A 57,671-nucleotide genomic window follows, 5' to 3' on the forward strand; every position below is an offset into this window, starting at 1 on the left:
CACCGCCCGCCCGTCCGGGGCGCGGTCTCCCCGGTACGTCCGGTCTTCTGCGGGGGCGGGTCCCCACAACACTTCGTGGCCGCTCGGGCGCGTACCCGGCGCGGAGCGGTTGGACAGGGAGAAACGAAAAGGTGGCAGCACCGAAGAAGGGCCGAGGGCCGGCCGGTGGCGGTCAGGGAAAGCCGGGGCGTTCCCTGGCTCTCATCCTGATCGTCATGGTCGCGCTCGCTGGCGGGATGTTCCTGTCCGGCCACACCACTCCGAGACTGGGCATCGACCTGGCGGGCGGAACCTCGATCACGCTCCAGGCCAAGAGCCAGCCCGGCAAGCCCGACGCGATCAACGAGACCAACATGAACACCGCGGTCGGCATCATCGAGCGCCGTGTCAACGGTCTGGGTGTGTCCGAGGCCGAGGTTCAGACCCAGGGCTCCAGCAACATCATCGTGAACATCCCGAAGGGGACCAACTCCGAGCAGGCCAGGAAGCAGGTCGGTACGACCGCCCAGCTGTTCTTCCGGCCCGTGCTGACCGTCGAGGCCAGCGGCTCGGACGCCACCCCGTCGGCCAGCGCCACCCCCTCGGGCAGCGCCTCGCCGAGCGCCTCGGCCTCCGCTTCCGCGAAGGCCACGGACGGCGAGACGGCCACGGACGGCGACAAGTCCTCCGCGTCCCCCTCGCCTAGCGCGACCACCCAGGGCCGCGCCGTCACCGGCGCGCTGACCGAGGACGCCACCCCGAGTGCCTCGGCCTCCGCCGAGGCGACCGCAGCCGCCACGGACGACGCCGCCGCGACCGACACCGCGTCGCCGAGCGCCTCCACCGACCCGGCCACCGCGAAGCTCCAGGCCGAGTTCGCCGCGCTCGACTGCTCCGACCCGAAGCAGCGCGCCGCCGCCGGCCAGGACGCCAGGTCCACGGACACGATCGTCGCCTGTGGTTCCAACACCCCGGGCAGCTACGAGAAGTACGTCCTCGGCCCGGCCGAGGTCTCCGGCAGCGACGTCGACAACGCCCAGGGCGCCATCGACCAGAGCACCGGCCAGTGGATCGTGTCGATGGAGTTCACCTCCGGCGGCGCCAAGAAGTTCAACAAGATCACGTCGACGCTGGCGCAGCAGACCTCGCCGATGAACCAGTTCGCGATCGTCCTCGACGGTGAAGTGGTCTCCGCGCCCTCGGTCGCCAGCGCGCTCAGCGCCAACGCCCAGATCTCGGGCAACTTCACCCAGCAGGAGGCCCAGGACCTTGGCAACATCCTGTCCTACGGTGCCCTGCCGCTGACCTTCAAGGAGGCGAGCGTCACCACGGTGACCGCCGCCCTCGGCGGTGAGCAGCTCCAGGCCGGCCTGATCGCCGGTGCCATCGGTCTGGCCCTGGTCGTCATCTACCTGGTGGCGTACTACCGCGGCCTCGCGACCATCGCGCTGCTCAGCCTCCTGGTCTCGGGCATCCTCACGTACACGATCATGGCCCTGCTCGGCCCGGCCATCGGCTTCGCGCTGAACCTGCCGGCGGTCTGTGGTGCCATCGTGGCCATCGGTATCACCGCCGACTCGTTCATCGTGTACTTCGAACGAGTGAGAGACGAGATCCGCGAGGGACGCACCCTGCGGCCCGCCATCGAGCGTGCCTGGCCGCGCGCCCGGCGCACCATCCTGGTCTCCGACTTCGTGTCGTTCCTCGCCGCCGCCGTGCTCTTCGTGGTCACCGTCGGCAAGGTCCAGGGCTTCGCGTTCACGCTCGGCCTCACCACCGTGCTCGACGTCGTCGTGGTGTTCCTCTTCACCAAGCCGGTCATGACGCTGATGGGCCGGACGAAGTTCTTCTCCAGCGGTCACCCGTGGTCCGGGCTGGACCCGAAGCGGCTCGGCGCCAAGCCGCCGCTGCGCCGCTCGCGTCGTGTCAACTCCTCCACCGACCCGAAGGAGGCGTGAGATGTCGCGACTCGGCAGCATCGGCGCCCGGCTCTACCGAGGCGAGCTCGGCTACGACTTCATCGGTAAGCGCAAGATCTGGTACGGCATCTCGATCCTGATCACCATCACGGCCATCCTCGGCCTGGCGGTCGGCGGCCTGAACATGGGCATCGAGTTCAAGGGCGGCGCGGTCTTCACGACCGACACCAAGGCCAAGATCTCCACCTCCCAGGCCCAGGAAGCGGCGGTCAGCGCCTCCGGCCACGAGGCGATCGTGCAGGAGCTCGGCAACGGCGGTCTGCGCATCCAGATCACCGAGGTCGACACCGCCAAGGCCGACGGCATCAAGACCCAGCTCTCGAAGGATCTCGGCGTTCCCGCGTCGAAGATCAACGCCGACCTGGTCGGCCCGAGCTGGGGCGAGCAGATCGCCAACAAGGCCTGGACCGGCCTCGGGATCTTCATGGTCCTCGTGGTGATCTACCTGGCCATCGCCTTCGAGTGGCGGATGGCCATCGCCGCCCTGGTGGCGCTGATCCACGACATCACCATCACGGTCGGTGTCTACGCCCTGGTCGGCTTCGAGGTCACCCCGGGCACCGTGATCGGTCTGCTCACCATCCTCGGTTACTCCCTCTACGACACGGTCGTCGTCTTCGACTCCCTCAAGGAGGGCCAGAAGGGGATCACCAAGCAGACCCGGTTCACGTACAGCGAGATCGCCAACAAGTCGATCAACGGCACGCTGGTGCGTTCCATCAACACCACGGTCGTCGCGCTCCTCCCCGTCGCCGGTCTGCTCTTCATCGGCGGCGGCGTCCTCGGCGCCGGCATGCTGAACGACATCTCGCTGTCGCTGTTCGTCGGCCTCGCGGCCGGCGCGTACTCCTCGATCTTCATCGCCACGCCGCTCGTCGCCGACCTCAAGGAGCGCGAGCCGCAGATGAAGGCGCTCACCAAGCGCGTTCTCGCCAAGCGTGCCGCCGCCGCGGCCAAGGGCGAGTCCGAGGAGGACGACGAGCCGCAGGACACCGTCACCGCGGGCGCCGGAGCCGGCTCCTCCGCCTCGGTGATCGGGCAGCGTCGCGAGCCCGGTGGCAGCACCGGCCGCGGTCAGGGGAAGCGCCGATGAGCACCACCGAATCCGTCCGGGAGCTGCTGCTCAGCCGCATCCGTGACGTACCCGACTACCCGAAGCCGGGCGTTCTCTTCAAGGACATCACCCCGCTGCTCGCGGACCCGGTCGCCTTCTCGGCCCTGACCGACGTCCTCGCGGAGCTGTGCGTCAAGCACGGCGCCACCCGGATCGTCGGCCTCGAAGCGCGCGGGTTCATCCTCGCCGCGCCCGTCGCCGTCCGGGCCGGGCTCGGCTTCATCCCCGTACGCAAGGCCGGAAAGCTGCCCGGAGCGACGCTCCGCCAGGCCTACGACCTGGAGTACGGCACCGCCGAGATCGAGGTGCACGCCGAGGACATCACCGCCGACGACCGGATCATGGTCATCGACGACGTCCTCGCCACCGGCGGCACCGCCGAAGCCTCGCTGGAGCTCATCCGGCGGGCGGGCGCGGAGGTCGCGGGCGTCGCGGTCCTCATGGAGCTCGGCTTCCTCGACGGCCGCGACCGTCTGGAGCCCGCCCTCCGGGGCGCTCCGCTGGAGGCGTTGATCACCGTCTGATCACCCTCTGAGCGGTTGGTACGACCACGCGCGGGCACCCGGGGAACAACCGGGTGCCCGCGCGCGTTGTCAGGGCTTCCACGGTCCCCGGACGAGGAGCCACCGGTGGCTCGATACCATGGCCTTCCGGGTAGTCCGGATACGCACGAGGAGTGCCCTTGCCAGACGAGGCCAACGCAGCCGGAGCGCCGCAGCCGGAGAAGCCCGCGGCGGGATCCGCCGCGCCCTCTCCCACGGGCGCGACCCCCGGAGGACCCGGCGCTCCCGGGACGCCGCCCGCCGCACCGGACGCCGGCGGGCCCGAGAAATCGCCCGCTCCCGCCCTTCCGGCGCCGCCCGCCTCGAAGAACCCGGCCAGGCCCGTGAAGCCGGCCACCCCGGCGGGCCAGCCCGCCCGTACCGGCGGCTCCTCCAACCGGGTGCGTGCCCGCCTCGCCCGACTGGGCGTACAGCGCTCCAGCCCGTACAACCCGGTCCTGGAACCGCTGCTGCGCACCGTGCGGCAGAACGACCCCAAGATCGAGACGGCCACGCTCCGGCAGATCGAGCGGGCCTACCAGGTCGCCGAGCGCTGGCACCGGGGGCAGAAGCGCAAGAGCGGCGACCCGTACATCACGCACCCGCTCGCGGTCACCACGATCCTCGCCGAGCTGGGCATGGATCCGGCCACCCTGATGGCGGGGCTGCTGCACGACACCGTCGAGGACACCGAGTACGGCCTGGACACCCTGCGCCGCGACTTCGGCGACCAGGTGGCGCTGCTCGTCGACGGCGTGACCAAGCTGGACAAGGTGAAGTTCGGCGAGGCCGCCCAGGCCGAGACCGTCCGCAAGATGGTCGTCGCGATGGCCAAGGACCCCCGGGTCCTCGTCATCAAGCTCGCCGACCGGCTGCACAACATGCGCACCATGCGGTACCTCAAGCGGGAGAAGCAGGAGAAGAAGGCCCGCGAGACGCTGGAGATCTACGCGCCGCTCGCCCACCGCCTGGGCATGAACACCATCAAGTGGGAGCTGGAGGACCTCGCCTTCGCGATTCTCTACCCCAAGATGTACGACGAGATCGTCCGCCTCGTCGCCGAGCGCGCGCCCAAGCGCGACGAGTACCTCGCCATAGTGACCGACGAGGTCCAGTCCGACCTGCGTGCCGCGCGCATCAAGGCCACCGTCACCGGCCGGCCGAAGCACTACTACAGCGTCTACCAGAAGATGATCGTGCGCGGCCGCGACTTCGCCGAGATCTACGACCTGGTGGGCATCCGCGTCCTCGTGGACACCGTCCGCGACTGCTACGCGGCGCTCGGCACCGTGCACGCGCGATGGAACCCGGTCCCCGGCCGGTTCAAGGACTACATCGCGATGCCCAAGTTCAACATGTACCAGTCGCTGCACACCACGGTCATCGGCCCCAGCGGCAAGCCCGTCGAACTCCAGATCCGCACGTTCGACATGCACCGCCGCGCCGAGTACGGCATCGCCGCGCACTGGAAGTACAAGCAGGAGGCCGTCGCCGGGGCGTCCAAGGTCCGCACCGACGTGCCCAAGAGCACCAGCGGCGGACGCAGCCAGGACACCGTCAACGACATGGCGTGGCTGCGTCAGCTCCTGGACTGGCAGAAGGAGACCGAGGACCCCAGCGAGTTCCTGGAGTCGCTCCGCTTCGACCTCTCGCGCAACGAGGTCTTCGTCTTCACGCCCAAGGGCGACGTGATAGCGCTGCCGGCCGGTGCGACACCGGTCGACTTCGCCTTCGCCGTCCACACCGAGGTCGGCTACCGCACGATAGGAGCGCGCGTCAACGGGCGGCTCGTACCGCTCGAATCGACGCTCGACAACGGCGACCTGGTGGAGATCTTCACCTCCAAGGCGGCCGGCGCCGGACCCTCCCGGGACTGGCTCGGCTTCGTCAAGTCGCCCCGCGCCAGGAACAAGATCCGGGCCTGGTTCTCCAAGGAGCGCCGCGACGAGGCCATCGAGCAGGGCAAGGACGCCATCGCCCGCGCGATGCGCAAGCAGAACCTGCCGATCCAGCGCATCCTGACCGGCGACTCCCTGGTCACCCTCGCGCACGAGATGCGCTACCCCGACATCTCGTCGCTGTACGCGGCGATCGGCGAGGGCCATGTCACCGCCGCCGGGGTCGTGCAGAAGCTGGTGCAGGCCCTCGGCGGCGAGGACGCCGCCAACGAGGACCTCGCCGAGAGCGCGCCGCCCTCGCGCGGCCGGAGCAAGCGCCGGGCGAACAACGACCCCGGGGTCGTCGTCAAGGGCGTCGACGACGTCTGGGTCAAGCTGGCCCGCTGCTGCACCCCCGTGCCCGGCGACCCCATCATCGGGTTCGTCACCCGGGGCAGCGGCGTCTCGGTGCACCGCGCGGACTGCGTCAACGTCGACTCGCTGTCGCAGCAGCCCGAGCGGATCCTCGACGTCGAGTGGGCGCCGACCCAGTCCTCCGTCTTCCTGGTCGCCATCCAGGTCGAGGCGCTGGACCGCTCCCGGCTCCTCTCGGACGTCACCCGCGTCCTGTCCGACCAGCACGTCAACATCCTGTCGGCGGCCGTGCAGACCTCCCGCGACCGGGTGGCCACCTCCCGGTTCACCTTCGAGATGGGCGACCCGAAGCACCTGGGCCACGTCCTGAAGGCCGTACGCGGCGTGGAGGGCGTCTACGACGTCTACCGGGTCACCTCGGCCCGGCGGCCGTGAGCAGGTGAGCAGGAGCTGAAAAAAGGGGCTCTCCGTACGCGTCACGCGTACGGAGAGCCCCTTTTCCGTGTCGTACGGAGGACGGGCGGACCGTCAGCCGCCGAACTCCTCCAGGCCCTTCAGCGCCTGGTCGAGCAGCGCCTGCCGGCCTTCGAGCTCGCGGGCGAGCTTGTCGGCACGGGCGTTGTTGCCCGAGGCGCGGGCGGTGTCGATCTGCCCGCGCAGCTTGTCCACGGCGGCCTGGAGCTGACCGGTCAGCCCCGCGGCACGCGCACGCGCCTCGGGGTTGGTCCGGCGCCACTCCGACTCCTCGGCCTCCTGGAGCGCCCGCTCCACGGCGTGCACCCGGCCCTCGACCTTCGGCCGGGCGTCGCGCGGCACGTGACCGATGGCCTCCCAGCGCTCGTTGATGGACCGGAAGGCGGCACGGGCCGCCTTGAGGTCCGTCACCGGCACCAGCTTCTCGGCCTCGGCGGCGAGCTCCTCCTTGAGCTTGAGGTTCTCGCCCTGCTCCGCGTCGCGCTCGGCGAAGGTCGCGCTCCGGGCGGCGAAGAAGACGTCCTGCGCGCCGCGGAAGCGGCCCCACAGCTCGTCCTCGGCCTCGCGCTGGGCGCGGCCCGCCGCCTTCCACTCCGTCATCAGGTCGCGGTACCGGGCCGCGGTGTCGCCCCAGTCCGTCGACCCGGAGAGCGACTCGGCCTCGACGGCCAGCTTCTCCTTGACCTTGCGGGCCTCCTCGCGCTGGGCGTCCAGCGAGGCGAAGTGGGCCTTGCGGCGCTTGGAGAACGCGGACCGGGCGTGCGAGAAGCGGTGCCACAGCTCGTCGTCCGACTTGCGGTCGAGCCTGGGCAGGCCCTTCCACGTGTCGACGAGGGCCCGCAGCCGCTCACCGGCGGAACGCCACTGCTCGCTCTGCGCCAGCTCCTCGGCCTCGGCGACCAGCTTCTCCTTGGCCTGCTTGGCCTCGTCGGTCTGCTTCGCCTTCTGGACCTTGCGCTCCTCGCGGCGCGAGTCGACCGTCGCGACGAGCGCGTCCAGCCGGGTGCGCAGCGCGGCGAGGTCACCCACGGCGTGGTGCTCGTCGACCTGCGTCCGCAGGTGGTCGATCGCCGCCGTCGCGTCCTTGGACGACAGGTCGGTGGTCTTCACCCGCTTTTCGAGGAGGCCGATCTCGACCACCAAGCCCTCGTACTTGCGCTCGAAATAGGCCAGCGCCTCCTCGGGCGTTCCGGCCTGCCACGATCCGACGACCTGCTCGCCCTCGGAAGTACGCACGTACACGGTGCCTGTCTCGTCGACACGGCCCCACGGGTCGCTGCTCACAGCGCCTCCTCCACCTGATACCTGCGAGGGGGTGGGCCCCCCGGGCATCGTCCACAGTTTCCTGGGGCGGGCCGCGCCCGCCCTGCACCACGCCAATCTAGGCGACCGGCGGCCCGGCTGTCCGCACTCAGCGCGGCTGGATTTCTCCGGTACGGGCCGGTCCGGGCCCCTGCGGACGTCCGTACCGGGTATTTGCGGCAACTCCGACAACACGGAGCCCCGGCCACCGGGTCGACCGGCCGCCGGGGCTCCGCGGAGCGGGGTGGCTCACTCCTTCTCGACGGTCACCTTCGAGACGTTCACGGCCTTCTTCGGCGCACCGTCGGTGGCACCGCCGTCGACGCCCGCCTTGGCGATCGCCTGGACGGCCTTCAGCGAGGCGTCGTCCATCGTGCCGAACGGCGTGTACGTCGGAGGCAGCTTGGAGTCCTTGTACACGAGGAAGTACTGGCTGCCGCCGGTGTGCTCCTGGCCCGTGTTGGCCATGGCGACCGTGCCCGCCGGGAACGTCACCGTGCCGTCGGCGCCCGCCTTGCCGAGGGCGGTGAGGTTCTCGTCCGGGATGGTGTAGCCGGGACCGCCGGTACCGTCGCCGTTGGGGTCGCCGCACTGGAGGACGAAGATGCCTTCCGTCACGAGGCGGTGGCACTTCGTACCGTCGAAGAACTTCTTGTCGGCGAGGTACTTGAACGAGTTCGTCGTGTGCGGGGTCTTCGACGCGTCCATGGTGAACTTCAGGTCGCCCTGGTCCGTCTTGACGTCCATGGAGTACTTGGCCGTCTTGTCGATCGTGACCTCGGGCTCGGGCGTCGCGCTCTCACTGGCGGACGGCGACGGAGACGCCGAGGCGCTCGCCGAGGCCTGGGCCTTCTTGTCGCTGTCGTCGTCGTTCCCCACGGTCACGTAGGTGACCACGCCTATGACGACGGCCACCGCAACTGCGGAGGAGATTATCGCGGTGAGCCGCCGGGTGCGCCGGCGCGCTTCCTCCCGGCGCTGCTGCTGCCGCTCGTACTTCTCCCGGGCGAGCTGCCGCCGCCGCTGATCGCTGCTGACCACCGGATGGTCTCCTTGTACGTTCGTATGGGTGGGGCCTGGGCTGCCCGTACCGTATATGGGTTAACTGTGGAATGAGGAGCGCCGGTAGGCTCTGATCTGCCGCGCAGGCTGTCGCGGCCCCATTTCCACCGGACTGACCGCCGGACGAACACCGGACCGAACGGCCGGGAACGACCGAACCACCGGGAACGCCGGACCGAACGAAGGACGATCGTGCTCATTGCCGGGTTTCCCGCCGGGGCCTGGGGGACCAACTGCTATCTGGTCGCCCCCGCCGCCGGCGAGGAGTGCGTGATCATCGACCCGGGCCACCAGGCCACCCAGGGAGTCGAGGACGCGCTCAGGAAGCATCGGCTCAAGCCCGTCGCGGTCGTGCTCACCCACGGACACATCGACCACGTCGCCTCGGTCGTCCCGCTCTGCGGCTCCCACGACGTGCCCGCCTGGATCCATCCCCGGGACCGCTACATGATGAGCGACCCGGAGAAGGCCCTCGGCCGCTCCATCGGGATGCCGCTGATGGGCGAGCTGACCATCGGTGAACCGGACGACGTGAAGGAACTCACCGACGGCGCGCGTCTGGAGCTGGCCGGGCTGGAGTTCGGAGTCGCGCACGCGCCCGGCCATACGAAGGGGTCGGTGACGTTCAGGATGCCCGAGGCCGGCGACGTACCGCCGGTCCTCTTCTCGGGCGACCTGCTCTTCGCCGGCTCCGTCGGACGCACCGACCTGCCCGGCGGCGACCACGCCGAGCTGCTCGAGTCGCTGGCCCGCGTGTGCCTGCCGCTCGACGACTCGACCGTGGTGCTTTCCGGCCACGGCCCCCAGACCACCATCGGCCGCGAGCGCACCACCAACCCGTTCCTCAACGGGCTGGACGCGCCGCGCCGCGGAATGTGACGAGAGATCTTCCTGTGAGTACTTTCCAGGCCCCCAAGGGCACCTACGACCTCACCCCGCCGGACTCCGCGAAGTTCCTCGCGGTCCGTGAGGCCATCTCCGCCCCGCTGCGCAGCTCCGGGTACGGCTACATCGAGACCCCGGGCTTCGAGGACGTGAACCTCTTCGCCCGCGGCGTCGGCGAGTCCACCGACATCGTCACCAAGGAGATGTACACCCTCACCACCAAGGGCGGCGACGAGCTCGCGCTGCGCCCCGAGGGCACCGCCTCCGTGCTGCGCGCCGCGCTGGAGGCCAACCTCCACAAGGCCGGGAACCTGCCGGTCAAGCTCTGGTACTCCGGCTCGTACTACCGCTACGAGCGTCCGCAGAAGGGCCGCTACCGCCACTTCTCGCAGGTCGGTGCCGAGGCCATCGGTACCGAGGACCCGGTGCTCGACGCCGAGCTGATCATCCTGGCCGACCAGGCGTACCGCTCGCTGGGGCTGACCGGGTTCCGCATCCTGCTGAACTCGCTCGGCGACAAGGAGTGCCGCCCGGTCTACCGCGAGGCGCTCCAGGGCTTCCTGCGCGACCTCGACCTCGACGAGGAGACCCGCCGCCGCATCGAGATCAACCCGCTCCGGGTGCTCGACGACAAGCGGCCCGAGGTGCAGAAGCAGCTCGGCGGCGCCCCGAAGCTCGGCGACTACCTCTGCGACGCCTGCAAGGCGTACCACGAGGAGGTGCGCGGCCTGCTGACCGCCGCCGGAGTCGCCTACGAGGACGACGAGAAGCTCGTCCGCGGCCTCGACTACTACACCCGCACCACCTTCGAGTTCGTCCACGACGGTCTGGGCTCGCAGTCGGCGGTGGGCGGCGGCGGCCGGTACGACGGCCTCTCCGAGATGATCGGCGGCCCCGCGCTGCCGTCGGTCGGCTGGGCGCTCGGCGTGGACCGCACGGTGCTGGCGCTGGAGGCCGAGGGCATCGAGCTGGACATCCCCGCCGCGACCAGCGTGTACGCCGTACCGCTGGGCGAGGAGGCCCGCCGGGTGCTCTTCGGCGTGGTGACCGCGCTGCGCAAGGAGGGCATCGCCGCCGACTTCGCGTTCGGCGGCCGGGGCCTCAAGGGCGCGATGAAGAGCGCCAACCGCTCGGGGGCGCGGTACACGATCGTCGCCGGCGAGCGCGACCTCGCCGAGGGCCTGGTCCAGCTCAAGGACATGGAGTCGGGCGAGCAGACGGCGGTGCCGCTGGACGGCATCACCGAGGCGGTGCGCGCCCGCCTCGCCTGAGCGGCGCGGCAGGACGTACGCGAGAGGGGCGGCACGGTCGGACGACCGGGCCGCCCCTCCCTCGTCCGTACCGCCGTCCCCCGTCCGTACCGCCGCGCTGTCAACCTCGCGTTCCGTGCGTCATTCGCCAGGGCGATACCCGTGCGTGCAACCGGTGGGGGCGGGTGACGTCGGGACCCGTCCTCCGTGGCACGTTCCGCCACGCCAGAGCCGTGAACCCCACCCGTCCCCGAAGGAAAGAGCGCCCGGCCGTCGCACGTCCTTATGCGGATCGAACGGAAGACCCGAACGGTGGTACGGCAGAATGACCGTGCCCGGTCGGACACTCAGCGATGGAACGGCGATATGACGACTGCAGCGGTAGATCACCACTCCTCGACCCAGGCCGAGAGCGGCGGAAGGACCATCGGGAGCGGCCGCGCCCTCGCGCTGCTGCTGGTGATCACGGGGGCGGCCGGACTGCTGGCCGCCTGGGTCATCACCATCGACAAGTTCAAGCTCCTGGAAGACCCCAGCTTCACGCCGGGCTGCAGCCTCAACCCGGTGGTCGCCTGCGGCAACGTGATGAAGAGCGAGCAGGCGTCCGCCTTCGGGTTCCCGAACCCGATGATCGGACTCGTCGCCTACTCCGTGGTGATCGGCATCGGCATGGCGCTGCTCGCCGGAGCCCGCTTCCGCTCCTGGTACTGGCTCGGCCTCAACGCCGGCACCCTCTTCGGCGTCGGCTTCTGCACCTGGCTCCAGTACCAGTCGCTGTACAACATCAACTCGCTCTGCCTCTGGTGCTGCCTGGCCTGGGTCGCCACGATCTTCATGTTCTGCTACGTCACCATCCACAACGTGAAGCACCGCATCCTGCCCGCGCCATCCTGGCTGCGGAACGGCCTCGTGGAATTCCACTGGGCGCCCCCGGTGCTCTGGATCGGCATCATCGGCATGCTGATCCTGACCCGCTGGTGGGACTTCTGGACCAGCTGACCGGCCCGCCCGTGCCGACGGCCGCCGTCCGGCCCCCGGACGGCGGCCCGACGCCCTGTCGGTGCGGTGGCTTAGGCTTCCTGACGTGGAGCCCGATCTTTTTACCGCAGCAGCCGAAGAACGCCAGGAGAAGGACCCGTCGAGCAGCCCCCTCGCTGTCCGGATGCGCCCCCGGGTCCTGGACGAGGTGGTCGGCCAGCAGCATCTGCTGAAGCAGGGCTCCCCGCTGCGCAGGCTCGTCGGCGAGGGCAGCGGCGGCCCGGCCGGCCCGTCCTCGGTGATCCTCTGGGGCCCGCCCGGCACCGGCAAGACCACCCTCGCCTACGTGGTCAGCAAGGCCACCAACAAGCGCTTCGTCGAACTCTCCGCGATCACCGCCGGTGTCAAGGAGGTCCGGGCCGTCATCGACGGCGCCCGCCGGGCCACCGGCGGCTTCGGCAAGGAGACCGTCCTCTTCCTCGACGAGATCCACCGCTTCTCCAAGGCCCAGCAGGACTCCCTGCTCCCCGCCGTCGAGAACCGCTGGGTCACTCTCATCGCCGCGACCACCGAGAACCCCTACTTCTCCATCATCTCGCCGCTGCTGTCGCGCTCGCTGCTGCTCACCCTGGAGCCGCTCACCGACGACGACCTGCGCGCCCTGCTGCACCGCGCCCTCGCCGAGGAACGCGGACTCGGGGGCGCGCTGACGCTCGCCGAGGAGGCGGAGGCCCACCTGCTGCGCATCGCGGGCGGCGACGCCCGCCGCGCGCTCACCGCGCTGGAGGCCGCCGCCGGGGCCGCCCTGGCGAAGCACGAGCCGGAGATCACCCTCTCCACGGTCGAGGAGACGGTCGACCGGGCCGCGGTGAAGTACGACCGGGACGGCGACCAGCACTACGACGTGGCGAGCGCCCTGATCAAGTCGATCCGCGGTTCGGACGTGGACGCGGCGCTGCACTATCTGGCGCGCATGATCGAGGCGGGGGAGGACCCCCGGTTCATCGCCCGCCGGCTGATGATCTCGGCCAGCGAGGACATCGGTCTCGCCGACCCGACCGCGCTGCCGACGGCCGTGGCCGCCGCCCAGGCCGTCGCCCTGATCGGCTTCCCCGAGGCGGCCCTCACCCTCAGCCACGCCACCATCGCGCTGGCCCTCGCCCCCAAGTCGAACGCCGCCACCCTGGCGATCATGGCCGCCCGGGAGGACGTCCGGAAGGGACTGGCCGGCCCGGTCCCGGCCCATCTGCGCGACGGCCACTACGCGGGCGCCGCCAAGCTCGGGCACGCCCAGGGGTACGTCTACCCGCACGACGTCCCCGGCGCCATCGCCGCCCAGGAGTACGCCCCCGAGGCGGTGCGGGGCCGCCAGTACTACACCCCCACCCGGTACGGCGCCGAGGCCCGGTACGCCGACGTGGCCGACCGGGTCCGCGAGCGCCTCGGCCGTACGGGCGGCGACGCCGGCTGATCCCGCGGAGGCGGCCCGCGAGGCCTGCCGTGACGGGTCACACCCGCCCCCGGTACGAGCAGCTCCGCGGAGCAGGTAGTCTGTAGACGAGTTCGTGTGCGTTCGGGTTGCTCGACGGCAGCCCGACGGTCTTCAAGCCCGCTGGGACGCGGCTGACCACGATCAGAACGGCCTTCCGTCGCTTACAGCACCCTTGTGTGTGCCGTCGCTGCTTCGTGACGTCCGTGATGTGTCGTGGTGTTCCCAGGGTGAGAAGCGCGATCTCCCCACTGAGGTAAACCCCTACAACGGAGGTCTGGAGAACGTGCCTAACCAGTCGCGTCCCAAGGTCAAGAAGTCGCGTGCCCTCGGCATCGCCCTGACGCCCAAGGCTGTCAAGTACTTCGAAGCGCGTCCGTACCCGCCGGGCGAGCACGGCCGTGGCCGCAAGCAGAACTCGGACTACAAGGTCCGTCTGCTGGAGAAGCAGCGCCTGCGTGCGCAGTACGACATCAGCGAGCGCCAGATGGCGCGCGCGTACGACCGCGCCAAGAAGGCCGAAGGCAAGACCGGCGAGGCGCTCGTCGTCGAGCTGGAGCGCCGCCTCGACGCCCTGGTCCTGCGTTCGGGCATCGCCCGCACCATCTACCAGGCCCGTCAGATGGTCGTTCACGGCCACATCGAGGTCAACGGTGGCAAGGTCGACAAGCCGTCGTTCCGCGTGCGCCCCGACGACATCGTCCAGGTCCGCGAGCGCAGCCGCTCCAAGGTCCCCTTCCAGGTGGCCCGCGAGGGTGGTTACGACACCGACGGTGAGACCCCGCGCTACCTCCAGGTGAACCTGAAGGCCCTGGCCTTCCGCCTGGACCGGGACCCGAACCGCAAGGAAATCCCGGTCATCTGCGACGAGCAGCTCGTCGTCGAGTACTACGCCCGCTGATCCAGGCGCAGCGCTCGCATCAGAGCTCGGGCCCGCCCCTCTCGGTCATCCGGGAGGCGGCGGGCCTTCGCGTTTCCCCGGGCGCCGGGACCATCGTCGGAGGGCAGCCCTCCGACGCCGAGGAACCCTCCGCGGGACCCGGGTGCCCGCCGGCCAGCGCACGCCGGACCGCGGTGTCGAAGTCCAGCAGCGCCCCGGCCCGCACGGCGGCGTCGTAGGCGGCGTCGCCCAGCTCCCGGCGGGCCCGCCCGGCGCACTCCGCGCGCGGAGTGCCGTAATGGGCCGAGCCGAAGACCGGCACCCCCACGGACGGCCAGATCGACGAAGCGGCCCCCTGGAGCACGGCGGCCTCCGTCGCGTCGCCCTCCATCACGGTCAACAGCGCCAGCAGCTCCAGGCAGATGGCGGCGCCCAGCAGATCGTGGAACCGGTGGCCGGTGGCCAGCGCCTCCAGGACCATCCGGCGGGACTGCCCGCGGCGGTCCTGCCGCAGTGCCACGTAGGCCAGGACGTACAGCGCGTACGCGCGCACCCACCGCTCCCCGTGGTCCTCGCAGATCTCCGCCACCTCCCGGCAGTTGGCGGCCGCGTCCTCCAGATCCCCCAGGAACACCCGCGCCATGCCCAGCTCCACCTGGGCCATCAGGACGTTGCTGTTGAGCTCGCCCACCTCCCGGTAGCGCGCCAGCGCGTCCCGCAGCAGTTCCTCGGCGCGCACCAGGTCGTCGGTGACCAGGGCCAGGCAGCCCGTCCGGTGCACCGCGTACGCGGCCGCCGCCTCGTCCCCGGACTGCTCCGCGCCGTCCCGGCACGCCTGGAGCGCGGAGATCGCGCCGATCGCGTCGCCCTGGAGCACCGCCACGTACCCGAGCACCCACTGCGCCTTCAGCCGCGACGGATCGTGGCCGGCCTCCTCGTCGAGCACGTGCTCCAGCCAGTACCGGCCCTCGGCCAGCCGCCCGCAGCCGACCCAGAAGTACCAGAGGGTTCCCGCCAGGTACTGGGCGAGATGGACCTCCTCCGGAGACTCCAGCGAGCACTCCATCGCCCTGCGGAGGTTGGGGAGTTCGCACTCGATGCGGGCCGCCACCACCTCCTGCCGGGGCGAGAACCAGTCCAGCTCGCACCAGGTCGCGAGCCCGAGGAACCAGTCCCGGTGCCGCCGCCGCAGGCGTTCCGCGTCCCCGGTGGCCGACAGCCACTGCGCCCCGTACTCGCGGATCGTGTCCAGCAGCCGGTAGCGGGGGCCGGCGGGGGAGTCCTCGCGCACCACCACCGACTGGGCGAGGAGGGCGTCCAGCAGGTCCAGCACGGTGTCGGCCGACAGGTCCGGGCCGCCGCAGATGTACTCCGCGGCCTCCAGGTCGAACTGCCCGGCGAAGACCGAGAGCCGCGCCCAGAGCAGCCGCTCCCCGGGCGCGCACAGCTCGTGGCTCCAGCCGATCGCCGTCCGCAGGGTCTGGTGGCGCGGCGGGGCGCTCCGGCTGCCGCCCGTCAACAGCCGGAACCGGTCGTCCAGCCGCTGGAGGATCTGCTCCGGCGCCAGCGCCCGCGTCCGCCCGGCGGCGAGCTCCAGGGCGAGCGGAATCCCGTCGAGCCGCCGGCACAGCTCCCGCACGGTCTCCCGGGCCGCCCCGGTGAGCGCGAAGCCGGGGCGGACGGCTTTCGCGCGGGCGGCGAACAGCTCCAGCGCGTCCTCGTCGCCCATCGGCGCGAGCGGGTGGAGCACCTCGCCGTCCACCCTCAGCGGGAGGCGGCCCGCGGCCAGCACCCGCAGCCGCGGCGCCCGGCGGAGCAGCTCCTGGACCAGGTCCGCGCAGGCCTCGACGTGCTGCTCGTACCCGTCGAGGACCAGCAGCACCTCACGGTCGGCGAGGTGGTCCAGCAGGATCGTCCGGGGTGGTCTGAGGGTGTGGTCGGTCAGCCCCAGCGCGTCGACCACCGCGTGCTCCAGCAGGTCGGCGTCGCCCAGGCCGGAGAGCTCGGCGACGCCGACCCCGTGGCAGTACCGTTTCTCCACGAGTGAGGCGAGGCGCACCGCGCACCGGGTCTTCCCGACGCCGGCCACGCCGACCACGGTGACCAGCCGGGATTCCTCCAGCAGGGAGCCGAGAGCGGCGAGATCGTCGTGGCGTCCGACGAAGGGGTTCAGCTCCGCGGGCAGCCCGCCGCGGCGGGGGGAGTGCCCGGAGCCCTGATCGTCGGGTTCGGGGGACCGGCCCTGAAGGCGTCGCATGAAACACGCAGAGTACTGGCTCGGAAGCGCTGCGTACAAACTTCTTCCCCGAACCCCGCCGCGGCCACCGGTAATGCGGTACGGGGCGTGACGCCCGGCGCGATAGGCTCGTGGGAACGACGACTGGCCGGGTGGCGGGCTCGCGCCCGGGCGCCGCGGCCGGTCCGAGCGGTGACAGGCCCCGCTGGCCGGGGCGAGCGACAAGCAGGGAGCGGTGCACTGTGTCCGGTGGAGAGGTGGCCGGGATCCTGGTGGCCGTCTTCTGGGCGATCCTGGTCTCGTTCCTCGCCGTGGTGCTGGTGAGGCTGGCCCAGACGCTCAGGGCGACCACCAAGCTCGTGGCGGACGTGACCGAACAGGCCGTGCCGCTGCTCGCCGACGCCTCCGCGACCGTACGCTCCGCGCAGACCCAGCTGGACAAGGTCGACGCCATCGCGTCGGACGTCCAGGAGGTCACCTCCAACGCGTCCGCCCTCTCCACCACCGTCGCGTCGACCTTCGGCGGCCCCCTGGTGAAGGTCGCGGCCTTCGGCTACGGCGTCCGCCAGGCCCTCGGCCGCCGGACCGCGCCGGAGCCCGCGCGTGAGAGCGAGGCCGCCCGCCGTACCGTGGTCGTCGGACGAACCGTGCCGTCCGCCCGCAAGAAGCGGAGCGGGCGCAGCTCCCGCGGACAGAAGGACTGAACCAGCGATGTTCCGCCGAACCTTCTGGTTCACCGCCGGCGCAGCCGCCGGCGTGTGGGCCACCACCAAGGTGAACCGCAAGATCAAGCAGCTCAGCCCCGAGAGCCTCGCGGCGCAGGCCGCGGACAAGGCGATCGAGACCGGCCACCGGCTCAAGGACTTCGCCCTCGACGTGCGCGAGGGCATGGTCCGGCGCGAGGCCGAACTCGGCGGAGCGCTCGGCCTGGACGCACCGCTCGACCCGGAGCTTCCCGTACGGCACCACCGCGCCGTCCGAGCGGCCTCACCCGCGCACCGCGCGGACGAGGCGCCCCTGTACCGCACCCTCCCCTACAACTCGAACAACCGGAATGAGGACCACTGATGGAGTCGGCCGAAATTCGCCGTCGCTGGCTGAGCTACTTCGAGGAGCGCGGCCACACCGTCGTCCCTTCGGCGTCGCTCATCGCGGACGACCCGACTCTGCTGCTGGTCAACGCGGGCATGGTGCCCTTCAAGCCGTACTTCCTCGGTGAGGCCAAGCCGCCGGCCCCCCGCGCCACCAGCGTGCAGAAGTGCGTCCGCACCCCGGACATCGAAGAGGTCGGCAAGACCACCCGCCACGGCACGTTCTTCCAGATGTGCGGCAACTTCTCCTTCGGCGACTACTTCAAGGAAGGCGCCATCAAGCACGCCTGGGAGCTGCTCACCAGCTCCGTGGCGGACGGCGGCTACGGCCTGGAGCCGGAGAAGCTCTGGATCACCGTCTACCTCGACGACGACGAGGCCGAGACGATCTGGCGCGACGTGATCGGCGTGCCCTCCGAGCGCATCCAGCGCCTCGGCAAGAAGGACAACTTCTGGTCCATGGGCGTCCCCGGACCCTGCGGCCCCTGCTCCGAGATCAACTACGACCGCGGCCCCGAGTTCGGTGTCGAGGGCGGTCCGGCCGTCAACGACGAGCGCTACGTGGAGATCTGGAACCTGGTCTTCATGCAGTACGAGCGCGGCGCCGGCGACGGCAAGGAGGACTTCCCGATCCTCGGGGACCTGCCGTCCAAGAACATCGACACCGGTCTCGGCCTCGAACGCCTCGCGATGATCCTGCAGGGCGTGCAGAACATGTACGAGACCGACACCCTGCGCGTCGTCATGGACAAGGCCACCGAGCTCACCGGCGTCCGCTACGGCGCCGCACACACCACGGACGTCTCCATGCGCGTGGTCGCCGACCACATGCGCACCTCCGTCATGCTCATCGGCGACGGCGTCACCCCGGGCAACGAGGGCCGCGGCTACGTGCTGCGCCGCATCATGCGCCGCGCCATCCGCAACATGCGCCTCATGGGCGCCTCCGGTGCCGTCGTGCAGGACCTGATCGACGTCGTCATCGACACGATGGGGCAGCAGTACCCGGAGCTCCTGACCGACCGCAAGCGCATCGAGACGGTCGCGCTCGCCGAGGAGACCGCCTTCCTGAAGGCCCTCAAGGGCGGCACCAACATCCTGGAGACCGCCGTCACCGAGACCAAGGCCGCCGGCGGCCAGGTCCTCGCCGGCGACAAGGCGTTCCTGCTCCACGACACCTGGGGCTTCCCGATCGACCTGACCCTGGAGATGGCCGCCGAGCAGGGCCTGGCCGTCGACGAGGACGGCTTCCGCCGCCTCATGCAGGAGCAGCGCGACAAGGCCAAGGCCGACGCCCGCGCCAAGAAGACCGGCCACGCCGACCTCTCCGCCTACCGCGAGGTCGCCGACACCGCGGGCGCCACGGAGTTCACCGGCTACACCACCACCATGGGCGAGTCGACCGTCGTCGGCCTCCTCGTCAACGGTGTCCCCTCGCCCGCCGCCACCGAGGGCGACGAGGTGGAGGTCGTCCTCGACCGCACCCCGTTCTACGCCGAGGGCGGCGGCCAGCTCGCCGACACCGGCCGCATCCGCCTCGACAGCGGTGCCGTCGTGGAGGTCCGCGACGTCCAGAAGCCGGTCCCCGGCGTCAGCGTGCACAAGGGTGTCGTCCAGGTCGGCGAGGTGACCGTGGGCTCGTCCGCGTACGCCACGATCGACATCACGCGCCGCCGGGCCATCGCCCGCGCCCACTCCGCCACCCACCTCACCCACCAGGCCCTGCGCGACGCGCTCGGCCCGACGGCCGCCCAGGCCGGTTCGGAGAACTCCCCGGGCCGCTTCCGCTTCGACTTCGGCTCGCCCGCCGCCGTTCCCGGCACGGTCCTCGTCGACGTCGAGCAGAAGATCAACGAGGTCCTCTCCCGGGAGCTCGACGTCCAGGCCGAGGTCATGTCCATCGACGAGGCCAAGAAGCAGGGCGCCATCGCCGAGTTCGGCGAGAAGTACGGCGAGCGGGTCCGGGTCGTCACCATCGGTGACTTCTCCAAGGAGCTGTGCGGCGGCACGCACGTCCACAACACCGCCCAGCTGGGCCTGGTGAAGCTGCTCGGCGAGTCCTCCATCGGGTCCGGGGTGCGCCGCATCGAGGCCCTGGTCGGCGTGGACGCGTACAACTTCCTCGCCAAGGAGCACACGGTCGTCGCTCAGCTCCAGGAGCTGGTCAAGGGCCGTTCCGAGGAGCTGCCGGAGAAGATCTCCGCCATGCTCGGCAAGCTGAAGGACGCCGAGAAGGAGATCGAGAAGTTCCGCGCGGAGAAGGTCCTGCAGGCCGCCGCCGGGCTGGTCGACTCGGCCAAGGACGTGCGCGGTGTCGCCCTGGTCACCGGCCAGGTGCCGGACGGCACCTCCGCCGACGACCTGCGCCGCCTGGTGCTGGACGTACGGGGCCGCATCCAGGGCGGCCGGGCCGCCGTGGTCGCCCTCTTCACCACCGCCAACGGCCGCCCGCTGACGGTCATCGCCACCAACGAGGCCGCCCGTGAGCGCGGTCTCAAGGCCGGCGACCTGGTGCGTACGGCCGCCAAGACCCTCGGTGGCGGTGGCGGCGGCAAGCCGGACGTCGCCCAGGGCGGCGGCCAGAACCCCGAGGCCATCGGCGACGCCGTCGCCGCGGTCGAGCGCCTGGTCACCGAGACCGCATGACCGAGGAGAGTGCCCCGATGCGTCGCGGACGCAGGCTCGCGATCGACGTCGGGGACGCCCGGATCGGGGTCGCCTCGTGCGACCCCGACGGCATCCTGGCGACGCCGGTGGAGACCGTGCCGGGACGTGACGTCCCGGCCGCCCACCGGCGGCTCGGCCAGATCGTCGAGGAGTACGAGCCGATCGAGGTCGTCATCGGCCTCCCCCGGTCCCTGGGCGGCGGTGAGGGTCCCGCCGCCGCGAAGATCCGCGCCTTCGCCCAGGTGTTCGCCCGCGCGGTCCACCCGCTGCCGGTGCGGCTGGTGGACGAGCGGATGAGTACGGTGACGGCGACCCAGGGGCTGCGCGCCTCGGGCGTCCGGTCCAAGAAGGGGCGGTCCGTCATCGACCAGGCCGCCGCCGTGGTGATCCTGCAGAATGCCCTGGAGTCCGAACGGGCGTCAGGGCAGGCGCCGGGCGAGGGCGTCGAAGTGGAGCTGTGATCGCGATACGGTAACGTTCCGCGCGATGCTGCGGTGTTCGACAGCCCGCACGGCAAGCGAAGAGACGGAAAGCGCGTCTCGCGGCTCTAGGGGATCGATGACTGAGTATGGCCGGGGCGCAGGCCCCGAACCGTGGCATCCCGAGGATCCCCTCCAGGGGGACCAGGGCTGGGCGGCCCAGGAAGCGTCACAGGGTCAGAACTCCTACGGCGGTCATCCGCAGGACCCCTACGCCCCGCAGCATCAACAGCAGTACCCCCAGGATCCGTACGCCCAGCACCAGCAGGGCTACGGCAACCCCCAGGACCCGTACGCCCAGCAGCAGGCATACCCGCAGCAGGGTTACGGCAATCCCCAGGATCCCTACGGGCATCAGCAGCACCAACAGCAGCAGCCCTACCAGCAGCAACAGCAGCACCAGGGCGACGGTTACGGGCAGCAGCAGCCTTTCGAACAGCAGCAGTACGCCCAGCAGCAGTACGGGCAGCAGCCGTACGATCCCCAGCAGCCCGGCTACGACCAGGGCTGGGACGCCGGTCAGCAGCCCGCCATGCCGTACGGGGCCCAGCCCCACGACCCGTACGGCTACCCGGCCGAGAGCTACGGCGGCCCCGGCGACCAGTACGCCACCGCGGAGGCCTTCCCGCCGCCGCAGCCGCCGGGCCGCCGGGCCGCCCCGGAACCCGAGCCCCAGCCGCAGACGGACTGGGACCCGGACGAGCCGGTGGAGGAGACGCACCCCTTCTTCACCGGCGCCGACACCCCGGAGGAGCGGCGCGGCCGAGGCGGCCGTGACAAAAAGGCCTCCGACGAGGCGGACCGGGACTCCGACCCGGACGACGGCGCGGACTCCGAGTACGACGACGACCCGCGTTCCGGCCGGCGCGGCGGCCGCACCAAGGGCAAGAAGAAGAGCCGCAACGGCTGCGCCTGCCTCGTCGTGTCACTGGTCCTCGTCGGCGGGCTCGGCGGAGTGTCCTACTTCGGATACTCCTACTGGAAGCAGCAGTTCGGCGCCCCCGAGGACTACGAGGGAATGGGCACCGGCCCGCAGGTCCAGGTCGAGATCCCCAAGAACGCGCTCGGCTACGACATCGCCAACAAGCTGAAGAAGCAGGGCGTCATCAAGTCCGTCGACGCCTTCGTCTCCGCCCAGAACTCGAACCCCAAGGGCAACTCGATCCAGGCGGGCGTCTACCTCCTCAACAAGCAGATGTCGGCGGCCAACGCGGTCAAGATGATGCTCGACCCGAAGAGCCAGAACACGATGGTGATTCCCGAGGGCACCCGGAACACCGCGATCTACGCGATGATCGACAAGCGGCTGGAGCTCAAGGAGGGCACCACCCAGAAGGTCGCCGAGGAGCAGTACAAGAACCTCGGGCTGCCGGAGTGGGCGGACGACGACCCGGACATCAAGGACCCGCTGGAGGGCTTCCTCTACCCGGCGGCCTATCCGGTCGCCAAGGGCTCCAAGCCCGAGGACGCCCTGAAGCGGATGGTCGAGCGCGCCGACGAGGAGTACAGCAAGGTCGACCTCGCCGGTTCGGCGAAGAAGCTCGGACTCAAGAGCCCGCTGCAACTGATCACCGTCGCCAGCCTCGTCCAGAAGGAAGGCAAGTACAAGCACGACTTCGACAAGGTGGCACGGGTCGTCTACAACCGGCTGGAGCCCGACAACAGCGAGACGGTCGGCCGGCTGGAGTTCGACTCCACGGTCAACTACGTCACCGGCAAGAGCACCCTCGACGTCGGCGGGGTGGACGAGCTCCGGAAGATCAAGGACCCGTACAACACGTACTACGTCAAGGGCCTCCCGCTCGGACCCATCAGCAACCCCGGCGCCGACGCCCTGCACTCGGCGATGAACCCGACTCCCGGCCCCTGGTACTACTTCGTGTCGGTCAACGAGGACACCACGCTCTTCGCGGAGACCAACGAGGAGCAGAACCGCAACAGGGCCGAATACGAGGAAGAACGGAAGAAGGACCAGTGATCCCCCAGCCCCGCCGCGCCGCGGTCCTCGGCTCCCCGATCGCCCACTCGCTCTCCCCGGTCCTGCACCGGGCCGCGTACGCCGAACTCGGCCTCGACAACTGGTCGTACGACCGCTTCGAGGTGGACGAGGCGGGGCTCGCGGACTTCGTGGAGAAGCTGGACGCCGGCTGGGCGGGGCTGTCGCTGACCATGCCGCTCAAGCGGGCCGTCATCCCGCTGCTGGACACCGTCAGCGAGGCCGCGGCCTCGGTCGAGGCGGTCAACACGGTCGTCTTCACCGAGGACGGCCGACGCCTCGGGGACAACACCGACATCCCCGGCATGGTCGCGGCGCTGCGGGAGCGGGGTGTCGACAAGGTGGAGTCCGCCGCCGTCCTCGGCGCGGGCGCGACCGCCTCCTCCGCGCTCGCCGCGCTGTCCCGGATATGCACGGGACCGGTCACCACCTACGTACGCAGCCGCGCACGCGCCGACGAGATGCGCGGCTGGGGCGAACGCCTCGGCGTGAACGTCGTCATCGCCGACTGGTCCGAAGCCGCCGGGGCCTTCGCCGCCCCGCTCGTCGTCGCGACCACGCCGGCCGGCACCACGGACGCCCTCGCCGCCGCCGTACCGGACGCCCCGGGCACCCTCTTCGACGTGCTGTACGAGCCCTGGCCCACCGCCCTCGCCGCCGCCTGGGCGGACCGGGGCGGGGCCGTGGTCGGCGGGCTCGACCTGCTGGTGCACCAGGCGGTCTTCCAGGTCGAGCAGATGACGGGCCGCTCCCCGGCGCCGCTGGCCGCCATGCGGGCGGCGGGAGAGGCCGCGCTGGCGGCACGCTGAGGGGCCCGTCCCGGGCTCTTCGCCGGGCCCCGGAGACTGGCACGGACGCGCACGAAACGTCCGTCTGCTGGACCGGGGGCCGGTTCGCCCTCCAGCTCGTGGGAGGATCGGGGGCGGCGGGCCAGGGCCGCGCACCCGGCCGCGCCTTTGCAGTTTTTGCGCGCGAGCATCGAGGAGCACCGTTGAGCAGGTTGCGCTGGCTGACCGCAGGGGAGTCGCACGGCCCCGCACTCGTGGCGACGCTGGAGGGTCTTCCCGCCGGCGTCCCGGTCACCACGGAGATGGTGGCCGACGCCCTCGCCCGGCGGCGGCTCGGCTACGGACGCGGTGCCCGGATGAAGTTCGAGCAGGACGAGGTCACCTTCCTGGGCGGCGTACGCCACGGCCTCACCATGGGGTCCCCGGTCGCCGTCATGGTCGGCAACACCGAGTGGCCCAAGTGGGAGCAGGTCATGTCCGCCGACCCGGTGGACGAGGAGGAGCTGGCCGCACTGGCCCGCAACGCCCCCCTGACGCGCCCCCGGCCCGGCCACGCCGACCTGGCGGGCATGCAGAAGTACGGATTCGACGAGGCCCGGCCGATCCTGGAGCGCGCCAGCGCCCGGGAGACCGCCGCCCGCGTGGCGCTCGGCGCCGTCGCCCGCTCCTACCTCAAGGAGACCGCGGGCATCGAGATCGTCAGCCACGTCGTCGAACTGGCCGCCGCCAAGGCGCCGTACGGCGTGCTGCCGACCCCGGCCGACGTGCCGGCGCTCGACGCCGACCCGGTCCGCTGCCTCGACCAGGACGCCTCGAAGGCGATGGTCGCCGAGATCGACCAGGCCCACAAGGACGGCGACACCCTCGGCGGTGTCGTCGAGGTGCTCGCCTACGGCGTGCCGGTCGGACTCGGCTCGCACGTGCACTGGGACCGTCGCCTCGACGCCCGGCTCGCCTCCGCCCTCATGGGCATCCAGGCGATCAAGGGCGTGGAGGTCGGCGACGGCTTCGACCTGGCCCGGGTGCCCGGCTCGAAGGCCCACGACGAGATCCTCGTCACCGAGGACGGCATCAAGCGCGCCTCCGGGCGCGCCGGCGGCACCGAGGGCGGTCTGACCACCGGTGAACTCCTCCGGGTCCGCGCCGCGATGAAGCCGATCGCGACCGTGCCGCGCGCACTGGCCACCGTCGACGTGGTGACCGGCGAGCCCGCCAAGGCCCACCACCAGCGCTCCGACGTCTGCGCCGTGCCGGCCGCCGGGATCGTCGCCGAGGCCATGGTCGCCCTGGTGCTCGCCGACGCCGTCGCGGAGAAGTTCGGCGGGGACAGCGTCGAGGAGACGCGCCGGAACGTGCGGGGCTACCTCGACAACCTGCGGATCCGATGAGCGCGCCGCTGGTCGTCCTCGTCGGCCCCATGGGGGTCGGCAAGTCCACGATCGGTGAGCTGCTCGCCGAGCGGCTCGGAGCCCCGTACCGCGACACCGACGCCGACGTGGTGGCGACCGCGGGCAAGCCCATCTCGGAGATCTTCTTCGACGAGGGCGAGGAGCGCTTCCGCGAACTGGAGCGCCACGCCGTGCGCGAGGCCGTGGCCGGGCACACCGGTGTCCTCGCGCTCGGCGGCGGGGCGGTGCTCGACGAGGGCACCCGCACGCTGCTGGCGGGGCACGCCGTCGTCTACCTCTCCATGGACGTGGAAGAGGCGGTCAAGCGCGTCGGCCTGGGCACCGCACGGCCGCTGCTGGCCGTCAACCCGCGCCGGCAGTGGCGCGAGATGATGGAGCTCCGCCGCCATCTGTACGAAGAGGTGGCACGGGTGACCGTCGCCACCGACGACCGCACCCCCGACGAGATCGCCCGCGAGATCGTCGACGCACTGGAACTGCCGGAACGCGACACCACGCCCGGCCGGGAGAAGACAGCAATGACCGAGCAGGCACCCACCCGCATCCAGGTCGCCGGCACCGAGGGCAGCGCCCCGTACGAAGTGCTGGTCGGCCGGCAGCTCCTCGGCGAGCTGCCCAAGCTCATCGGCGACCGCGCCAAGCGCGTCGCCGTGCTGCACCCGGAGGCCCTCGCCGAGACCGGCGAGGCGGTCCGCGAGGACCTCGCCTCCCAGGGGTACGAGGCCATCGCGATCCAGCTGCCGAACGCCGAGGAGGCCAAGACCGTCGAGGTCGCCGCCTACTGCTGGAAGGCGCTGGGCCAGACCGGCTTCACCCGCAGCGACGTCATCGTCGGTGTCGGCGGCGGCGCCACCACCGACGTCGCCGGCTTCGTCGCCGCGAGCTGGCTGCGCGGGGTGCGCTGGATCGCCGTCCCGACCACCGTGCTCGGCATGGTCGACGCGGCGGTCGGCGGAAAGACGGGCATCAACACCGCCGAGGGCAAGAACCTCGTCGGCGCCTTCCACCCGCCGGCCGGGGTCCTCTGCGACCTGGCCGCCCTGGACTCGCTCCCGGTGCACGACTACGTCTCCGGGATGGCCGAGATCATCAAGGCCGGCTTCATCGCCGACCCGGTGATCCTCGACCTCGTCGAGGCGGACCCCGAGGGCGCCCGTACGCCCGCCGGGCCGCACACCGCCGAGCTGATCGAGCGCTCCATCCGGGTCAAGGCCGAGGTCGTCTCCAGCGACCTCAAGGAGTCCGGACTCCGCGAGATCCTCAACTACGGCCACACCCTGGGCCACGCGATCGAGAAGAACGAGCGCTACAAGTGGCGCCACGGCGCCGCCGTCTCGATCGGCCTGGTCTTCGCCGCCGAGCTGGGCCGGCTCGCCGGACGGCTCGACGACGCCACCGCCGACCGGCACCGCACCGTCCTCGCGTCGGTCGGCCTGCCGCTCACCTACCGCGGTGACCAGTGGCCGCGCCTGCTGGAGAACATGAAGCTCGACAAGAAGTCCCGCGGCGACCTGCTGCGCTTCATCGTGCTCGACGCGCTCGGCAAGCCCACCGTCCTGGAGGGCCCGGACCCGGCCGTCCTGCTCGCCGCCTACGGAGAGGTCTCCGCGTGACCCGCAGCGTCTACGTGCTGAACGGTCCGAACCTGGGCCGCCTGGGCTCCCGCGAGCCCGACGTCTACGGGGCCACCTCGTACGCCGGGCTCGTGGAGACCTGCCAGGCGCTCGGCAAGGAGCTCGGCTTCGACGTCGAGGTCCGCGAGACCAACGACGAGGGCGAGCTGATCCGCTGGCTCCACGAGGCGGCGGACGGTTCGGTCCCGGTCGTCCTCAACCCGGGCGCGTTCACGCACTACTCGTACGGGATGCGGGACGCGATCTCCCAGCGCACCGCACCCCTCATCGAGGTGCACATCTCCAACCCGTACGCGCGGGAGGAGTTCCGGCACACCTCCGTGGTCGCTCCGGTCGCCACCGGCACCATCGCCGGATTCGGCATCGGTTCCTACCGGCTCGCGCTGCGCGCGCTCGCCGACGAGCTGACGGACTGACCCGGCGTCACCGTCCGCCCCGTGCCTGCCTCCGGGCACGGGGCACCGCCCCCGGCCGTTCACCCGGTGAAGGCCCGGGGCGGTACGGTAGCCCTCCGACCAGCGCCAGTTGACCGCACGAGACGGAGTGGCACCGGATGCAGCACGCAGTGGGGGCTCCGTTGCCGCCTCCCCACCGGCCCGGACACGGCCCCGTCGGCGGCCCGCACCACGCCCCGCACCCCGGCGGCCCCGGCACGCCGCCCCCGATACCCCCGGCACCCCCCGCGCCCCCGGCCCAGGGATGGGTGGCGCCCGGCCCCGACCAGCAGTCCGCACCTCCCGCCCGCGAGGCCACCGGCCACTTCCGGCTCCCGCCGGGCGGCCTCGTGCCGCTGCCCGCGCAGCCCCTCGAACCCGGCACCGGCGCCGCCACCCTCGCCGTCCTCCTGATCGGCCCGGCGGGCGCGGGGAAGACGACCGTCGCCAAGCTCTGGGCCGCCCGCCGCCGGGTGCCCACGGCCCACGTCTCGCTGGACGACGTACGCGAATGGGTGCGCTCCGGGTTCGCCGACCCGCAGGCCGGCTGGAACGACCAGTCCGAGGCCCAGTACCGCCTGGCCCGCCGCACCTGCGGCTTCGCCGCCCGCAACTTCCTCGCCAACGGCATCTCCTGCATCCTCGACGACGCCGTCTTCCCCGACCGGCCCGTCATCGGCCTCGGCGGCTGGAAGCGCCACGTCGGCCCCGGCCTGCTCCCGGTGGTCCTCCTGCCCGGCCTCGAGGTCGTCCTGGAGCGCAACGCCGCCCGCACCGGCAACCGCCGCCTCTCCGACGAGGAGGTCGCCCGCATCCACGGCCGGATGGCCGGGTGGTACGGCTCCGGGCTGCCGATCATCGACAACTCGACGTACGACGTCGAGACGACCGCCCGCGTCCTGGACGACGTCCTCGCCCGCGCCCTGGCGAGCCCGCCCTCCTGGTAGACCGCCCTCCCGGCGGCCGTGCCTCCCGGTGGCCCGCCCCTCGGTGGTGGGCCCTGCCGCGCGTACGGGCACCGGCCGCCCTGTCCGGCCCTCCCGGCCGTCCCCGGCGGTCTCCCCGCCGTCCCCGGTCGGACAGCGCTGACGGGCGGGGCGGCGGATGCGCTCGTACGCTCGGGGCATGTCAGAGGTGTACGCCGTCCGCCGCGGGCTGGTCCGCGACCGGTGCGCCGCCGCCGGATCGGCCGCCGCCCTGGTCTCCCGCCCCGCCAACGTCCGCTATCTCGCCGGCGGGGCGCCTCCCGGCGCCGTCCTGCTGCTCGGCGCCGGCGAGGACGTCCTGCTCTGCCCCCGTGTCCCCGCAGGCGACCCGGCCCACGGGCGTACGGACGAATCGCTGCGGGTGTCGGCGCTGGGGAGCGGGCGCGGGGACGCGGCGATCGCCGCCGCCGCCCTGGCCGCCGAGCACGGTACGGAGCGCCTCGCCGTCGAGGAGCACGACCTGACCGTCGCGCGCCACCGCGCCATGGCCACCGCCGCCCCCGGACTGCGCCTCGGCGACCTCGGGACCACCGTGGAGCAGCTGCGGGTGGTCAAGGACGAGGAGGAGATCGCCTGCCTGCGCATCGCGGCGGAGATCACCGACCAGGCGCTGGGGGAGCTCCTCGAATCGATCCTCGTCGGCCGCACCGAACGCCATCTCGCCCTGGAGCTGGAGCGCCGCCTGGTCGACCACGGCGCCGAGGGCCCCGCCTTCGCCACCTCCGTGGCCACCGGACCCAACTCCGGCCAAGCGCGTCACCGGCCCACCGACCGCAGGGTCGAGGAAGGCGATTTCCTCAGCGTCTGCCTCGGCGCGAGCTACCGCGGCTACCGCTGCGAGATCGCCCGCACCTTCGTCATCGGCACCGCCCCGGCGGAGTGGCAGATCGAGCTGTACGACCTCGTTTTCGCCGCTCAGCGCGGTGGCCGGGAGGCCCTGCTGCCGGACGCCACGTACCGTGAAGTGGACCACGCGGCCCGTCATCCGCTGGACTCCGCGGGGTACGGCGAGGGGCTTTCGCCCCGCACCGGGCACGGGGTGGGACTCGAAATCGACGAGGACCCGCAGCTGGCACCGACAGCCATGGGTAAACTGGACGCTTGCGTGCCGGTCACCGTCGGACCGGGGGTCCACCTCCCGGGCCGGGGCGGTGTCCGGATCGATGACACGCTCGTCGTGCGCCCCGAGGCGGACGGCGGACCCGAGCTACTCACCATTACGACCAAGGAGCTGCTCGCGCTCTAGCGCGCGTTCTTGGCCGTCCACCAGCTTTCAGTCCAGGAGATTCCGCAACCGTGGCTTCCACGAACGACCTCAAGAACGGCCTGGTGCTCAAGCTCGACGGAGGCCAGCTCTGGTCCGTCGTCGAGTTCCAGCACGTCAAGCCCGGCAAGGGCCCGGCCTTCGTGCGCACCAAGCTCAAGAACGTGCTCTCCGGCAAGGTCGTCGACAAGACGTTCAACGCCGGCGTGAAGGTCGAAACGGCCACCATCGACCGCCGGGACATGCAGTTCTCGTACATGGACGGCGAGTACTTCGTCTTCATGGACATGGACACGTACGACCAGCTGATGGTCGACCGCAAGTCCGTCGGCGACGCCGCCAACTTCCTCATCGAGGGCTTCACCGCCTCGGTCGCGCAGCACGAGGGCGAGGTGCTCTACGTGGAGCTGCCCGCCGCCGTCGAGCTGACCATCCAGCACACCGACCCGGGCGTCCAGGGCGACCGCTCCACCGGTGGCACCAAGCCCGCCACGCTGGAGACCGGTTACGAGATCGGCGTGCCGCTCTTCATCACCACCGGCGAGAAGATCAAGGTCGACACTCGTACGGGCGACTACCTCGGCCGGGTGAACAGCTAACCGTGGCTGCCCGGAACAAGGCCCGCAAGCGCGCCTTCCAGATCCTCTTCGAGGCCGACCAGCGCGGTGAGTCCGTGCAGACGGTCCTCGCGGACTGGGTCCGGCACTCGCGGACCGACGACCGTCAGCCCCCGGTCGGCGAATTCACGATGGAACTCGTCGAGGGGTACGCGCGGTACGCGAACCGGATCGACGACCTCATCGTCACGTACGCCGTGGACTGGGAGATCGACCGCATGCCGGTCGTCGACCGCAGCATCCTCAGGCTCGGCGCGTACGAGCTGATCTGGATGGACGAGACGCCGGACGCCGTCGTCATCGACGAGGCGGTCCAGCTCGCCAAGGAGTTCTCCACGGACGACTCCCCGTCCTTCGTGAACGGCATGCTGGCCCGTTTCAAGGACCTCAAGCCGAACCTGCGCCGCGAGCAGTAGCTCCGGGGCGCTGAGCTTCAGCCGACGAAGGCCCGCGGTCGACCCGACCGCGGGCCTTCGGCACGTCCGGGCGGTGAGGCCGCGGGCCTTCGTCGGCACGTCCGGGCGGCGAGGCCGCCCCTCGCGTCCCTCCGGGGCCGTCCCGCCCCTCCCGGGACCACCTCGCCCCTGCGCCCCTGCGGGGGCCGGATACGACGACGGGCCGACGGGGGAGACCCTCTCGGGTCCCTCCCCGCCGGCCCGGCGACAAGGTGTTCGTACGCGACACGGAGTCCGTACGGGCGGGGCTCGGAGCCCCGCCCAGGGACCTCAGCCCTCTTCGTGGGTGACGGCCCGGCGCGCGTCCGCGTCCAGTACGCCCCAGTTGATCAGCTGCTCCGTCAGCACGGAAGGCGACTGGTCGTAGATGACCGCGAGGGTGCGCAGGTCGTCCTGGCGGATCGAGAGGACCTTGCCGTTGTAGTCGCCGCGCTGGCTCTGGATCGTCGCGGCGTAACGCTGCAGCGGTCCGGCCTTCTCCGGCGGGACGTGGGCGAGGCGCTCCAGGTCCAGGACGAGCTTCGGCGGCGGCTCGGCCGCGCCGCCGGGGGTCGTGCCCGGCAGCAGCTCCTGGACGGGAACGCCGTAGAAGTCCGCCAGCTCCGCAAGACGCTGGACGGTCACCGCACGGTCGCCGCGCTCGTACGAGCCGACGACGACGGCCTTCCAACGGCCCTGCGACTTCTCCTCCACGCCGTGGAGGGAGAGGCCCTGCTGGGTGCGGATGGCGCGGAGCTTGGCCCCGAGCTGTTTTGCGTATTCGCTGGACATAAGGCTCCCCGGACGCTCGAACATGATGCGGCGCCGCCGCGTGGCTGGTGACTCACTGTGAGGTTACGCAGCGTTACTTGGATGCGTCAAGCCGGGAGGTCCCGAGCGGCTCCGCGGGGGGCCGGGTCGGGGGCTCCGGAACGGCCCTGGTACCGTGGAACACGTAGTTTTCAGATTTCCGACGTCCTTTAAGGTCCGTCCCGTGAGGCGGAGAAGGAGGTCCGTTTCTCAATGGACGCACAGCACGACGGCACCGGCAACGCGGCACGGCCCGTTCTGGAAGCCCCCGACATCGCCCGGGCCCTGACCAGGATCGCCCACGAGATCGTCGAACGCGCCAAGGGCGCCGACGACGTGGTGCTCCTCGGCATCCCCACCCGCGGCGTCTTCCTCGCCCGCAGGCTCGCCGCGAAGCTCGAAGAGATCACCGGCCGCGCGATGCCCGTCGGATCCCTCGACATCACGATGCACCGCGACGACCTGCGGATGCGCCCCGCGCGCGCCATCGGCCGCACCGACATCCCCGGTGACGGCGTCGACGAACGCCTCGTCGTCCTCGTCGACGACGTGCTCTTCTCCGGCCGCACGATCCGCGCCGCCCTCGACGCCCTCGGCGACATCGGCCGCCCCCGCGCCGTCCAGCTCGCGGTCCTGGTGGACCGCGGCCACCGCGAACTCCCCATCCGTGCCGACTACGTCGGCAAGAACCTCCCGACGTCGCACCGGGAGACGGTCACGGTCCAGCTCGCCGAGGAGGACGGCCGCGACGCCGTGCTGCTCGGAGCGCGGAGGACCGCCCCGGCAGGCGGGCACTAGCACCGCTACCGCTACCCGAACGGCGCTTCCGTAGGACCCGTCACCCGGTCCGTACGGCTGCCGCAGCACGCCCGCATGCCCGAAACCTCCACCACCCCGGAGAACACCCAGATGAAGCGCCACCTCATCTCGGCCGCCGACCTCACCCGCGACGACGCCGTCCTCATCCTCGACACCGCCGAGGAGATGGCCCGGGTCGCCGACCGGCCGATCAAGAAGCTCCCCACCCTGCGCGGCCGTACCGTCGTCAACCTCTTCTTCGAGGACTCGACGCGAACCCGCATCTCCTTCGAGGCCGCCGCCAAGCGCCTCTCCGCCGACGTCATCAACTTCTCCGCGAAGGGCTCGTCCGTCTCCAAGGGCGAATCCCTCAAGGACACCGCCCTGACCCTGGAGGCGATGGGCGCCGACGCCGTCGTCATCCGGCACCACGCCTCGGGCGCCCCGTACCGTCTCGCCACCTCCGGCTGGATCGACGGCGCGGTCGTCAACGCGGGCGACGGCACCCACGAGCACCCCACTCAGGCCCTGCTGGACGCCTTCACCATGCGCCGCCGGCTGGTCGGGGCCGACCAGGGCCTCGGCCGCGACCTCGAAGGCCGCCGGATCACCATCGTCGGCGACGTCCTGCACAGCCGGGTGGCCCGCTCCAACGTCCACCTGCTGACCACGCTCGGCGCCCACGTCACCCTGGTGGCCCCGCCCACCCTGCTGCCGATCGGCGTGGAGCAGTGGCCCTGCGACGTCAGCTACGGCCTGGACGAGGTGCTCCCGAAGTCCGACGCGGTGATGATGCTGCGTGTGCAGCGTGAGCGGATGAACGCCGCGTACTTCCCGACCGAGCGCGAGTACTCCCGCCGCTACGGCCTCAACGGCGACCGCATGGCGAAGATGCCCGAGCACAGCATCGTCATGCACCCCGGCCCGATGAACCGCGGCATGGAGATCACCGCCGAGGTCGCCGACTCCGACCGCTGCACCGCCGTCGAACAGGTCGCCAACGGCGTCTCCGTCCGCATGGCCGTGCTCTACCTGCTGCTGGGCGGCTCCGAGCCCGCCACCACCGCCCGTACCGAGGGGAACAAGTAACCATGAGCAAGATCCTTATCCGCGGCGCGCAGATCCTCGGTGGCGAAGTCCAGGACGTCCTGATCGACGGCGAGACCATCGCCGAGATCGGCACCGGCATCGAGGCGGCGGACGCCACCGTCGTCGAGGCGGCGGGCCGGATCCTGCTGCCCGGCCTGGTCGACCTCCACACCCACCTGCGCGAGCCCGGCCGCGAGGACTCCGAGACCGTCCTGACCGGCACCAAGGCCGCCGCGGTCGGCGGCTTCACCGCCGTGCACGCCATGGCCAACACCTTCCCCGTCGCCGACACCGCCGGCGTGGTCGAGCAGGTCTGGCGGCTCGGCAAGGAGTCCGGCTACTGCGACGTCCAGCCGATCGGCGCCGTCACCGTCGGCCTGGAGGGCAAGCAGCTCGCCGAGCTCGGCGCCATGCACGACTCGGCCGCCGGAGTGAAGGTCTTCTCCGACGACGGCAAGTGCGTCGACGACGCCGTGATCATGCGCCGCGCCCTGGAGTACGTGAAGGCCTTCGACGGCGTCGTCGCCCAGCACGCCCAGGAACCCCGCCTCACCGAGGGCGCCCAGATGAACGAGGGCACCGTCTCCGCCGAGCTCGGCCTCGGCGGCTGGCCCGCCGTCGCCGAGGAGTCGATCATCGCGCGCGACGTGCTGCTCGCCGCCCACGTCGACTCCCGGGTGCACATCTGCCACCTGTCGACCGCCGGTTCCGTCGAGATCGTCCGCTGGGCCAAGTCCAAGGGCTGGAACGTCACCGCCGAGGTCACCCCGCACCACCTGCTCCTCACCGACGAGCTGGTCCGCTCGTACAACCCCGTCTACAAGGTGAACCCGCCGCTGCGCACCGAGGCCGACGTCCTGGCCCTGCGCGAGGCGCTCGCCGACGGCACCATCGACTGCGTCGCCACCGACCACGCCCCGCACCCGCACGAGGACAAGGACTGCGAGTGGGCCGCGGCGGCGATGGGCATGGTGGGCCTGGAGACCGCGCTCTCCGTGGTCCAGCAGACGATGGTCGAGACCGGTCTGCTCGACTGGGCGGGCGTCGCCGACCGCATGTCGTTCCGCCCGGCGGCCATCGGCCGGCTCGACGGACACGGCCGCCCCGTCTCGCCGGGTGAGCCCGCCAACCTCGTACTCGTCGATCCGGCATACCGTGGGACCGTGGACCCCGCGGGCTTCGCGTCCCGCAGCCGCAACACCCCCTACGAGGGCCGTGAGCTGCCGGGACGGGTCACCCACACCTTCCTGCGGGGCCGTGCCACGGTCGTCGACGGGAAGCTCACGTGACAAAACTGACCCCCCTGTACCAGCTGGCCGCCGAACAGAAGTCGGCCCAAGTGACCGACTGGTCCGCCCGGATCAGCTGGGTCGTCGGAATACTGGTCTTCGTGGCCTTCGTCTACTGGCTGATGCGCCAGGGATGGAAGTGGCGCGGCAGCCTCCAGTCCGACCTGCCGGAGCTCGCGGCCACCCCCGAGGGGTTCGCGGACGGCACCCCGCTCCTGAAGCTCACCGGCCGCTACCACGGCTCCACCACCGCAGGGCAGTGGCTCGACCGGATCGTCGCGCACGGTCTCGGCACCCGCAGCCGGGTCGAGCTCACCCTCACGGAGCAGGGCCTGGACGTCGTACGCCCCGGGGCGGCCGGCTTCTTCGTGCCGGCCGCCGCCCTGCGCGAGGCCCGGCACGAGCGGGCGATCGCGGGCAAGGTCCTCCCCGAGGGCGGCCTGCTGGTCATCACCTGGGCCCACGGCGACAAGCTGATCGACTCCGGGTTCCGCGCCGACCAGGCGGCCGGGCACCAGGCCTGGATCGACACCCTCACCTCTCTCACCAGCACTACGGAAGGCACCGCACGATGACGATCTCCACCCGGGGAGCCGCACAAGCTCCCGCCGTACTCGTCCTGGAGGACGGCCGCATCTTCCGCGGCCGTGCCTACGGGGCCGTGGGGGAGACCTTCGGCGAGGCCGTTTTCTCCACCGGCATGACCGGCTACCAGGAGACGCTGACCGACCCCTCGTACGACCGCCAGATCGTCGTCGCCACCGCGCCGCAGATCGGCAACACCGGCTGGAACGACGAGGACGACGAGTCCTCCCGCATCTGGGTCTCCGGCTACGTCGTGCGCGACCCCGCACGCGTCCCGTCCAACTGGCGCTCGCGCCGCTCCCTGGACGAGGAGCTCAGCAAGCAGGGCGTCGTCGGGATCTCCGGCATCGACACCCGCGCCCTCACCCGCCACCTGCGCGAGCGCGGCGCGATGCGCTCCGGCGTCTTCTCCGGCGAGGCTCTCGCCCCCGACGCCGAGCTGCTCGCCCGCGTCCAGGCCCAGCCGCAGATGAAGGGCGCCAGCCTGTACGAGGAGGTCGCCACCAAGGAGGCCTACACCGTCCCGGCGATCGGCGAGAAGAAGTTCACCGTCGCCGCCATCGACCTCGGCATCAAGGGCATGACCCCGCGCCGGATGGCTGAACGCGGCATCGAGGTGCACGTGCTCCCCGCCACCGCCACGGTCGAGGACGTCTACGCCGTCGCCCCCGACGGTGTGTTCTTCTCCAACGGCCCCGGCGACCCCGCCACCGCCGACGGCCCGGTCGCGCTGATGCGCGCCGTGCTGGAGCGCAGGACGCCGCTCTTCGGCATCTGCTTCGGCAACCAGATCCTCGGCCGCGCCCTCGGCTTCGGCACCTACAAGCTGAAGTACGGCCACCGGGGCATCAACCAGCCCGTCCAGGACCGGACGACCGGCAAGGTCGAGGTCACCGCGCACAACCACGGCTTCGCCGTCGACGCGCCCCTGGACAAGATCTCGGACACCGAGTTCGGCCGCGCCGAGGTCTCCCACGTCTGCCTGAACGACCAGGTCGTCGAAGGTCTGCACCTCCTCGACCAGCCCGCGTTCAGCGTCCAGTACCACCCCGAAGCAGCCGCGGGCCCGCACGACGCCGCGTACCTCTTCGACCGTTTCGTCACCCTGATGGAGGGCCAGCGTGCCTAAGCGCTCCGATATCCAGTCCGTCCTGGTCATCGGCTCCGGCCCGATCGTCATCGGCCAGGCCGCCGAGTTCGACTACTCCGGTACCCAGGCGTGCCGCGTGCTCAAGGCCGAGGGCCTGCGCGTCATCCTGGTCAACTCCAACCCGGCCACGATCATGACCGACCCGGAGATCGCCGACGCCACCTACGTCGAGCCGATCACCCCCGAGTTCGTCGAGAAGATCATCGCCAAGGAGCGCCCCGACGCCCTCCTGCCGACGCTGGGCGGTCAGACCGCGCTCAACACCGCCATCTCCATGCACGACAACGGCGTGCTGGAGAAGTACGGCGTCGAGTTGATCGGCGCCAACGTCGAGGCGATCAACAAGGGCGAGGACCGCGACCTCTTCAAGGGCGTCGTCGAAGCCGTCCGCGAGAAGATCGGCCACGGCGAGTCCGCCCGCTCGGTCATCTGCCACACGATGGACGACGTCATCCAGGGCGTCGAGACCCTCGGCGGCTACCCCGTCGTCGTCCGCCCCTCCTTCACCATGGGCGGCGCCGGCTCCGGCTTCGCCCACGACGAGGAGGAGCTGCGCCGCATCGCCGGACAGGGCCTCACCCTCTCGCCGACCACCGAGGTGCTCCTGGAGGAGTCCATCCTCGGCTGGAAGGAGTACGAGCTGGAGCTGATGCGCGACAAGAACGACAACGTCGTGGTCGTCTGCTCCATCGAGAACTTCGACCCGATGGGCGTCCACACCGGCGACTCCATCACCGTCGCCCCGTCGATGACGCTCACCGACCGCGAGTACCAGCGGCTGCGCGACATCGGCATCGCGATCATCCGCGAGGTCGGCGTCGACACCGGCGGCTGCAACATCCAGTTCGCCATCGACCCCACCGACGGCCGGATCATCGTCATCGAGATGAACCCGCGCGTCTCCCGGTCCTCGGCGCTCGCCTCCAAGGCCACCGGCTTCCCGATCGCCAAGATCGCCGCCAAGCTGGCCGTCGGCTACACGCTCGACGAGATCCCGAACGACATCACGGAGAAGACCCCGGCCTCCTTCGAGCCCTCGCTCGACTACGTCGTGGTCAAGGCCCCGCGCTTCGCCTTCGAGAAGTTCCCCTCCGCCGACTCCACCCTCACCACCACCATGAAGTCGGTGGGCGAGGCCATGGCGATCGGCCGCAACTTCACCGAGGCGCTGCAGAAGGCGCTCCGCTCGCTGGAGAAGAAGGGCTCGCAGTTCGCCTTCACCGGCGAGCCCGGCGACAAGGACGCCCTGCTCGCCGAGTCGGTCCGCCCCACCGACGGCCGCATCAACACCGTCATGCAGGCGATCCGCGCCGGTGCCACCCCCGAGGAGGTCTTCGACGCCACGAAGATCGACCCGTGGTTCGTGGACCAGCTCTTCCTGATCAAGGAGATCGCCGACGGGCTGGCCTCCGCCGAGCGCCTCGACGCCGACGTGATCGCCGAGGCCAAGCGCCACGGCTTCTCCGACGCGCAGATCGCCGAGATCCGCGGCCTGGGCGAGGACGTCGTCCGCGAGGTCCGCCACGCGCTGGGCATCCGCCCGGTCTACAAGACGGTCGACACCTGCGCCGCCGAGTTCGCCGCGAAGACCCCGTACTTCTACTCCTCGTACGACGAGGAGAGCGAGGTCGCGCCCCGTACCAAGCCCGCGGTGATCATCCTCGGCTCGGGCCCGAACCGTATCGGCCAGGGCATCGAGTTCGACTACTCCTGCGTCCACGCCTCCTTCGCGCTGAGCGACGCCGGCTACGAGACCGTGATGGTCAACTGCAACCCGGAGACCGTCTCCACCGATTACGACACCTCCGACCGGCTGTACTTCGAGCCGCTCACCCTGGAGGACGTCCTGGAGATCGTCCACGCGGAGACGCTGGCCGGTCCCGTCGCGGGCGTCGTCGTCCAGCTCGGCGGCCAGACCCCGCTGGGCCTGTCGCAGGCGCTCAAGGACAACGGCGTGCCCGTCGTCGGCACGTCCCCCGAGGCGATCCACGCCGCCGAGGACCGCGGCGCCTTCGGCCGGGTGCTCGCCGAGGCCGGCCTGCCCGCGCCGAAGCACGGCACCGCCACCACCTTCGACGAGGCCAAGGCCATCGCCGACGAGATCGGCTACCCGGTCCTGGTGCGCCCGTCGTACGTCCTCGGCGGACGCGGCATGGAGATCGTCTACGACGAGACCCGCCTGTCCTCGTACATCGCCGAGTCCACCGAGATCAGCCCCACCCGGCCGGTCCTGGTCGACCGCTTCCTCGACGACGCGATCGAGATCGACGTCGACGCGCTCTACGACGGCACCGAGCTCTACCTCGGCGGCGTCATGGAGCACATCGAGGAGGCCGGTATCCACTCCGGCGACTCCGCCTGCGCGCTGCCCCCGATCACCCTCGGCGGCCACGACATCAAGCGCCTGCGGGTCTCCACCGAGGGCATCGCCAAGGGCGTCGGCGTCCGCGGACTGATCAACATCCAGTTCGCGCTCTCCGGCGACATCCTCTACGTCCTGGAGGCCAACCCCCGCGCCTCCCGGACCGTCCCCTTCACCTCGAAGGCGACCGCCGTCCCGCTCGCCAAGGCCGCCGCCCGCATCTCGCTGGGCGCGACCATCGCCGAGCTGCGCGCCGAGGGCCTGCTGCCGGCCCAGGGCGACGGCGGCACCCTGCCGCTGGACGCGCCGATCTCCGTCAAGGAGGCCGTCATGCCGTGGTCGCGCTTCCGCGACATCCACGGCCGCGGCGTGGACACCGTCCTCGGCCCGGAGATGCGTTCGACCGGTGAGGTCATGGGCATCGACTCGGCCTTCGGGACGGCCTACGCCAAGTCCCAGGCCGGCGCCTACGGCCCGCTGCCCGTCAAGGGCCGCGCGTTCATCTCGGTCGCCAACCGCGACAAGCGCTCGATGATCTTCCCGGCCCGGGAGCTCGTCGCCCACGGCTTCGAGCTGATGGCGACCTCCGGCACCGCCGAGGTCCTCAAGCGCAACGGCATCAACGCCACCGTCGTGCGCAAGCAGTCCGAGGGCGAGGGCCCGAACGGCGAGAAGACCATCGTCCAGCTCATCCACGACGGCCAGGTCGACCTCATCGTCAACACGCCGTACGGCACCGGCGGCCGGCTCGACGGCTACGAGATCCGGACCGCCGCGGTGGCCCGCTCGGTGCCGTGCCTGACGACCGTCCAGGCGCTCGCCGCCGCGGTCCAGGGCATCGACGCGCTCCGGCGCGGAGACGTCGGCGTACGGTCCCTGCAGGAGCACGCCGAGCACCTGACGGCGGCCCGCGACTAGTCGGTACGGACGGACCGGCCCGGACCCTTCTGGGTCCGGGCCGGCCAGGCAAGGGGGACACCGGTCTGCGGTGTCCCCCTCTTCGTGAGGACACCTTCGATGTACAAGTTCTTCTTCCAGCTGGTCTTCAAGCGGATGGACCCCGAGCAGGCCCACTACCTGGCCTTCCGGTGGATCCGTCTCGCCGCCCGTACCCCCGTCCTGCGGACGTACGTCGCCGCGGTGCTCGCCCCCCGGTACAAGGCCCTGCGCACCGAGGCCCTCGGCCTGCGGATGCACGGCCCCTTCGGCCTCGCCGCCGGCTTCGACAAGAACGCGATCGCGATCGACGGCATGGCGATGCTCGGCTTCGACCACGTCGAGATCGGCACCGTGACCGGCGAGCCGCAGCCCGGCAACCCCAAGAAGCGGCTCTTCCGCCTCGTCGCCGACCGCGCCCTGATCAACCGCATGGGCTTCAACAACGAGGGCTCCGCCGCCGTCGCCGCCCGCCTCGGCGCCCGTGAGCCCGTCTTCCGCACCACCGTCGGCGTCAACATCGGCAAGACCAAGGTGGTCCCGGAGGCCGAGGCCGCCGCCGACTACGTGAAGTCCACCGAGCGCCTCGCGGCCCACGCCGACTACCTCGTGGTCAACGTCTCCTCGCCCAACACCCCCGGCCTGCGCAACCTCCAGGCCACCGAGGCGCTGCGCCCGCTGCTGACCGCCGTGCGCGAGGCCGCCGACCGCACCGTGACCGACCGCCGCGTCCCGCTCCTGGTCAAGATCGCCCCCGACCTCGCGGACGAGGACGTCGACGCCGTCGCCGACCTCGCCGTGGAACTCGGCCTCGACGGCATCATCGCCACCAACACCACCATCGCCCGCGACGGCCTCGGCCTGCGCTCGCCCGCCTCCCTGACCGGGGAGACCGGCGGACTCTCCGGCGCCCCGCTCAAGGGACGCTCCCTGGAGGTCCTGAGGCGGCTGTACGAGCGCGTGGGCGACCGGATCACCCTGGTGGGTGTCGGAGGCATCGAGAACGCCGAGGACGCCTGGCAGCGCATCCTGGCCGGCGCGACCCTCGTCCAGGGGTACAGCGCCTTCATCTACGAGGGCCCGTTCTACGCCCGCGCGATCCACAAGGGGCTGGCCGCCCGGCTCGCCGCATCCCCGTACGCCACGCTCGCCGAAGCCGTCGGCGCCGACACCCGGAAGGCCGCCCAGTGACCCGTGAAGCAGTGACCCTCGAAACAGCGCCCCTCGAACCCTTCGGCGCCCGCCTGCGCCGCGCCATGGACACCCGCGGACCGCTCTGCGTCGGCATCGACCCGCACGCCTCGCTGCTCGCCTCCTGGGGCCTGTCCGACGACATCGCGGGCCTGGAGCGCTTCACCCGTACGGTCGTCGAGGCGCTCGCCGACCGGGTCGCCGTCCTCAAGCCGCAGTCCGCGTTCTTCGAGCGCTTCGGCTCGCGCGGCGTGGCCGTCCTGGAGACGGCCGTCGCCGAGGCCCGCTCGGCCGGCGCGCTCGTCCTCATGGACGCCAAGCGCGGCGACATCGGCTCCACCATGGGTGCCTACGCGGCCACCTACCTGGACAAGGACTCCCCGCTCTTCTCGGACGCGGTCACCGTCTCGCCCTACCTCGGCTTCGGATCGCTGCGCCCCGCGCTCGACGCCGCCGCCGTCTCCGGCGCGGGCGTCTTCGTGCTGGCGCTCACCTCCAACCCGGAGGGCGCCGAGGTGCAGCGCGCGACCGCGGCCGACGGCCGCTCGCTGGCCCAGCTGATGCTCGACCACATGGCCGCCGAGAACGCCGGGGCCGAGCCGCTCGGCTCGGTCGGCGCGGTGGTCGGCGCGACCCTCGGGGACGCCGGGGTGAACCTGGCGATCAACGGTCCGCTGCTCGCTCCGGGCATCGGCGCCCAGGGCGCCACCCCGGCCGATCTGCCGGGCGTGTTCGGCGACGCGGTGGGCAACGTGGTGCCGAGCGTGAGCCGGGGTGTTCTCCGTCACGGACCCGACGCGGCGGGTCTGCGCGAGGCCGCCGAACGCTTCGCCGACGAGGTCCGTACGGCCGTTCACGGATAGTTGAATGCGACACATAACAGCGCGTTGACGAATTCCTGAGCAAAATACCGGCCTTTATGCCGGAAATGTCCTGGTCGGCCAAGGCTGACCAGGACTTTTCGTTCGTTCTCGCTGACTCCGGAGCGGTTGGCCGCTAGTCTCCGTCGAGAGCCAACGAGCACAGGTTGTTGTTCGTGCCGTTGTTCGTGGCTCGCGAGGTGTGGGGCGACAGGTTCCTCACCGGTCCGTATCCGACAGATCGACATCCGAGGTGACGTAGGCGTGGCTCTTCCGCCCCTTACCCCTGAACAGCGCGCAGCCGCGCTCGAAAAGGCCGCCGCGGCTCGCCGGGAGCGGGCCGAGGTCAAGAATCGACTCAAGCACTCCGGCGCCTCGCTCCACGAGGTCATCAAGCAGGGTCGGGAGAACGACGTCATCGGCAAGATGAAGGTCTCCGCACTCCTTGAGTCCCTGCCGGGCGTGGGCAAGGTCCGCGCCAAGCAGATCATGGAGCGTCTCGGGATCTCCGAGAGCCGTAGGGTCCGGGGTCTCGGCTCCAATCAGATCGCATCCCTGGAGCGAGAGTTCGGCGGCACAGCCGCCTGACGTTCTCAGGCACCCCTGAGAACCTGGATAATCGCTGCATGGCTGCTTCATCCCGGGGGACGTCCCCCGTACCCCCGGACGTACGTCCGCGGCTGACCGTGCTCTCCGGCCCCTCCGGGGTCGGCAAGAGCACGGTCGTCGCGCATATGCGCAAGGTCCACCCCGAAGTCTGGCTCTCGGTGTCGGCGACGACCCGCAAGCCGCGACCCGGTGAGAGCAACGGCGTCCACTACTTCTTCGTGGACGACCAGGAGTTCGACAAGCTGATCGCCAACGGCGAGCTGCTCGAATGGGCGGAGTTCGCGGGAAACCGCTACGGCACCCCCCGCCGGGCCGTCCTCGACCGCCTGGAGAACGGCGAGCCGGTGCTGCTGGAGATCGACCTCCAGGGCGCCCGGCTGGTCCGCGAGTCGATGGCTGACGCGCGGCTCGTCTTCCTGGCCCCGCCGAGCTGGGACGAGCTGGTCCGCCGGCTCACCGGCCGGGGCACCGAGTCGCCCGAGGTGATCGAGCGCAGGCTCGCCGCCGCCCGGGTCGAACTGGCCGCCGAGGCCGAGTTCGACACCACCCTCGTCAACACCTCCGTCGAGGACGTCGCACGCGAGCTGCTAGCCTTGATGCTTCAGGCTTCCGACCACCGTGCCACGAGCGACTGAGAGAGCGACGCGAACGGCCTCACAGCCGACGCCGAGTCTCAGCCGCACCGCACGGATCACCGCCGGCCGGCAGCCGCAGCATCAAAGATCTCTTTGATCTACACCCCCTTCGGAAGGCAGAGAGTGTCCTCTTCCATCACCACGCCCGAGGGCATCATCAACCCGCCGATTGATGAGCTCCTCGAAGCCACCGACTCGAAGTACAGCCTCGTGATCTACGCCGCCAAGCGCGCGCGCCAGATCAACGCGTACTACTCGCAGCTCGGTGAAGGCCTCCTCGAGTACGTCGGTCCGCTCGTCGACACCCACGTGCACGAGAAGCCGCTGTCGATCGCGCTCCGCGAGATCAACGCCGGCCTGCTGACCTCCGAGGCCATCGAGGGCCCCGCGCAGTAAGCAGCCGCACCTCCTGCCCCAGGCGGGAAGAACGCACCTTCACCCCGGGCCCGGCGGATCATCCGCCGGGCCCGGGGTGTGTCCGTGGTGCGGGCGGAGACCCGGCCCGCCGGACACCGGTCCGCGCCGGTGGGGCAGCATGGAAGGACACCGAGCCGAGTGCGGGGAGACGCAGTGGAGAAGCCGAAGGTCGTTCTGGGGGTCAGCGGAGGCATCGCCGCGTACAAGGCGTGCGAGCTGCTCCGCCGGCTGACCGAGTCCGGGCACGACGTGACCGTGGTGCCCACCGCGGCCTCGCTGCACTTCGTCGGCGCCGCGACCTGGTCCGCGCTCTCCGGGCACCCGGTCTCCACCGAGGTCTGGAACGACGTCCACGAGGTGCCCCACGTGCGCACCGGGCAGGCCGCCGACCTCGTCGTGGTCGCCCCGGCCACCGCCGACATGCTCGCCAGGGCGGCCCACGGGCTCGCCGACGACCTGCTCACCAACACCCTGCTCACGGCCCGCTGTCCGGTCGTGTTCGCGCCCGCGATGCACACCGAGATGTGGGAGCACCCCGCCACCCAGGAGAACGTCGCCACCCTGCGGCGCCGGGGCGCCGTGGTCATCGAGCCCGCGGTCGGCCGGCTCACCGGTGTGGACACCGGCAAGGGACGGCTCCCCGACCCCGCCGAGATCTTCGAGGTCTGCCGCCGGGTGCTGGCGCGGGGCGTCGCGGCGCCCGATCTCGCGGGACGCCACGTGGTGGTCAGCGCCGGAGGCACCCGAGAGCCGCTCGACCCCGTCCGCTACCTGGGCAACCGTTCCTCCGGCAAGCAGGGGTACGCCCTCGCGCGCACAGCCGTCGCCCGCGGCGCCCGGGTCACCCTGATCGAGGCGAACACCGGTCTGCCCGAGCCGGCCGGTGCCGACGTGGTCCACGTGGGAACCGCGGTCCAGCTGCGGGAGGCCGTGCTGAAGGCGGCCGCCGACGCGGACGCGGTGGTGATGGCCGCCGCCGTCGCCGACTTCCGGCCCGTCACCTACGCCACGGGCAAGATCAAGAAGCGCGACGGCCAAGCGGATCCGGTCATTGAGCTCCTGCGGAATCCGGACATCCTCGCCGAGCTCTCCACCGAACGGACCGCACCCGGACAGGTGGTCGTGGGCTTCGCGGCCGAGACCGACGACGTGCTCGCCAACGGGCGCGAAAAACTTCGCCGCAAGGGGTGCGACCTCCTCGTCGTCAACGAGGTGGGGGAGCGCAAGACCTTCGGTTCCCAGGACAACGAAGCGGTGGTCCTGGCCGCGGACGGAAGCGAAACGGCCGTGCCGCACGGGCCCAAGGAGGCCCTCGCCGACACTGTGTGGGATCTGGTAGCCGCACGTTTCCCGGGGTAGATTCACCCCCGCCGCACCCGCGGCCGGGGCGGAGGAGAAAATAGGGCTCCAGAGTGCTTCCGCAGGAGGGCCCGACCCCCCGAATTCGTCAGTGCCGCACGTCACAGAGCTCCCAAGGGGCGAGACGCGTGGCCCAACCGTCGGAAGCGACCGATAAACTGGTCGCGGAACGTGCCGGGCGCAGCTCCCGACCGTCCACCCATGATCAGCCAGCAGCCGCTGCAACCCCAGGGAGCGATGTGTCCCGCCGTCTCTTCACCTCGGAATCCGTCACCGAGGGTCACCCCGACAAGATCGCTGACCAGATCAGCGACACGATTCTCGACGCGCTCCTGCGCGAGGACCCCACCTCGCGCGTCGCCGTCGAGACCTTGATCACCACTGGTCTGGTGCATGTCGCGGGTGAGGTCACGACCAAGGCCTACGCCGACATTCCCAACCTCGTGCGCAACAAGATCCTGGAGATCGGCTACGACTCCTCCAAGAAGGGCTTCGACGGCGCCTCCTGCGGCGTCTCGGTGTCCATCGGAGCGCAGTCCCCGGACATCGCCCAGGGTGTCGACACCGCGTACGAGAAGCGGGTGCTGGGTGCGGCCGCCGTCGAGGACGACGAGCTCGACAAGCAGGGCGCCGGCGACCAGGGCCTGATGTTCGGCTACGCCTGCGACGAGACGCCCGAGCTGATGCCGCTCCCGATCTACTTGGCGCACCGGCTCTCCCGCCGGCTCTCCGACGTCCGCAAGAACGGCACCATCCCCTACCTGCGCCCCGACGGCAAGACGCAGGTCACCATCGAGTACGACGGCGACAAGGCCGTCCGCCTCGACACGGTCGTGGTGTCCTCGCAGCACGCCTCGGACATCGACCTCGACTCGCTGCTCGCCCCCGACATCCGCGAGTTCGTCGTGGAGCACGTGCTGGCGCAGCTCATCGAGGACGGCATCAAGCTCGACACCGAGGGCTACCGCCTCCTGGTGAACCCGACCGGCCGCTTCGAGATCGGCGGCCCGATGGGCGACGCCGGCCTCACCGGCCGCAAGATCATCATCGACACCTACGGCGGCATGGCCCGCCACGGTGGCGGCGCCTTCTCGGGCAAGGACCCGTCGAAGGTCGACCGTTCGGCCGCGTACGCCATGCGCTGGGTGGCCAAGAACGTCGTCGCCGCCGGGCTCGCCGCCCGCTGCGAGGTGCAGGTCGCGTACGCGATCGGCAAGGCCGAGCCGGTCGGTCTGTTCGTCGAGACCTTCGGCACCGCCGCGGTCGACACCGACAAGATCGAGCACGCCATCGGCGAGGTCTTCGACCTCCGCCCGGCCGCGATCATCCGCGACCTGGACCTGCTCCGCCCGATCTACGCGCAGACCGCGGCGTACGGCCACTTCGGCCGCGAGCTCCCCGACTTCACGTGGGAGCGCACCGACCGGGTGGACGCGCTGCGCGCCGCCGCCGGTCTCTGATCCCGCCGGTCCGCACGAGGACCCGCAGGTCTACGTACGGCCGGGGCCCGGCACCGTCACCACGGTGTCCGGGCCCCGGCCGTTGCCGTGCGCCGTGCACTGTCGGACCCCTCTGGTAGGAATGTGGCTGTGAGCAGCGAGGACGGGCGGGCGGACGAGCCCGGGGACGGCATGCCGGAGCAGCTTGCCCTCATCCGGGAGACCGTGCGCCGGGCGAAGGTGCCGCGCGCCAAGCCGCGTACCTGGCGCGGCGCCCCGCTCGCCGCCGAGCTGCCCGTCGCCCGGGTCCTGGTGAACAAGGGCGTGCTCCACCTCGACCAGTACTTCGACTACGCGGTGCCCGAGGAGCTCGACGCCGACGCACAGCCCGGCGTCCGGGTGCGGGTGCGGTTCGGCGCCGGCGGACGCCAGGTCCGGGGCGGCCGGCGCGAGGGCGGCGGGCTGATCGACGGGTTCCTCGTCGAGCGGCGGGCGGAGTCGGACTACCAGGGCACGCTGGCCGCGCTCGCCTACGTCGTCTCCCCGGAGCCGGTCCTCTCGCCGGAGCTGCTCGGGCTGGCGCGCGCGGTCGCCGACCGGTACGCGGGCAGTCTCGCCGACGTGCTCCAGCTGGCGGTGCCGCCGCGCAACGGCCGCGCCGAAGGCAAGCCCTCGCCCCAGCCGCTGCCGCCGCCCCCGCCCCCCGCGCCGGGCAGCTGGGAACGGTACGCCCAGGGGCCCGGGTACCTGCGCGCGCTCGCCGAGGGCGGCGCACCCAGGGCCGTCTGGACCGCCCTGCCCGGACCGCACTGGCCGCACGAGATCGCCCGCGCCGTCGCGGCCACCCTCTCCTCGGGACGCGGCGCGCTCGTCGTGGTCCCCGACGGCCGGACGGCCGGACGGGTCGACGCCGCGCTGACCGCACTGCTCGGGCCGGGCCTGCACGCCCTGCTCACCGCGGAGTCCGGCCCGGAGAAGCGGTACCGCCAGTGGCTCGCCGTCCGGCGCGGCTCGGTGCGGGCGGTGGTCGGGACACGGGCCGCGATGTTCGCACCCGTCGCCGACCTCGGCCTCGTCGTGATCTGGGACGACGGCGACTCCAGCCACAGCGACGACAACGCCCCCTTCCCCCACGTCCGGGAGGTGCTGGAGCTCCGGGCCGCCCACGAGCGGTGCGGGTTCCTCCTCGGCGCCACCGGCTGCACGGTGGAGGCCGCGCAGCTGGTCGAGACCGGCTGGGCCCTGCCGCTGGCCGCCACCCGCGACCACGTACGCCGCGCCGCCCCGATGATCCGCACCATCGGCGACGAGCAGCTCGCCCGGGACGGCGCCGCGCGCACCGCCCGGCTGCCCAGCCTGGCGTGGCAGACCGCCCGCGACGGACTGCGCGAGGGCCCGGTCCTCGTGCAGGTCCCGCGCCGCGGATACGCCCCCCGGCTCGCCTGCGAGCGCTGCCGCACCCCGGCCCGCTGCCGCCATTGCGCCGGACCGCTCCAGGCCCAGGACCAGCGGGAACTCGACTGCGCCTGGTGCGGACGGCCCGAGCACGGCTGGCACTGCGCCACGTGCGGGGCCACCCGGCTGCGCGCGCAGATCGTCGGGGCCAGGCGGACGGCGGACGAACTCGGCCGCGCCTTCCCCAAGGTGCCGGTCCGCACCTCGGGGCGCGACCACATCCTGGACGAGGTGCCGGGCGAACCCGCCCTCGTGGTGAGCACACCCGGCGCCGAACCCGTCGCCCAGGGCGGCTACGCCGCGGCACTGCTCCTCGACGGCTGGGCCATGCTCGGCCGGCCCGACCTCCGGGCGGGCGAGGAGGCGCTGCGCCGCTGGATCGCCGCCGCCTCACTGGTCCGGGGCCAGGAGGAGGGCGGCACCGTGGTCGTCGTGGCCGAGCCGACACTCGGCCCCGTCCAGGCCCTGGTGCGGTGGGACCCCGCCGGGTTCGCGCGCCGGGAGCTGGCCGAGCGCGCCGAACTCGGCTTTCCGCCCGTCTCCCGGATGGCCTCGGTCACGGGCACGCCCGGGGCGCTCACCGCGTTCCTGGAGAGCGCGAGTCTGCCGCCGGAGGCCGAGATCCTCGGGCCCGTACCGGTGCCCTCCGCCGGACCCGGCCGACCGCGCCGGGCCGGGGACGCGCCGCTCGGCGAGACCTGGGAGCGGCTGCTGATCCGCGTGGTCCCCGGACGCGGCGCCGCGCTCGCCGCCGCGCTGAAGACCGCCCAGGCCGCGCGGACCGCCCGGGGCGGTGCGGAGCCCGTACGCATCAGGATCGACCCGCCCGACATCGGCTGAGGCGGGCGGGCCGGGCCGGTGGTGCGTCGGGGGCAGCCTTCCCGTCGCGTGGGCCCGGCTGCTCCGGCTCCGTCGCGCCGGCCGTACCGTCAGCCGTTGCGCGGGCCGGGGAAGACGCCCGGCCGCATCTCCCCGCGCAGCGGCGCTCCCTGCGAGGGCTGCGGGGGCATCGACCGGGCCGCGGGGACGGACGGCACCGGGGCGCCCGCGGCGGGCGGCATCCCCGGTTCGGCGGTGACCGGCGCGGGGCGCCCGGCCGTGGCCTCGGCGCTCTCCCCGGCGGGCTGCGGAGTCGTTCGGCGCGCGCCGTAACGGCGGTGTACCGCCTGCTTGGTGACGCCCAGGGCCGAACCCACCGCGTCCCAGGAGAATCCCAGCGAACGATCGAAGTCGACCGCCGCGGTGACGAGCGTCTCGACACTGTCCCGCAGCTCCTGGGCCAGACGGACCGTGGGGGCCGGGGCCCGTCCGTAGACCACGAAGCCCGCGGACGGCCCCGAGCGGCGCGGACGGTAGACGTTGCCCAGCTGCGCGGTGAGGGTGCGCAGTGCGTCCACCTGCCGCCTGACCCGCTCGATGTCCCGCACCAGGAGATGCAGACTGGCCCGCGCTTGGGCGTCGTGCGTTGCGTGGTCGGCCATGAAGAAGCCTCTCGAACCGGCGTTGAAAGGGATCGGGCCGCCGCAGCGCGGCGACTCGCTTCGGTCAATCTCCTTTGACCAACGCCCGACCGGCCCTTGTGGTCACGCTCTCCGGCCGTTTCCGCATGTGCGCCGGGCGTACGCCGCGTGTGCGCCCCCCTTGGGCGCGGCGAGCGACCCCCCGAGGGCCCGACCCCGTCACGGCCGGTCCGCACCGCCTAGACTGGTGCGTCGCTCGTCACCGTAAGCCCGCCCGAGAGGCAGTCAGCCACCCATGAAGCTCGTCTTCGCAGGCACCCCCGAGGTAGCAGTCCCCGCCCTGGACGCTCTGATCGCCTCCGGCCGCCACGAGGTGGCCGCCGTGGTCACGCGTCCCGACGCACCGGCGGGCCGGGGACGGCGGCTGGTCGCCAGCCCGGTCGCCGAGCGCGCCGAGGAGGCCGGGATCGAGGTCCTCAAGCCGGCCCGCCCGCGCGACGAGGACTTCCTGGCCCGGCTGCGGGAGATCGCCCCGGACTGCTGCCCGGTCGTCGCCTACGGCGCGCTGCTGCCGAAGACCGCCCTGGACATCCCCGCCCGGGGCTGGGTCAACCTGCACTTCTCGCTGCTCCCCGCCTGGCGCGGCGCCGCACCCGTGCAGCACTCCGTGATGGCCGGGGACGAGGTCACCGGCGCCTCGACCTTCCTCATCGAGGAGGGCCTCGACTCGGGACCCGTCTACGGGGTCCTCACGGAAGAGGTCCGTCCGACCGACACCAGCGGCGACCTGCTGACCCGGCTCGCCTTCGCCGGATCCGGGCTGCTCGTCGCGACGATGGACGGCATCGAGGACGGCACCCTGCACGCGGTGCCCCAGCCGGCCGACGGGGTCACCCTCGCGCCGAAGATCACCGTCGAGGACGCCCAGGTGCAGTGGTCGGCGCCCGCCCTGCGGGTCGACCGGATCGTGCGCGGCTGCACCCCCGCCCCCGGCGCCTGGACGCTCTTCCGCGGCGAGCGCCTCAAGCTCGTCCAGGCCACCCCGGTGACCGACCGCCACGACCTCGCCCCGGGCGAGATCTCGGCCACCAAGAAGAACGTGTACGTGGGCACCGGCTCGCACGCCGTCGAACTGCTCTGGGTCCAGCCCCAGGGCAAGAAGCCCATGCAGGCCGCCGACTGGGCGCGCGGTGTCCGCATCGTCCCCGGTGAGCTGCTCGGACTGTAGCTCCGCGGTTCCGTCCCCGGGCCGGAGGCGACGTAGGCTGGGTGGGTTCGCCCCCTCACCATCAGCGGAGCACCTTTCACGTGAACGACCAGCCTCGTCGCCGTCCCGCCCAGCCCCACCGCCGCCCCAAGAAGGACCCGGTGCGGTTCCTGGCCTTCGAGGCCCTGCGGGCCGTCGACGAGCGGGACGCCTACGCCAACCTCGTGCTGCCCCCGCTGCTGAAGAAGGCCCGCGCCAAGGGCGACTTCGACGGCCGTGACGCGGCGCTGGCGACGGAGCTGGTCTACGGGACGCTGCGCCGGCAGGGCACGTACGACGCGATCGTGGCCGCCTGCATCGACCGGCCGCTGCGCGAGGTCGACCCGCCGGTGCTCGACGTCCTCAACATGGGCGTGCACCAGCTGCTCGGCACCCGCATCCCCACCCACGCCGCCGTCTCCGCCAGCGTCGAGCTGGCGCGCGTGGTGCTGGGGGAGGGGCGCGCCAAGTTCGTCAACGCGGTGCTGCGCAAGGTCACCGCGAAGGACCTGGACGCCTGGCTCGACCAGGTCGCGCCGCCCTTCGACGAGGACGCCGAGGCGCACCTCGCCGTGGTCCACTCGCACCCGCGCTGGGTGGTCTCCGCGCTGTGGGACTCCCTCGGCGGCGGCCGGGCCGGCATCGAGGACCTCCTCGAAGCCGACAACGAGCGCCCCGAGGTGACCCTGGTGGCCCGCCCCGGCAGGTCCACCACCGGTGAACTCGTCGAAGCCCTGGGCGAGGAGCAGTCGCTCCCCGGCCGCTGGTCGCCCTACGCCGTACGCATGGCCGAGGGCGGCGAGCCCGGCGCGCTGGCCGCCGTACGCGACGGCCGGGCCGGTGTGCAGGACGAGGGCAGCCAGCTCGTCGCCGCCGCCCTCGCCAACGCCCCGCTGGAGGGTGACGACACCCGCTGGCTCGACGGCTGCGCCGGTCCCGGCGGCAAGGCCGCGCTGCTGGCCGCGCTCGCCGCGGGACGGGGCGCCGCCCTGCTCGCCGCCGAGAAGCAGCCCCACCGCGCCCGGCTCGTGGAGCGGGCCCTGGCCGGCAACCCCGGCCCGTACCAGGTGATCACCGCCGACGGCACCCGCCCGCCGTGGCGGCCCGGCAGCTTCGACCGCATCCTCATGGACGTGCCCTGCTCCGGCCTGGGCGCGCTGCGCCGCCGCCCCGAGGCGCGCTGGCGCCGCCGGCCCGAGGACCTGGAGAGCTTCGCCCCGCTCCAGCGCGGGCTGCTGCGCGAGGCGCTGAAGGCGGTACGGGTCGGCGGGATCGTCGGTTACGCGACCTGCTCGCCCCACCTCGCCGAGACCCGGACCGTGGTGGAGGACGTCCTGAAGGGGCGCGGCGGCGACCCGGTCGAGGCGGAGTGGGTGGACGCCCGCCCCCTGATGCCGGGCGTCCCCGCACTGGGCGACGGCCCCGACGTGCAGCTCTGGCCCCATCTGCACGGTACCGACGCGATGTACCTCGCGCTGCTGCGGCGTACGGGCTGACCGGTCGGCCGGCCGGTCGGCGGGTTCCGGGCGGCGCGCGTTGCCCGAACCGTGACCACCCCGTGAGGCTTTGGGGCTCCCCGTGGCGGGGAAGCGGTCCGGAGCATGGCAGGCTTGGGGCATGGCCCAGATCAACCCCAGCATCCTCTCCGCCGACTTCGCCCGCCTCGCCGATGAGGCGAAGGCGGTTCAGGGCGCCGACTGGCTCCACGTCGACGTGATGGACAACCACTTCGTGCCCAACCTGACCCTCGGCGTGCCCATCGTGGAGTCGCTGAGCCGGGCCACAGACACCCCGCTCGACTGCCACCTCATGATCGAGAACCCGGACCGCTGGGCACCTCAGTACGTCGAGGCGGGTGCCGGCTCCGTCACCTTCCACGTGGAGGCGGCGGCGGCCCCGGTCAGGCTGGCGCGCGAGATCAGGGCCAAGGGCGCCCGTGCGTCGATGGCGCTCAAGCCGGCGACGCCCATCGAGCCGTACGAGGACCTGCTCCCCGAGCTCGACATGCTGCTCATCATGACGGTGGAACCGGGCTTCGGCGGGCAGGCGTTCCTCGACATCATGCTGCCGAAGATCCGCCGCACCCGGGACCTGATCTCCAAGCACGGGCTCGACCTGTGGCTGCAGATCGACGGCGGGGTCTCCGAGGAGACCATCGAGCGCTGTGCCGAGGCGGGCGCCGACGTCTTTGTCGCGGGTTCGGCGGTGTACGGGGCGTCCGACCCGGCCGCGGCGGTGCGCGCGCTGCGGGCGAAGGCGGAGGCGGCGACGGCCGCCGCGCCCTGGGCATGCGGCCACTGAGCCAAGGGCAGATGAACGCGGCCCGACGCGGCCGATCAAGTTCGCCGGATCTGACAGGATGAACGGCGTAGCGGGCATGTGAACAGCAGTGAGGAGATCGCGGTGTCTGGCATCTCGGCGGGTCGGTCAGCCATGCGGATGGGCCCCGCGGAGCTCGTGCAGGCGGCGGCCATGGCTCGACGGTTCTATCTGGAGGGCAAGTCCAAGATCCAGATCGCCGAGGAGTTCGGCGTCAGCCGCTTCAAGGTGGCCCGGGTCCTGGAGACGGCCCTCGAACGTGATCTCGTACGCATCGAGATCCGGGTGCCGGCCGAGCTGGACGCGGAGCGTTCCGACGCGCTGCGGTCCCGGTACGGGCTGCGCCACGCGGTCGTCGTGGAGTCCCCGGCGGACGAGCAGGACGACGCCCCCGACCCGGAGAACCTGGGCGAGGTCGCGGCCGATCTGCTCGGCGAGCTGGTGACCGAGGGCGATGTCCTCGGCCTGGCCTGGGGCCGGTCCACCATCCACATGGCGGCGGCGCTCGACCAGCTGCCGCCGTGCACGGTGGTCCAGCTGACCGGCGTGTACGACGCGGGCACGGCCGAGCGCGGGTCCGTGGAAGCGGTCCGCAGGGCCGCACAGGTCTCCGGCGGCGAGGCGCATCCCATCTACGCCCCGATGCTGCTGCCGGACCCGGCCACCGCGGCCGCGCTCCGCAACCAGACCGGGATCGCGCGCGCCTTCGACTACTTCGACAAGGTCACCGTCGCCGCGGTCTCCATCGGCTCCTGGGAGCCGGGCATCTCCACCGTCCACGACATGCTGTCGGACGACGAGCGCTCCCACTACGCCTCCCTCGGCGTCGCGGCCGAGATGTCCGCCCACCTCTTCGACGCCGAAGGGCGCCGGGTCGGCCGTGACCTGGGCGAGCGCTGCATCACCGTGGAGGCCGACCGGCTGCGCCGCATCCCCGAGGTCGTCGCCATCGCGGGCGGCCAGCGCAAGGCGGCGGCGATCGGCGCGGTGCTCCGCTCCGGCCTGGTGACCAGCCTGGTGACGGACACGGCGGCCGCCGAGTACCTGCTGACCGAGTCCGCCGCCGGAATCCGGCCCGCCCTGGAGCGGGCCGACCCGGACGGCCGCTGACGCACTTCCGTACACGGCAGGAGGCCGGCACCCCGCGACGGGGTGCCGGCCTCCTGCCGTGCGGGAGCCGGGGGTTCTCAGCCGCGCGCGTGGCCCGCGTGGTCGGCCGCGATGCCGAGTACGGCTTCCTCCAGGTACTGCCCGGGCTCCTCGTACTGGCTGACGTCGGCGGGGTTGTACCGGGGCGTCTGCCGGGACCAGTCGAGGTTGCCGCGCATCCAGCTGCGCATGCCGTCCAGATAGGGCACGAGCAGCCCGGACAGCTGCGGGTACAGCTCCAGGAGTTCGTCCTCCGCCGTCAGGAACCGCTCCGTCTCCGTGGCTATCCGGTCCGCGACCAGGTCGAGCGCCGCCTGCTCGCCCAGCCCGCGGTGGTGGCGGACGAGGTGGACGAGGTTGTGGATCTCGCCGAGCACCTGCTCCTTCTCGTAGGAGTAGACGTCGTTGGCCCAGCAGACCACGTTGCACGAGGCTTCGAGCGCGGTGATGAACCGGGGGTCGTTGTGGATCGACTCGGGTGCCTCGATGCCGGCGACGATCTCTATGAGGTCCATGCAGACGTGGATCGCCCCGGTGTGACGCCGCTTGGCTATGTACGTCTCCTCGGACGGGACCACGTCGTCCGCACGGTTCCCGGCCTCCCAGGTGGTGGCCGTGGTGAGGTACGCCACCAGGTGGAAGGCGAAGCGGGTGCGCCAGTGCGGGGCCACGCCCGGAGTCGTGCGTTCCCACAGGTCGGCCAGGGCCACGACGGCCCTGGGCAGGTCCTCGCCCGGCTCCGGGGCCGTGCCGTCCACGACGGCGCGCATCCTGGCGACGACGTCGCGTACCCGCTCGGGGTCGCGGCCGAGGTGGCCGTCGTCGAGCTGGTCGTCGACGAGGAAGAGCCAGACGAACCAGTCGGCCACCAGAGCCAGCTGCTCGGCGTCCGCCGTGGGGTGGACCATGCCGACGAACGCGGCGAAGTCGGCTTGTTCGAATCGCTCGCGCGCGGATTCGCGGTGCACCAGCCCGGTGCTGCGCGTCCAGCTGTCGAGGTGCTTTCGGACGTGCCCGACATGCGGATTCGTGCGCTGGGGAAACGGGCAGTAAATGTCCGGCAGTTCACTTTCCACGGGCGGATCCGGGTCCTCTCCGGTCATTCGCGTGACGGGCGGCCTGGGACGTTCTCTCTCGCGCCCCGGGTACCCCCAAGACCTGCGGATGGTGAAACTACCTGACTGCTTGTCACCTGGTCCAGCCTGGGAGATCGTCATTTATTCGAATTAAGTTCGATTATCTGAGTGTGGTGTGTACGTGTCATCGGATCGGGGTAGGTTCCGCCGGTCGGGGTATGCTCCCCGGCACCACCGTCGTGGGCTCTTGGATGAATCTACGAGCAGCGGTGGCCATTGCTGTGCCTTTTCCGGGGCGACCTGCGGCGATTCCCGTGGAACCATGGGTGTCATGCGTTTTCTCGAACCTGGCACCGGCCGCTACTCAGACACCCCCTCCGTCCCGTACGACCTCACGTACGACGATGTCTTCATGGTTCCGGGGCGTTCGGCGGTCGGATCGCGCCAAGGAGTGGATCTTTCCGCGCCCGACGGCACCGGGACGACCATCCCGCTGGTGGTGGCCAACATGACCGCCATCGCGGGCCGGCGGATGGCCGAGACCGTCGCCCGTCGCGGCGGCCTCGTCGTCATCCCGCAGGACATCCCCATCGAGGTCGTCACCGAGGTCATCTCCTGGGTCAAGACGCGCCACCTCGTCCTGGACACCCCGATCGTGCTGGCCCCCGGCCAGACCGTCGCGGACGCCCTCTCGCTGCTGCCCAAGCGCGCCCACGGCGCGGGCGTCGTGGTGGACGAGGACGGCAAGCCCGTCGGCGTCGTCACCGACCACGATCTGACCGGCGTGGACCGCTTCACGCAGCTCTCCGAGGTCATGTCCAAGGACCTGGTCGTGCTGGACGCGGACATCGACCCCCGCGAGGCCTTCAACCGGCTCGACACGGCCAACCGCAAGCTCGCCCCCGCCGTGGACGCGGAAGGCCGGCTCGTCGGCATCCTCACCCGCAAGGCCGCACTCCGCGCCACCCTGTACACCCCCGCCACCGACGCCGGCGGCAAGCTGCGCATCGCCGCCGCCGTCGGCATCAACGGGGACGTCGCGGGCAAGGCCAAGCAGCTCCTGGACGCCGGTGTGGACACCCTCGTCGTGGACACCGCCCACGGCCACCAGGAATCCATGATCAGCGCGGTCCGCGCGGTCCGCGCCCTCGACCCGAAGGTCCCGATCGTCGCGGGCAACATCGTCGCCGCCGAGGGCGTGCGCGATCTCGTCGAGGCGGGCGCGGACATCATCAAGGTCGGCGTCGGCCCCGGCGCCATGTGCACCACGCGGATGATGACCGGCGTGGGCCGCCCGCAGTTCTCCGCGGTGCTGGAGTGCGCCGCCGAGGCGAAGAAGTACGGCAAGCACGTCTGGGCGGACGGCGGCGTCCGCCACCCGCGCGACGTGGCCATGGCCCTCGCGGCCGGCGCGTCCAACGTGATGATCGGCTCCTGGTTCGCCGGTACGTACGAGTCGCCCGGAGACCTCCAGCAGTCGGCCGACGGCCGCTACTACAAGGAGTCGTTCGGCATGGCCTCGGCCCGCGCGGTGAAGAACCGCACGTCCGACGAGTCGGCCTACGACCGCGCCCGCAAGGCGCTCTTCGAGGAGGGCATCTCCACCTCGCGGATGTTCCTCGACCCGTCGCGTCCCGGCGTCGAGGACCTGATCGACTCGATCATCGCGGGTGTCCGCTCGTCCTGCACCTACGCCGGCGCCGCCTCCCTGGAGGAGTTCGCCGAGAAGGCGGTCGTGGGCGTGCAGAGCGCCGCCGGATACGCGGAGGGCAAGCCCCTCCACGCCAGCTGGAGTTGATCCGGCCGGTCGCTCCCGGCCCCCGGGCGCGTCTTCGGGCCGCCGCCTCCGGCCGGACGGCGGCGGTCCGACTACGCACCCGAGCAACTTCTGTGCCCCCCGCGGTGATCGGCCGCGGGGGGCACGGTCGTCCGCGGTGACAGACCGCGAGGGACACGGTCGTCCGGGGCGATCGACCGTGAGGACTCGGGCGCACGCGCGTTGTCCGGCCAAGGTCCCCCACTGGCCGGTCTGTTGCTTCAACTCCACAGTGACGTAAGTAATATGAGCCTCGTTCAGTCACCCGCCCACTCTGCGGTAAGGGATCTCATGTCCTTCTTCACTGACCTGGCCCACCAGTACATCGACGGCGAGTGGCGGCCCGGCAAGGGCTCCTGGGACATCATCGACTTCAACCCGTTCGACGGGGAGAAGCTCGCTTCCATCCCGGTCGCCACGGCCGAAGAGGTGGACCAGGCCTACCGCGCCGCGGAGCGGGCCCAGCGGACGTGGGCCGAGACCAACGCGTACGCCCGGCGCGGGGTGCTGGAGAAGGCGCTGCGGATCGTGGAGGAGCGCGAGCCCGAGATCGGTGACGCGATCGTCGCCGAGCTCGGCGGCACCCGCCTCAAGGCCGCCTTCGAGCTGCACCTCGCCAAGGAGTTCCTCCGCGAGTCCGTCCAGATCGCGCTGCGCCCCACCGGCCAGCTGCTGCCCTCGCCGGTCGAGGGCAAGGAGAACCGCGTCTACCGCGAGCCGGTCGGCGTGGTGGGCGTCATCAGCCCGTTCAACTTCCCCTTCCTGCTCTCCCTGAAATCGGTCGCCCCGGCGCTCGCCCTCGGCAACGCGGTCGTCCTCAAGCCCCACCAGAACACCCCGATCGTCGGCGGCACGCTCATCGCCAAGATCTTCGAGGACGCGGGTCTCCCCGCCGGACTGCTGAACGTCGTCGTCACCGACATCGCCGAGATCGGCGACGCCCTGCTGGAGCACCCGGTCCCGCAGGTGATCTCCTTCACCGGCTCGGACAAGGTCGGCCGCCACGTGGCGACCGTCGGCGCCGCCCACCTCAAGCGGGTCGTCCTGGAGCTCGGCGGCAACAGCGCGCTCATCGTCCTGGACGACGCCGACATCGATTACGCCGTCGACGCCGCGGTCTTCAGCCGCTTCGTCCACCAGGGCCAGGTCTGCATGGCCGCCAACCGCATCCTGGTCGACCGGTCCGTCGAGGCCGAGTTCACCGAGAAGTTCGTCGCCAAGGTCGCATCCCTGACCGTCGGCGACCCGGCCGACCCGGCCACCCAGATCGGCCCGCTGATCAACTCCACGCAGGCCGAGGCCGTCACCAAGCTGGTCGAGCAGACCGTCGCCGGCGGCGCCACCGCGCTGCTGCGGGGCACCACGGACGGCAACCTGGTCGGCCCGTCCGTGCTCACCGG

At 71.6% G+C, this 57,671-nt stretch carries 48 protein-coding genes (1 of these 48 cut by a window edge); 42 read left to right on the forward strand and 6 right to left on the reverse strand.

The features are described from left to right. Window positions 1-131: 131 nt before the first annotated feature. From secD to ACWCWD_RS19700, 4 genes are all read left to right on the forward strand, one after another. A complete protein-coding gene (secD, locus tag ACWCWD_RS19685) occupies window positions 132-1,937 on the forward strand; it encodes a protein translocase subunit SecD (protein ID WP_450774068.1) in 1,806 nt (601 codons plus the stop codon). A gap of 1 nt (window position 1,938) precedes the next feature. Next, entirely contained in the window at window positions 1,939-3,051 is a 1,113-nt protein-coding gene (secF, locus tag ACWCWD_RS19690) for a protein translocase subunit SecF (RefSeq protein ID WP_450774069.1), read from the forward strand. Then, entirely contained in the window at window positions 3,048-3,596 is a 549-nt protein-coding gene (locus ACWCWD_RS19695) for an adenine phosphoribosyltransferase (RefSeq protein ID WP_450774070.1), read from the forward strand. The genes secF and ACWCWD_RS19695 overlap by 4 nt, the downstream gene beginning before the upstream one ends. A gap of 362 nt (window positions 3,597-3,958) precedes the next feature. Then, the gene (locus ACWCWD_RS19700) at window positions 3,959-6,301 is read left to right on the forward strand and encodes a RelA/SpoT family protein (protein ID WP_450774185.1); all 2,343 of its coding nucleotides are present in this window, start codon (window positions 3,959-3,961) and stop codon (window positions 6,299-6,301) included. A 93-nt stretch (window positions 6,302-6,394) separates the two neighbouring features. On the opposite strand, the gene ACWCWD_RS19705 is transcribed toward ACWCWD_RS19700, so the two are convergent. After that, on the reverse strand, window positions 6,395-7,624 hold the full coding sequence (locus ACWCWD_RS19705) for a DUF349 domain-containing protein (RefSeq protein WP_450774071.1): 1,230 nt from the start codon (window positions 7,622-7,624) through the stop codon (window positions 6,395-6,397). 267 nt (window positions 7,625-7,891) lie between these two features. Further along, window positions 7,892-8,683, reverse strand: coding sequence for a peptidylprolyl isomerase (locus ACWCWD_RS19710; RefSeq protein WP_450774072.1), 792 nt, complete (start codon window positions 8,681-8,683; stop codon window positions 7,892-7,894). Window positions 8,684-8,896: 213 nt separating this feature from the next. On the opposite strand from ACWCWD_RS19710, the gene ACWCWD_RS19715 reads away from it, so the two are divergent. The 5 genes from ACWCWD_RS19715 (at window position 8,897) to rpsD (ending at window position 14,207) form a co-directional block, all read left to right on the forward strand. Further along, window positions 8,897-9,583 (forward strand): MBL fold metallo-hydrolase, encoded by a 687-nt coding sequence (locus ACWCWD_RS19715; RefSeq protein WP_450774073.1) that lies wholly within the window; start codon window positions 8,897-8,899, stop codon window positions 9,581-9,583. 14 nt (window positions 9,584-9,597) lie between these two features. Next, window positions 9,598-10,860, forward strand: coding sequence for a histidine--tRNA ligase (gene hisS, locus ACWCWD_RS19720; RefSeq protein WP_450774074.1), 1,263 nt, complete (start codon window positions 9,598-9,600; stop codon window positions 10,858-10,860). A gap of 345 nt (window positions 10,861-11,205) precedes the next feature. Next, window positions 11,206-11,838 (forward strand): vitamin K epoxide reductase family protein, encoded by a 633-nt coding sequence (locus ACWCWD_RS19725; RefSeq protein ID WP_450774075.1) that lies wholly within the window; start codon window positions 11,206-11,208, stop codon window positions 11,836-11,838. An 85-nt stretch (window positions 11,839-11,923) separates the two neighbouring features. Further along, the gene (locus ACWCWD_RS19730; protein WP_390965503.1) at window positions 11,924-13,288 is read left to right on the forward strand and encodes a replication-associated recombination protein A; all 1,365 of its coding nucleotides are present in this window, start codon (window positions 11,924-11,926) and stop codon (window positions 13,286-13,288) included. Between the two features lie 304 nt (window positions 13,289-13,592). Next, on the forward strand, window positions 13,593-14,207 hold the full coding sequence (rpsD, locus tag ACWCWD_RS19735) for a 30S ribosomal protein S4 (RefSeq protein ID WP_003970343.1): 615 nt from the start codon (window positions 13,593-13,595) through the stop codon (window positions 14,205-14,207). Between the two features lie 19 nt (window positions 14,208-14,226). Here the strand turns inward: rpsD and ACWCWD_RS19740 are convergent, their stop codons facing one another. Next, window positions 14,227-16,443 carry an ATP-binding protein gene (locus ACWCWD_RS19740; protein WP_450774076.1) on the reverse strand — a complete coding sequence of 739 codons (2,217 nt, stop codon included), beginning with the start codon at window positions 16,441-16,443 and terminating at the stop codon, window positions 14,227-14,229. A 236-nt stretch (window positions 16,444-16,679) separates the two neighbouring features. On the opposite strand from ACWCWD_RS19740, the gene ACWCWD_RS19745 reads away from it, so the two are divergent. The 13 genes from ACWCWD_RS19745 to nusB all read left to right on the forward strand — a co-directional run bounded on the left by ACWCWD_RS19745 (window position 16,680) and on the right by nusB (window position 30,203). After that, window positions 16,680-17,126 (forward strand): DUF948 domain-containing protein, encoded by a 447-nt coding sequence (locus ACWCWD_RS19745; RefSeq protein WP_450774186.1) that lies wholly within the window; start codon window positions 16,680-16,682, stop codon window positions 17,124-17,126. A 7-nt stretch (window positions 17,127-17,133) separates the two neighbouring features. Continuing rightward, entirely contained in the window at window positions 17,134-17,490 is a 357-nt protein-coding gene (locus ACWCWD_RS19750) for a DUF6167 family protein (protein ID WP_450774077.1), read from the forward strand. After that, window positions 17,490-20,159 (forward strand): alanine--tRNA ligase, encoded by a 2,670-nt coding sequence (alaS, locus tag ACWCWD_RS19755; RefSeq protein WP_450774078.1) that lies wholly within the window; start codon window positions 17,490-17,492, stop codon window positions 20,157-20,159. Before ACWCWD_RS19750 ends, alaS begins: the two co-directional genes overlap by 1 nt. Beyond that, window positions 20,156-20,641, forward strand: coding sequence for a Holliday junction resolvase RuvX (ruvX, locus tag ACWCWD_RS19760; RefSeq protein ID WP_450774079.1), 486 nt, complete (start codon window positions 20,156-20,158; stop codon window positions 20,639-20,641). The genes alaS and ruvX overlap by 4 nt, the downstream gene beginning before the upstream one ends. 97 nt (window positions 20,642-20,738) lie before the next feature. Further along, entirely contained in the window at window positions 20,739-22,637 is a 1,899-nt protein-coding gene (gene mltG / locus ACWCWD_RS19765; protein WP_450774080.1) for an endolytic transglycosylase MltG, read from the forward strand. After that, window positions 22,637-23,464, forward strand: coding sequence for a shikimate dehydrogenase (locus ACWCWD_RS19770; RefSeq protein WP_450774187.1), 828 nt, complete (start codon window positions 22,637-22,639; stop codon window positions 23,462-23,464). The genes mltG and ACWCWD_RS19770 overlap by 1 nt, the downstream gene beginning before the upstream one ends. A 182-nt stretch (window positions 23,465-23,646) precedes the next feature. Beyond that, window positions 23,647-24,831, forward strand: a complete 1,185-nt coding sequence (gene aroC, locus ACWCWD_RS19775; protein WP_450774081.1) for a chorismate synthase — start codon at window positions 23,647-23,649, stop codon at window positions 24,829-24,831. Then, on the forward strand, window positions 24,828-26,465 hold the full coding sequence (gene aroB / locus ACWCWD_RS19780; RefSeq protein ID WP_450774082.1) for a 3-dehydroquinate synthase: 1,638 nt from the start codon (window positions 24,828-24,830) through the stop codon (window positions 26,463-26,465). Before aroC ends, aroB begins: the two co-directional genes overlap by 4 nt. Then, window positions 26,462-26,902, forward strand: coding sequence for a type II 3-dehydroquinate dehydratase (aroQ, locus tag ACWCWD_RS19785; protein ID WP_327174695.1), 441 nt, complete (start codon window positions 26,462-26,464; stop codon window positions 26,900-26,902). The genes aroB and aroQ overlap by 4 nt, the downstream gene beginning before the upstream one ends. Before the next feature lie 137 nt (window positions 26,903-27,039). Then, on the forward strand, window positions 27,040-27,867 hold the full coding sequence (locus ACWCWD_RS19790; RefSeq protein WP_450774083.1) for a Pro-rich N-terminal domain-containing protein: 828 nt from the start codon (window positions 27,040-27,042) through the stop codon (window positions 27,865-27,867). Between the two features lie 178 nt (window positions 27,868-28,045). Continuing rightward, entirely contained in the window at window positions 28,046-29,152 is a 1,107-nt protein-coding gene (locus tag ACWCWD_RS19795) for a M24 family metallopeptidase (protein ID WP_450774084.1), read from the forward strand. A 50-nt stretch (window positions 29,153-29,202) separates the two neighbouring features. Beyond that, window positions 29,203-29,769 (forward strand): elongation factor P, encoded by a 567-nt coding sequence (gene efp / locus ACWCWD_RS19800; RefSeq protein WP_299540949.1) that lies wholly within the window; start codon window positions 29,203-29,205, stop codon window positions 29,767-29,769. 2 nt (window positions 29,770-29,771) lie between these two features. After that, entirely contained in the window at window positions 29,772-30,203 is a 432-nt protein-coding gene (gene nusB, locus ACWCWD_RS19805) for a transcription antitermination factor NusB (RefSeq protein ID WP_327174692.1), read from the forward strand. Window positions 30,204-30,512: 309 nt separating this feature from the next. On the opposite strand, the gene bldD is transcribed toward nusB, so the two are convergent. Next, window positions 30,513-31,013, reverse strand: coding sequence for a transcriptional regulator BldD (gene bldD, locus ACWCWD_RS19810; protein WP_327174691.1), 501 nt, complete (start codon window positions 31,011-31,013; stop codon window positions 30,513-30,515). A gap of 231 nt (window positions 31,014-31,244) precedes the next feature. Here bldD and pyrR point away from each other — a divergent pair, with 231 nt between their 5' ends. The 14 genes from pyrR (at window position 31,245) to ACWCWD_RS19880 (ending at window position 48,045) form a co-directional block, all read left to right on the forward strand. After that, complete coding sequence (gene pyrR / locus ACWCWD_RS19815; RefSeq protein ID WP_450774085.1) at window positions 31,245-31,829, forward strand: bifunctional pyr operon transcriptional regulator/uracil phosphoribosyltransferase PyrR; 585 nt, start codon at window positions 31,245-31,247, stop codon at window positions 31,827-31,829. Between the two features lie 111 nt (window positions 31,830-31,940). Then, the gene (locus ACWCWD_RS19820) at window positions 31,941-32,918 is read left to right on the forward strand and encodes an aspartate carbamoyltransferase catalytic subunit (RefSeq protein WP_266702306.1); all 978 of its coding nucleotides are present in this window, start codon (window positions 31,941-31,943) and stop codon (window positions 32,916-32,918) included. 2 nt (window positions 32,919-32,920) lie between these two features. Continuing rightward, a complete protein-coding gene (locus tag ACWCWD_RS19825) occupies window positions 32,921-34,207 on the forward strand; it encodes a dihydroorotase (RefSeq protein ID WP_450774086.1) in 1,287 nt (428 codons plus the stop codon). Beyond that, window positions 34,204-34,782 carry a PH-like domain-containing protein gene (locus ACWCWD_RS19830; RefSeq protein ID WP_450774087.1) on the forward strand — a complete coding sequence of 193 codons (579 nt, stop codon included), beginning with the start codon at window positions 34,204-34,206 and terminating at the stop codon, window positions 34,780-34,782. Before ACWCWD_RS19825 ends, ACWCWD_RS19830 begins: the two co-directional genes overlap by 4 nt. After that, window positions 34,779-35,921 (forward strand): glutamine-hydrolyzing carbamoyl-phosphate synthase small subunit, encoded by a 1,143-nt coding sequence (gene carA, locus ACWCWD_RS19835; protein WP_450774088.1) that lies wholly within the window; start codon window positions 34,779-34,781, stop codon window positions 35,919-35,921. The genes ACWCWD_RS19830 and carA overlap by 4 nt, the downstream gene beginning before the upstream one ends. Then, complete coding sequence (gene carB, locus ACWCWD_RS19840) at window positions 35,914-39,222, forward strand: carbamoyl-phosphate synthase large subunit (RefSeq protein WP_450774089.1); 3,309 nt, start codon at window positions 35,914-35,916, stop codon at window positions 39,220-39,222. Before carA ends, carB begins: the two co-directional genes overlap by 8 nt. 99 nt (window positions 39,223-39,321) lie before the next feature. Next, entirely contained in the window at window positions 39,322-40,431 is a 1,110-nt protein-coding gene (locus tag ACWCWD_RS19845) for a quinone-dependent dihydroorotate dehydrogenase (protein ID WP_450774090.1), read from the forward strand. After that, on the forward strand, window positions 40,428-41,294 hold the full coding sequence (gene pyrF, locus ACWCWD_RS19850; RefSeq protein WP_450774091.1) for an orotidine-5'-phosphate decarboxylase: 867 nt from the start codon (window positions 40,428-40,430) through the stop codon (window positions 41,292-41,294). Before ACWCWD_RS19845 ends, pyrF begins: the two co-directional genes overlap by 4 nt. A gap of 261 nt (window positions 41,295-41,555) precedes the next feature. Continuing rightward, complete coding sequence (locus ACWCWD_RS19855) at window positions 41,556-41,879, forward strand: integration host factor (protein ID WP_327174683.1); 324 nt, start codon at window positions 41,556-41,558, stop codon at window positions 41,877-41,879. A gap of 38 nt (window positions 41,880-41,917) precedes the next feature. Next, entirely contained in the window at window positions 41,918-42,535 is a 618-nt protein-coding gene (gene gmk, locus ACWCWD_RS19860) for a guanylate kinase (RefSeq protein ID WP_450774092.1), read from the forward strand. Between the two features lie 123 nt (window positions 42,536-42,658). Beyond that, window positions 42,659-42,931, forward strand: a complete 273-nt coding sequence (gene rpoZ / locus ACWCWD_RS19865; protein WP_003970369.1) for a DNA-directed RNA polymerase subunit omega — start codon at window positions 42,659-42,661, stop codon at window positions 42,929-42,931. A 174-nt stretch (window positions 42,932-43,105) separates the two neighbouring features. After that, window positions 43,106-44,311, forward strand: a complete 1,206-nt coding sequence (gene coaBC / locus ACWCWD_RS19870; RefSeq protein ID WP_450774093.1) for a bifunctional phosphopantothenoylcysteine decarboxylase/phosphopantothenate--cysteine ligase CoaBC — start codon at window positions 43,106-43,108, stop codon at window positions 44,309-44,311. Between the two features lie 239 nt (window positions 44,312-44,550). Beyond that, the gene (metK, locus tag ACWCWD_RS19875; protein ID WP_450774094.1) at window positions 44,551-45,771 is read left to right on the forward strand and encodes a methionine adenosyltransferase; all 1,221 of its coding nucleotides are present in this window, start codon (window positions 44,551-44,553) and stop codon (window positions 45,769-45,771) included. 171 nt (window positions 45,772-45,942) lie between these two features. Further along, window positions 45,943-48,045: a primosomal protein N' gene (locus tag ACWCWD_RS19880; protein ID WP_450774188.1), complete on the forward strand. Its 2,103-nt coding sequence runs from the start codon at window positions 45,943-45,945 to the stop codon at window positions 48,043-48,045. An 89-nt stretch (window positions 48,046-48,134) separates the two neighbouring features. On the opposite strand, the gene ACWCWD_RS19885 is transcribed toward ACWCWD_RS19880, so the two are convergent. Continuing rightward, complete coding sequence (locus ACWCWD_RS19885) at window positions 48,135-48,686, reverse strand: hypothetical protein (RefSeq protein ID WP_450774095.1); 552 nt, start codon at window positions 48,684-48,686, stop codon at window positions 48,135-48,137. A 274-nt stretch (window positions 48,687-48,960) separates the two neighbouring features. Here ACWCWD_RS19885 and fmt point away from each other — a divergent pair, with 274 nt between their 5' ends. The 4 genes from fmt to ACWCWD_RS19905 all read left to right on the forward strand — a co-directional run bounded on the left by fmt (window position 48,961) and on the right by ACWCWD_RS19905 (window position 53,340). Continuing rightward, entirely contained in the window at window positions 48,961-49,893 is a 933-nt protein-coding gene (gene fmt, locus ACWCWD_RS19890) for a methionyl-tRNA formyltransferase (RefSeq protein ID WP_450774096.1), read from the forward strand. Window positions 49,894-49,973: 80 nt separating this feature from the next. Beyond that, window positions 49,974-51,407, forward strand: a complete 1,434-nt coding sequence (locus tag ACWCWD_RS19895; protein ID WP_450774097.1) for an RsmB/NOP family class I SAM-dependent RNA methyltransferase — start codon at window positions 49,974-49,976, stop codon at window positions 51,405-51,407. A gap of 121 nt (window positions 51,408-51,528) precedes the next feature. Then, window positions 51,529-52,212: a ribulose-phosphate 3-epimerase gene (gene rpe / locus ACWCWD_RS19900; protein ID WP_450774098.1), complete on the forward strand. Its 684-nt coding sequence runs from the start codon at window positions 51,529-51,531 to the stop codon at window positions 52,210-52,212. 132 nt (window positions 52,213-52,344) lie between these two features. Beyond that, on the forward strand, window positions 52,345-53,340 hold the full coding sequence (locus ACWCWD_RS19905) for a sugar-binding transcriptional regulator (RefSeq protein ID WP_327179921.1): 996 nt from the start codon (window positions 52,345-52,347) through the stop codon (window positions 53,338-53,340). Between the two features lie 77 nt (window positions 53,341-53,417). On the opposite strand, the gene ACWCWD_RS19910 is transcribed toward ACWCWD_RS19905, so the two are convergent. After that, entirely contained in the window at window positions 53,418-54,455 is a 1,038-nt protein-coding gene (locus tag ACWCWD_RS19910; protein ID WP_450774099.1) for a terpene synthase family protein, read from the reverse strand. A 331-nt stretch (window positions 54,456-54,786) separates the two neighbouring features. Between ACWCWD_RS19910 and ACWCWD_RS19915 the strand changes: the two genes are divergently transcribed. Then, window positions 54,787-56,253, forward strand: a complete 1,467-nt coding sequence (locus tag ACWCWD_RS19915; protein WP_450774100.1) for a GuaB1 family IMP dehydrogenase-related protein — start codon at window positions 54,787-54,789, stop codon at window positions 56,251-56,253. Window positions 56,254-56,562: 309 nt separating this feature from the next. After that, window positions 56,563-57,671: the 5' portion of an aldehyde dehydrogenase family protein gene (locus ACWCWD_RS19920; RefSeq protein ID WP_450774101.1), read on the forward strand. 349 nt of this gene lie beyond the right edge of the window; the window shows 1,109 of its 1,458 coding nt (coding positions 1-1,109); its start codon is at window positions 56,563-56,565; the stop codon falls past the right edge of the window.

This window comes from Streptomyces sp. NPDC001493 (genome assembly GCF_053597235.1).

Coding starts and splice junctions, on each gene's coding strand:
- secF (WP_450774069.1), top strand. CDS start 1,939: ATGTCGCGACTCGGCAGCATCGGCGCCCGGCTCTACCGAGGCGAGCTC.
- ACWCWD_RS19695 (WP_450774070.1), top strand. CDS start 3,048: ATGAGCACCACCGAATCCGTCCGGGAGCTGCTGCTCAGCCGCATCCGT.
- ACWCWD_RS19725 (WP_450774075.1), top strand. CDS start 11,206: ATGACGACTGCAGCGGTAGATCACCACTCCTCGACCCAGGCCGAGAGC.
- ACWCWD_RS19740 (WP_450774076.1), bottom strand. CDS start 16,443: ATGCGACGCCTTCAGGGCCGGTCCCCCGAACCCGACGATCAGGGCTCC.
- ACWCWD_RS19750 (WP_450774077.1), top strand. CDS start 17,134: ATGTTCCGCCGAACCTTCTGGTTCACCGCCGGCGCAGCCGCCGGCGTG.
- alaS (WP_450774078.1), top strand. CDS start 17,490: ATGGAGTCGGCCGAAATTCGCCGTCGCTGGCTGAGCTACTTCGAGGAG.
- ruvX (WP_450774079.1), top strand. CDS start 20,156: ATGACCGAGGAGAGTGCCCCGATGCGTCGCGGACGCAGGCTCGCGATC.
- mltG (WP_450774080.1), top strand. CDS start 20,739: ATGACTGAGTATGGCCGGGGCGCAGGCCCCGAACCGTGGCATCCCGAG.
- aroB (WP_450774082.1), top strand. CDS start 24,828: ATGAGCGCGCCGCTGGTCGTCCTCGTCGGCCCCATGGGGGTCGGCAAG.
- ACWCWD_RS19790 (WP_450774083.1), top strand. CDS start 27,040: ATGCAGCACGCAGTGGGGGCTCCGTTGCCGCCTCCCCACCGGCCCGGA.
- ACWCWD_RS19795 (WP_450774084.1), top strand. CDS start 28,046: ATGTCAGAGGTGTACGCCGTCCGCCGCGGGCTGGTCCGCGACCGGTGC.
- bldD (WP_327174691.1), bottom strand. CDS start 31,013: ATGTCCAGCGAATACGCAAAACAGCTCGGGGCCAAGCTCCGCGCCATC.
- pyrR (WP_450774085.1), top strand. CDS start 31,245: ATGGACGCACAGCACGACGGCACCGGCAACGCGGCACGGCCCGTTCTG.
- ACWCWD_RS19820 (WP_266702306.1), top strand. CDS start 31,941: ATGAAGCGCCACCTCATCTCGGCCGCCGACCTCACCCGCGACGACGCC.
- ACWCWD_RS19825 (WP_450774086.1), top strand. CDS start 32,921: ATGAGCAAGATCCTTATCCGCGGCGCGCAGATCCTCGGTGGCGAAGTC.
- carA (WP_450774088.1), top strand. CDS start 34,779: ATGACGATCTCCACCCGGGGAGCCGCACAAGCTCCCGCCGTACTCGTC.
- ACWCWD_RS19845 (WP_450774090.1), top strand. CDS start 39,322: ATGTACAAGTTCTTCTTCCAGCTGGTCTTCAAGCGGATGGACCCCGAG.
- gmk (WP_450774092.1), top strand. CDS start 41,918: ATGGCTGCTTCATCCCGGGGGACGTCCCCCGTACCCCCGGACGTACGT.
- ACWCWD_RS19880 (WP_450774188.1), top strand. CDS start 45,943: ATGCCGGAGCAGCTTGCCCTCATCCGGGAGACCGTGCGCCGGGCGAAG.
- ACWCWD_RS19885 (WP_450774095.1), bottom strand. CDS start 48,686: ATGGCCGACCACGCAACGCACGACGCCCAAGCGCGGGCCAGTCTGCAT.
- fmt (WP_450774096.1), top strand. CDS start 48,961: ATGAAGCTCGTCTTCGCAGGCACCCCCGAGGTAGCAGTCCCCGCCCTG.
- rpe (WP_450774098.1), top strand. CDS start 51,529: ATGGCCCAGATCAACCCCAGCATCCTCTCCGCCGACTTCGCCCGCCTC.
- ACWCWD_RS19905 (WP_327179921.1), top strand. CDS start 52,345: ATGCGGATGGGCCCCGCGGAGCTCGTGCAGGCGGCGGCCATGGCTCGA.
- ACWCWD_RS19915 (WP_450774100.1), top strand. CDS start 54,787: ATGCGTTTTCTCGAACCTGGCACCGGCCGCTACTCAGACACCCCCTCC.